This window comes from Rhizobium sp. SL86 (genome assembly GCF_026672545.1).
Lineage (GTDB): Bacteria > Pseudomonadota > Alphaproteobacteria > Rhizobiales > Rhizobiaceae > Neorhizobium.
This window is the reverse complement of sequence record NZ_JAPPRJ010000001.1, coordinates 1,234,287-1,288,746: the sequence shown is the minus strand read 5'-3', so window position 1 is coordinate 1,288,746 and position 54,460 is coordinate 1,234,287. Positions and strand designations below refer to the sequence as shown.

At 61.8% G+C, this 54,460-nt stretch carries 62 protein-coding genes and 1 tRNA gene (2 of these 63 only partly in view); 36 read left to right on the top strand and 27 right to left on the bottom strand.

Going from position 1 to position 54,460, the window contains the following annotated elements; translation table 11 throughout:
* Positions 1-54 carry the end of a deoxyribose-phosphate aldolase gene (gene deoC / locus OU993_RS06535; RefSeq protein WP_268155528.1) on the top strand. 717 nt of this gene lie to the left of the window's left edge, so the window shows 54 of its 771 coding nt (coding positions 718-771); the start codon falls outside the window, past its left edge; the stop codon is at positions 52-54.
* A gap of 6 nt (positions 55-60) precedes the next feature.
* The gene (gene deoA, locus OU993_RS06530) at positions 61-1,371 is read left to right on the top strand and encodes a thymidine phosphorylase (protein WP_268155525.1); all 1,311 of its coding nucleotides are present in this window, start codon (positions 61-63) and stop codon (positions 1,369-1,371) included.
* Positions 1,372-1,375: 4 nt separating this feature from the next.
* Here the strand turns inward: deoA and OU993_RS06525 are convergent, their stop codons facing one another.
* From OU993_RS06525 to OU993_RS06495, 7 genes are all read right to left on the bottom strand, one after another.
* Positions 1,376-1,915: a TIGR02281 family clan AA aspartic protease gene (locus OU993_RS06525; RefSeq protein ID WP_268155523.1), complete on the bottom strand. Its 540-nt coding sequence runs from the start codon at positions 1,913-1,915 to the stop codon at positions 1,376-1,378.
* A 104-nt stretch (positions 1,916-2,019) separates the two neighbouring features.
* The gene (gene upp, locus OU993_RS06520) at positions 2,020-2,649 is read right to left on the bottom strand and encodes a uracil phosphoribosyltransferase (protein WP_268155521.1); all 630 of its coding nucleotides are present in this window, start codon (positions 2,647-2,649) and stop codon (positions 2,020-2,022) included.
* A 75-nt stretch (positions 2,650-2,724) separates the two neighbouring features.
* On the bottom strand, positions 2,725-3,732 hold the full coding sequence (locus OU993_RS06515; protein WP_268155519.1) for an adenosine deaminase: 1,008 nt from the start codon (positions 3,730-3,732) through the stop codon (positions 2,725-2,727).
* A complete protein-coding gene (locus tag OU993_RS06510) occupies positions 3,729-4,949 on the bottom strand; it encodes a phosphopentomutase (protein ID WP_268155517.1) in 1,221 nt (406 codons plus the stop codon). Before OU993_RS06510 ends, OU993_RS06515 begins: the two co-directional genes overlap by 4 nt.
* Positions 4,950-5,048: 99 nt before the next feature.
* The gene (locus OU993_RS06505) at positions 5,049-5,663 is read right to left on the bottom strand and encodes a TadE/TadG family type IV pilus assembly protein (RefSeq protein ID WP_268155515.1); all 615 of its coding nucleotides are present in this window, start codon (positions 5,661-5,663) and stop codon (positions 5,049-5,051) included.
* Positions 5,660-6,292 (bottom strand): TadE/TadG family type IV pilus assembly protein, encoded by a 633-nt coding sequence (locus OU993_RS06500; protein WP_268155513.1) that lies wholly within the window; start codon positions 6,290-6,292, stop codon positions 5,660-5,662. The genes OU993_RS06505 and OU993_RS06500 overlap by 4 nt, the downstream gene beginning before the upstream one ends.
* 96 nt (positions 6,293-6,388) lie before the next feature.
* Positions 6,389-6,754: a pilus assembly protein N-terminal domain-containing protein gene (locus OU993_RS06495; RefSeq protein ID WP_268157542.1), complete on the bottom strand. Its 366-nt coding sequence runs from the start codon at positions 6,752-6,754 to the stop codon at positions 6,389-6,391.
* A gap of 438 nt (positions 6,755-7,192) precedes the next feature.
* On the opposite strand from OU993_RS06495, the gene OU993_RS06490 reads away from it, so the two are divergent.
* The 9 genes from OU993_RS06490 to OU993_RS06450 all read left to right on the top strand — a co-directional run bounded on the left by OU993_RS06490 (position 7,193) and on the right by OU993_RS06450 (position 16,030).
* Entirely contained in the window at positions 7,193-7,372 is a 180-nt protein-coding gene (locus OU993_RS06490) for a Flp family type IVb pilin (protein WP_268155511.1), read from the top strand.
* 110 nt (positions 7,373-7,482) lie between these two features.
* The gene (locus tag OU993_RS06485; RefSeq protein ID WP_268155509.1) at positions 7,483-7,992 is read left to right on the top strand and encodes an A24 family peptidase; all 510 of its coding nucleotides are present in this window, start codon (positions 7,483-7,485) and stop codon (positions 7,990-7,992) included.
* 104 nt (positions 7,993-8,096) lie between these two features.
* On the top strand, positions 8,097-8,918 hold the full coding sequence (cpaB, locus tag OU993_RS06480; RefSeq protein ID WP_268155507.1) for a Flp pilus assembly protein CpaB: 822 nt from the start codon (positions 8,097-8,099) through the stop codon (positions 8,916-8,918).
* An 18-nt stretch (positions 8,919-8,936) separates the two neighbouring features.
* A complete protein-coding gene (locus OU993_RS06475) occupies positions 8,937-10,511 on the top strand; it encodes a type II and III secretion system protein family protein (protein WP_268155505.1) in 1,575 nt (524 codons plus the stop codon).
* A gap of 13 nt (positions 10,512-10,524) precedes the next feature.
* Positions 10,525-11,175 carry a CpaD family pilus assembly protein gene (locus OU993_RS06470; RefSeq protein ID WP_268157540.1) on the top strand — a complete coding sequence of 217 codons (651 nt, stop codon included), beginning with the start codon at positions 10,525-10,527 and terminating at the stop codon, positions 11,173-11,175.
* A gap of 23 nt (positions 11,176-11,198) precedes the next feature.
* Complete coding sequence (locus OU993_RS06465) at positions 11,199-12,488, top strand: CtpF protein (protein ID WP_268155502.1); 1,290 nt, start codon at positions 11,199-11,201, stop codon at positions 12,486-12,488.
* A gap of 30 nt (positions 12,489-12,518) precedes the next feature.
* Complete coding sequence (locus tag OU993_RS06460) at positions 12,519-14,015, top strand: CpaF family protein (RefSeq protein WP_268155500.1); 1,497 nt, start codon at positions 12,519-12,521, stop codon at positions 14,013-14,015.
* A 22-nt stretch (positions 14,016-14,037) separates the two neighbouring features.
* The gene (locus OU993_RS06455; RefSeq protein WP_268155497.1) at positions 14,038-15,042 is read left to right on the top strand and encodes a type II secretion system F family protein; all 1,005 of its coding nucleotides are present in this window, start codon (positions 14,038-14,040) and stop codon (positions 15,040-15,042) included.
* Between the two features lie 10 nt (positions 15,043-15,052).
* A complete protein-coding gene (locus tag OU993_RS06450) occupies positions 15,053-16,030 on the top strand; it encodes a type II secretion system F family protein (protein ID WP_268155495.1) in 978 nt (325 codons plus the stop codon).
* Positions 16,031-16,112: 82 nt separating this feature from the next.
* Here the strand turns inward: OU993_RS06450 and OU993_RS06445 are convergent, their stop codons facing one another.
* Positions 16,113-16,955: a tetratricopeptide repeat protein gene (locus OU993_RS06445; protein WP_268155493.1), complete on the bottom strand. Its 843-nt coding sequence runs from the start codon at positions 16,953-16,955 to the stop codon at positions 16,113-16,115.
* A gap of 146 nt (positions 16,956-17,101) precedes the next feature.
* On the opposite strand from OU993_RS06445, the gene OU993_RS06440 reads away from it, so the two are divergent.
* The 4 genes from OU993_RS06440 (at position 17,102) to OU993_RS06425 (ending at position 20,215) form a co-directional block, all read left to right on the top strand.
* On the top strand, positions 17,102-18,490 hold the full coding sequence (locus tag OU993_RS06440; protein ID WP_268155491.1) for a leucyl aminopeptidase family protein: 1,389 nt from the start codon (positions 17,102-17,104) through the stop codon (positions 18,488-18,490).
* Positions 18,491-18,550: 60 nt separating this feature from the next.
* Positions 18,551-18,901, top strand: coding sequence for a MarR family transcriptional regulator (locus tag OU993_RS06435; protein ID WP_268155488.1), 351 nt, complete (start codon positions 18,551-18,553; stop codon positions 18,899-18,901).
* Between the two features lie 23 nt (positions 18,902-18,924).
* Complete coding sequence (locus tag OU993_RS06430; protein WP_268155487.1) at positions 18,925-19,776, top strand: C40 family peptidase; 852 nt, start codon at positions 18,925-18,927, stop codon at positions 19,774-19,776.
* Between the two features lie 88 nt (positions 19,777-19,864).
* Positions 19,865-20,215, top strand: coding sequence for a hypothetical protein (locus OU993_RS06425; RefSeq protein ID WP_268155485.1), 351 nt, complete (start codon positions 19,865-19,867; stop codon positions 20,213-20,215).
* 82 nt (positions 20,216-20,297) lie between these two features.
* Here the strand turns inward: OU993_RS06425 and OU993_RS06420 are convergent.
* Together OU993_RS06420 and OU993_RS06415 are read right to left on the bottom strand one after the other, a co-directional pair.
* Positions 20,298-20,382: transfer RNA gene (locus OU993_RS06420), tRNA-Leu, on the bottom strand.
* A 134-nt stretch (positions 20,383-20,516) separates the two neighbouring features.
* Positions 20,517-20,816, bottom strand: a complete 300-nt coding sequence (locus OU993_RS06415; RefSeq protein WP_268155483.1) for a SelT/SelW/SelH family protein — start codon at positions 20,814-20,816, stop codon at positions 20,517-20,519.
* Between the two features lie 440 nt (positions 20,817-21,256).
* Here OU993_RS06415 and OU993_RS06410 point away from each other — a divergent pair, with 440 nt between their 5' ends.
* From OU993_RS06410 to OU993_RS06390, 5 genes are all read left to right on the top strand, one after another.
* Entirely contained in the window at positions 21,257-22,198 is a 942-nt protein-coding gene (locus OU993_RS06410) for a sugar ABC transporter substrate-binding protein (RefSeq protein WP_268155481.1), read from the top strand.
* Between the two features lie 144 nt (positions 22,199-22,342).
* The gene (locus OU993_RS06405; RefSeq protein WP_268155479.1) at positions 22,343-23,491 is read left to right on the top strand and encodes an ABC transporter permease; all 1,149 of its coding nucleotides are present in this window, start codon (positions 22,343-22,345) and stop codon (positions 23,489-23,491) included.
* 1 nt (position 23,492) lies between these two features.
* Positions 23,493-24,275 (top strand): ATP-binding cassette domain-containing protein, encoded by a 783-nt coding sequence (locus tag OU993_RS06400; RefSeq protein ID WP_268155478.1) that lies wholly within the window; start codon positions 23,493-23,495, stop codon positions 24,273-24,275.
* Between the two features lie 156 nt (positions 24,276-24,431).
* The gene (locus OU993_RS06395; protein ID WP_268155476.1) at positions 24,432-24,620 is read left to right on the top strand and encodes a YegP family protein; all 189 of its coding nucleotides are present in this window, start codon (positions 24,432-24,434) and stop codon (positions 24,618-24,620) included.
* A 113-nt stretch (positions 24,621-24,733) separates the two neighbouring features.
* Complete coding sequence (locus OU993_RS06390; protein ID WP_268155475.1) at positions 24,734-25,483, top strand: PRC-barrel domain-containing protein; 750 nt, start codon at positions 24,734-24,736, stop codon at positions 25,481-25,483.
* Positions 25,484-25,544: 61 nt separating this feature from the next.
* On the opposite strand, the gene OU993_RS06385 is transcribed toward OU993_RS06390, so the two are convergent.
* The 3 genes from OU993_RS06385 to lepA form a co-directional block, all read right to left on the bottom strand.
* Positions 25,545-25,844: a CcdB family protein gene (locus OU993_RS06385; protein ID WP_268155473.1), complete on the bottom strand. Its 300-nt coding sequence runs from the start codon at positions 25,842-25,844 to the stop codon at positions 25,545-25,547.
* Positions 25,844-26,074 carry a type II toxin-antitoxin system CcdA family antitoxin gene (locus OU993_RS06380; protein ID WP_268155471.1) on the bottom strand — a complete coding sequence of 77 codons (231 nt, stop codon included), beginning with the start codon at positions 26,072-26,074 and terminating at the stop codon, positions 25,844-25,846. The genes OU993_RS06385 and OU993_RS06380 overlap by 1 nt, the downstream gene beginning before the upstream one ends.
* Before the next feature lie 64 nt (positions 26,075-26,138).
* Positions 26,139-27,959 (bottom strand): translation elongation factor 4, encoded by a 1,821-nt coding sequence (gene lepA / locus OU993_RS06375; RefSeq protein ID WP_268155470.1) that lies wholly within the window; start codon positions 27,957-27,959, stop codon positions 26,139-26,141.
* Between the two features lie 247 nt (positions 27,960-28,206).
* On the opposite strand from lepA, the gene OU993_RS06370 reads away from it, so the two are divergent.
* Both OU993_RS06370 and OU993_RS06365 read left to right on the top strand, forming a co-directional pair.
* Positions 28,207-28,578 (top strand): YciI family protein, encoded by a 372-nt coding sequence (locus tag OU993_RS06370; RefSeq protein ID WP_268155468.1) that lies wholly within the window; start codon positions 28,207-28,209, stop codon positions 28,576-28,578.
* 4 nt (positions 28,579-28,582) lie between these two features.
* Positions 28,583-29,821 (top strand): RNA polymerase sigma factor, encoded by a 1,239-nt coding sequence (locus OU993_RS06365; RefSeq protein WP_268157539.1) that lies wholly within the window; start codon positions 28,583-28,585, stop codon positions 29,819-29,821.
* 3 nt (positions 29,822-29,824) lie between these two features.
* On the opposite strand, the gene OU993_RS06360 is transcribed toward OU993_RS06365, so the two are convergent.
* A complete protein-coding gene (locus OU993_RS06360; protein ID WP_268155466.1) occupies positions 29,825-30,697 on the bottom strand; it encodes a carbon-nitrogen hydrolase family protein in 873 nt (290 codons plus the stop codon).
* Positions 30,694-31,284 (bottom strand): GNAT family N-acetyltransferase, encoded by a 591-nt coding sequence (locus OU993_RS06355; RefSeq protein WP_268155464.1) that lies wholly within the window; start codon positions 31,282-31,284, stop codon positions 30,694-30,696. The genes OU993_RS06360 and OU993_RS06355 overlap by 4 nt, the downstream gene beginning before the upstream one ends.
* A gap of 90 nt (positions 31,285-31,374) precedes the next feature.
* Here OU993_RS06355 and OU993_RS06350 point away from each other — a divergent pair, with 90 nt between their 5' ends.
* Positions 31,375-31,776 carry a ketosteroid isomerase-related protein gene (locus OU993_RS06350; protein ID WP_268155462.1) on the top strand — a complete coding sequence of 134 codons (402 nt, stop codon included), beginning with the start codon at positions 31,375-31,377 and terminating at the stop codon, positions 31,774-31,776.
* Here the strand turns inward: OU993_RS06350 and OU993_RS06345 are convergent.
* A complete protein-coding gene (locus tag OU993_RS06345; RefSeq protein WP_268155460.1) occupies positions 31,745-33,055 on the bottom strand; it encodes an MFS transporter in 1,311 nt (436 codons plus the stop codon). The two genes, OU993_RS06350 and OU993_RS06345, sit on opposite strands and share 32 nt — an antisense overlap.
* A 195-nt stretch (positions 33,056-33,250) precedes the next feature.
* On the opposite strand from OU993_RS06345, the gene OU993_RS06340 reads away from it, so the two are divergent.
* Positions 33,251-33,826: a helix-turn-helix domain-containing protein gene (locus OU993_RS06340; RefSeq protein WP_268155459.1), complete on the top strand. Its 576-nt coding sequence runs from the start codon at positions 33,251-33,253 to the stop codon at positions 33,824-33,826.
* Between the two features lie 33 nt (positions 33,827-33,859).
* The gene (locus OU993_RS06335) at positions 33,860-34,378 is read left to right on the top strand and encodes a GNAT family N-acetyltransferase (protein WP_268155457.1); all 519 of its coding nucleotides are present in this window, start codon (positions 33,860-33,862) and stop codon (positions 34,376-34,378) included.
* A gap of 1 nt (position 34,379) precedes the next feature.
* Here the strand turns inward: OU993_RS06335 and OU993_RS06330 are convergent, their stop codons facing one another.
* On the bottom strand, positions 34,380-35,444 hold the full coding sequence (locus OU993_RS06330) for an alpha/beta hydrolase family protein (RefSeq protein ID WP_268155455.1): 1,065 nt from the start codon (positions 35,442-35,444) through the stop codon (positions 34,380-34,382).
* 175 nt (positions 35,445-35,619) lie between these two features.
* On the opposite strand from OU993_RS06330, the gene OU993_RS06325 reads away from it, so the two are divergent.
* A complete protein-coding gene (locus OU993_RS06325; protein WP_268155453.1) occupies positions 35,620-35,802 on the top strand; it encodes a hypothetical protein in 183 nt (60 codons plus the stop codon).
* A 68-nt stretch (positions 35,803-35,870) separates the two neighbouring features.
* Here OU993_RS06325 and OU993_RS06320 read toward each other — a convergent pair whose 3' ends face one another.
* The 3 genes from OU993_RS06320 to OU993_RS06310 form a co-directional block, all read right to left on the bottom strand.
* Entirely contained in the window at positions 35,871-36,062 is a 192-nt protein-coding gene (locus OU993_RS06320; protein ID WP_268155451.1) for a hypothetical protein, read from the bottom strand.
* A gap of 121 nt (positions 36,063-36,183) precedes the next feature.
* The gene (locus OU993_RS06315) at positions 36,184-36,588 is read right to left on the bottom strand and encodes a hypothetical protein (RefSeq protein WP_268155449.1); all 405 of its coding nucleotides are present in this window, start codon (positions 36,586-36,588) and stop codon (positions 36,184-36,186) included.
* A gap of 60 nt (positions 36,589-36,648) precedes the next feature.
* On the bottom strand, positions 36,649-37,755 hold the full coding sequence (locus OU993_RS06310; RefSeq protein WP_268155445.1) for a TRAP transporter substrate-binding protein: 1,107 nt from the start codon (positions 37,753-37,755) through the stop codon (positions 36,649-36,651).
* Between the two features lie 233 nt (positions 37,756-37,988).
* Between OU993_RS06310 and mbfA the strand changes: the two genes are divergently transcribed.
* Positions 37,989-38,972, top strand: a complete 984-nt coding sequence (gene mbfA, locus OU993_RS06305; RefSeq protein WP_268155443.1) for an iron exporter MbfA — start codon at positions 37,989-37,991, stop codon at positions 38,970-38,972.
* 100 nt (positions 38,973-39,072) lie between these two features.
* Here the strand turns inward: mbfA and OU993_RS06300 are convergent, their stop codons facing one another.
* Entirely contained in the window at positions 39,073-39,639 is a 567-nt protein-coding gene (locus tag OU993_RS06300; RefSeq protein WP_268157537.1) for a transglutaminase-like cysteine peptidase, read from the bottom strand.
* Between the two features lie 184 nt (positions 39,640-39,823).
* Entirely contained in the window at positions 39,824-40,618 is a 795-nt protein-coding gene (locus OU993_RS06295; RefSeq protein WP_268155440.1) for an alpha/beta hydrolase, read from the bottom strand.
* A gap of 181 nt (positions 40,619-40,799) precedes the next feature.
* Between OU993_RS06295 and infC the strand changes: the two genes are divergently transcribed.
* From infC to pheT, 7 genes are all read left to right on the top strand, one after another.
* Positions 40,800-41,336, top strand: a complete 537-nt coding sequence (gene infC, locus OU993_RS06290) for a translation initiation factor IF-3 (RefSeq protein ID WP_215568157.1) — start codon at positions 40,800-40,802, stop codon at positions 41,334-41,336.
* 196 nt (positions 41,337-41,532) lie between these two features.
* Positions 41,533-41,736 carry a 50S ribosomal protein L35 gene (gene rpmI, locus OU993_RS06285; protein WP_165216076.1) on the top strand — a complete coding sequence of 68 codons (204 nt, stop codon included), beginning with the start codon at positions 41,533-41,535 and terminating at the stop codon, positions 41,734-41,736.
* A gap of 39 nt (positions 41,737-41,775) precedes the next feature.
* A complete protein-coding gene (rplT, locus tag OU993_RS06280) occupies positions 41,776-42,180 on the top strand; it encodes a 50S ribosomal protein L20 (protein ID WP_268155437.1) in 405 nt (134 codons plus the stop codon).
* Between the two features lie 142 nt (positions 42,181-42,322).
* Entirely contained in the window at positions 42,323-43,408 is a 1,086-nt protein-coding gene (pheS, locus tag OU993_RS06275) for a phenylalanine--tRNA ligase subunit alpha (protein WP_268155436.1), read from the top strand.
* Between the two features lie 37 nt (positions 43,409-43,445).
* Positions 43,446-43,742 carry a BrnT family toxin gene (locus OU993_RS06270; protein WP_268155435.1) on the top strand — a complete coding sequence of 99 codons (297 nt, stop codon included), beginning with the start codon at positions 43,446-43,448 and terminating at the stop codon, positions 43,740-43,742.
* Between the two features lie 10 nt (positions 43,743-43,752).
* Positions 43,753-44,028, top strand: coding sequence for a BrnA antitoxin family protein (locus tag OU993_RS06265; RefSeq protein WP_268155433.1), 276 nt, complete (start codon positions 43,753-43,755; stop codon positions 44,026-44,028).
* A gap of 150 nt (positions 44,029-44,178) precedes the next feature.
* Complete coding sequence (pheT, locus tag OU993_RS06260) at positions 44,179-46,605, top strand: phenylalanine--tRNA ligase subunit beta (RefSeq protein ID WP_268155431.1); 2,427 nt, start codon at positions 44,179-44,181, stop codon at positions 46,603-46,605.
* Positions 46,606-46,679: 74 nt separating this feature from the next.
* Here pheT and OU993_RS06255 read toward each other — a convergent pair whose 3' ends face one another.
* Both OU993_RS06255 and OU993_RS06250 read right to left on the bottom strand, forming a co-directional pair.
* Positions 46,680-48,674 carry a methyl-accepting chemotaxis protein gene (locus OU993_RS06255; RefSeq protein ID WP_268155429.1) on the bottom strand — a complete coding sequence of 665 codons (1,995 nt, stop codon included), beginning with the start codon at positions 48,672-48,674 and terminating at the stop codon, positions 46,680-46,682.
* A gap of 975 nt (positions 48,675-49,649) precedes the next feature.
* Positions 49,650-50,564 carry a DMT family transporter gene (locus tag OU993_RS06250; protein WP_268155427.1) on the bottom strand — a complete coding sequence of 305 codons (915 nt, stop codon included), beginning with the start codon at positions 50,562-50,564 and terminating at the stop codon, positions 49,650-49,652.
* A gap of 149 nt (positions 50,565-50,713) precedes the next feature.
* Between OU993_RS06250 and OU993_RS06245 the strand changes: the two genes are divergently transcribed.
* Complete coding sequence (locus tag OU993_RS06245) at positions 50,714-51,577, top strand: helix-turn-helix domain-containing protein (RefSeq protein WP_442792936.1); 864 nt, start codon at positions 50,714-50,716, stop codon at positions 51,575-51,577.
* A gap of 16 nt (positions 51,578-51,593) precedes the next feature.
* Here OU993_RS06245 and OU993_RS06240 read toward each other — a convergent pair whose 3' ends face one another.
* Entirely contained in the window at positions 51,594-52,589 is a 996-nt protein-coding gene (locus OU993_RS06240) for an aldo/keto reductase (protein ID WP_268155426.1), read from the bottom strand.
* Positions 52,590-52,752: 163 nt separating this feature from the next.
* Here OU993_RS06240 and OU993_RS06235 point away from each other — a divergent pair, with 163 nt between their 5' ends.
* Positions 52,753-53,643: a LysR family transcriptional regulator gene (locus OU993_RS06235; protein WP_268155423.1), complete on the top strand. Its 891-nt coding sequence runs from the start codon at positions 52,753-52,755 to the stop codon at positions 53,641-53,643.
* Between the two features lie 6 nt (positions 53,644-53,649).
* On the opposite strand, the gene OU993_RS06230 is transcribed toward OU993_RS06235, so the two are convergent.
* Both OU993_RS06230 and OU993_RS06225 read right to left on the bottom strand, forming a co-directional pair.
* Positions 53,650-54,099, bottom strand: coding sequence for a GNAT family N-acetyltransferase (locus OU993_RS06230; RefSeq protein ID WP_268155422.1), 450 nt, complete (start codon positions 54,097-54,099; stop codon positions 53,650-53,652).
* Positions 54,096-54,460, bottom strand: the 3' portion of a protein-coding gene (locus OU993_RS06225; protein WP_268155420.1) for an aldo/keto reductase. Its footprint extends 586 nt past the window's final position; 365 of the gene's 951 nt are visible here — the last part of the coding sequence; the start codon falls outside the window, past its right edge; it ends in the stop codon at positions 54,096-54,098. The genes OU993_RS06230 and OU993_RS06225 overlap by 4 nt, the downstream gene beginning before the upstream one ends.

Sequence of the window (54,460 nt, the reverse complement as noted above, 5' to 3'; positions counted from 1 at the left end):
ATTCTGGCGACCATCGCTGGCACGGCTGGTCCACGCGCGTCCACCGGATATTGATCGGTCATGATCCCGCAGGAAATCATTCGCAAGAAACGCGACGGGCAGGAACTGTCCGCCGCCGAGATCCGCGCTTTTATCGAGGCGCTCACGGCTGAACGCATCTCGGAAGGCCAGGTTGCGGCCTTCGCCATGGCCACTTTCTTCCGCGGCATGACGCGCGAGGAAACCATCGCACTGACACTTGCCATGCGCGACAGTGGCGATGTGCTCTCCTGGCAGGAGATCAGGAAGCCGATTGCCGACAAACATTCGACGGGTGGCGTCGGCGACAATGTCTCCCTGATGCTGGCGCCGATCGTGGCGGCCTGCGGGCTTGCCGTGCCGATGATTTCCGGCCGCGGGCTTGGCCATACCGGGGGAACGCTGGACAAACTCGCCTCCATCCCCGGTTACCGCGTCATGCCGGGTGAAGACCTGTTCCGCAAGGCGGTCAAGGAGGCCGGCTGCGCGATCATTGGCCAGACCGGAGACCTCGCGCCGGCCGACAAGCGGCTTTACGCCATCCGCGACGTGACGGCGACGGTCGAATCGATCCCGCTGATCACCGCCTCCATCCTCTCCAAGAAGCTCGCCGCCGGACTTCAGACGCTGGTGCTGGACGTGAAATTCGGCAACGGTGCCTTCATGCAGAGCCAGGAAGAGGCGGAAGCGCTGGCCACGTCCCTGGTCGAGGTGGCCAATGGGGCAGGGGTGAGGACATCCGCGCTTCTGACAGACATGAACGAACCGCTGGCCGATGCGGCCGGCAATGCGCTCGAAGTCATTCATTGCGTTGATTTCCTTGCCGGCAAGAAGGCTGGAACGCGCGTGGAAGAGGTGACGCTTGCCTTTGCCGCAGACATGCTGCTGCAGGCCGGAAGCGTCGAGACGGTTGAGGCGGGGCTGGCGAAGGCGAAAGATGCCCTCTCCTCCGGCCGCGCCATGGAGACCTTCTCCCGTATGGTGCATGTGCTCGGCGGGCCGCAGGATTTCGTCCGCCACCCGCAGGATTACCTGCCGCGCGCTGCCTATGTGACGGCGGTTCCGGCCTCCGCTGACGGCTTTCTGGCTGCCAGTGATACGCGTGGTCTCGGTCTGGCCGTGGTGGAACTCGGTGGCGGGCGCAAACGTGCCTCCGATGAGATCGATCCCCGCGTCGGCCTCGACAAGATCCTGCCACTCGGCACAAAGGTCGAGAAGGGACAGCCGATCGCCTTCGTCCACGCTGCCGATCAGGCGATCGGGGAACAGGTCGCCCGACATGTCGCCTCGCTCTACGAGATTGCTGCGGAAAAGCCAGCCGACAGGCCGGTGGTGCTGAAGAAGATCGGCTGATCACCTACTGCTTCAGCTGCAACTGCCCGTCCTCCACCCCGAAGGAGGCCAGCCGGTTGAGGAAACTCATGCCGATCAGCGTGCCGGAGAGCGAGGTGTCGCGAAAGACGAGTGCGCGAACACCGGATACCCGGATTGCGTCGATTTCCACTCGATCAAGCGTGACCAGGGCGACCTTCGCTCCGCCGTTTGCCGTTGATGACGTGTACTTGAAATCGAGGCTGTTGGCGGAAAAGCCGAGACGCCGGGCGGTCGATTCGTTGATCGCCACCAGACTTGCACCGGTATCCACCATGCCCTCCACGGGTTTGCCGTTCAACTTGAACGTTGCCAGGAAATGACCGCGCCCATCGGAGGGCAGAACAACGGTGCCGGGGGCGGAAGACTGGACCTTGGCAGGCGCCACGGACTGGCTTGCGGTTGCAGGCTTTGATTGTGTGGCTGTCGCCGTTTCTTCCCGGCCAATGTTGGTGAGCCCCATCAGATAGGGGATCTGCGAGGCGACTGCGGCGGCGAAGGCGACAAGCATCAGCATGCGCAGCATGGACAAGGCTCCGGTTTCACCGGAACCGTAGACGGGAAGGCTGAACAAAAAACGCCCGCCACCGTCCGGTGCGGGCGTCTTTTGAACTTGATGTTAACGAAAGCTTACTTGGTCCCGTACATGCGGTCGCCCGCATCGCCGAGCCCCGGAACGATGTAACCCTTTTCGTTCAGGTGGCTGTCGATCGAGGCGGTATAGACCGGCACGTCCGGATGCGCCTCGCGAAAATTCTTGATGCCTTCCGGGGCTGCCAGCAGGCACAGGAAGCGGATATTGGCGGCCCCGCGTTCCTTCAGCTTGTCCACCGCGGCAATCGAGGAATTGCCGGTCGCCAGCATCGGGTCGACGACGATCACCAGACGCTCAGCCAGGTTTTCCGGCGCCTTGAAGTAATATTCCACCGGCTGCAGGGTTTCATGGTCACGGTAGACGCCGACATGCGACACACGAGCGGCCGGCACCAGTTCCAGCATGCCTTCCAGAAGACCGTTTCCGGCGCGCAGAATGGAGGCGAAGACGAGCTTCTTGCCTTCGAGGATCGGCGACTGCATCTCCGTCAGCGGCGTCTCGATCGTTTCCATCGTCAGTTCGAGATCGCGGGTCACCTCGTAGCAGAGCAGGGTGGAGATTTCCCTGAGCAGCCGGCGGAAGCTCGACGTCGAGGTTTCCTTCCGACGCATGATCGTCAGTTTGTGCTGCACCAGCGGATGATCGATGACTGTAACGCCGTCCATGAGAACCTGCCTTTGCTCTTCTTATCTCTTTGCTGTCATCACTCTTTCACGGAAAACCGGCTCTGCCGCAAGCGGTCAGGCCTGGTTTGCCGCATGATCCCCAGCCACATGCGCATCGAAACGCGAAAGAAGCGCCTGCCGCGTCCCCTCATCCATGAAGGCGGCCTCCAGAGCCGTGCGCGTCATGGCGTCGATCTCGGCATCGGAGAACCCCATGATGCCGGAGGCAAGCTCGTATTCGCGTTTCAGCGAGGTCTTGAAAAAGGGCGGATCGTCGGAATTGATGCAGAGGCGGATACCGGCATCCTTCAACTGCCGCAACGGGTGGCTCTCGAAATCGGCAAACACGTTGAGCGCCACGTTGGACCCCGGGCAGACTTCCAGCACGATCCCCTCATCCGCCAGACGCCGCAGGAGGGCGGGATCCTCGATCGAGCGCACGCCGTGGCCGATGCGCGACGGTTTGACGAGGTCGAGCGCATCGCTGACGCTGAAGGCGCCGCAGACCTCGCCGGCATGAATGGTCAGGCCGAGCCCCGCATCGCGGGCAATGTCGAAGGCGCGGGCATAGTCGGCAACGCGCCCCATGCGCTCTTCGCCCGCCATGTTGAAGCCGGTCACCAGCGGATTGTGGCTGCGGGCGGCATAGTCGGCGGCAGCGATCACCCGGTCTGGCCCGAAATGCCGCTCGCCGGTGACGATGATGCGGGCCTCGATGCCGGTCTTTGCCTTGGCAGACAGGATGCCATCGGTGATGCCGGCAAGATAGGCATCCGCCCCCAACCCGATCCGGTCGCCGTGATCGGGAGAGACGATGATCTCGCTATAGATCGTGCCGATCTCGGCCAGCTCCATGAGGTAGCTTTCGGTCAGAAGAGCATAGTCCTCCTCCGAGCGGAAAAGCGACGCCACCTTGTCATAACACTGGATGAACTCGGCAAAGTCGCGCCAGATATAGGTGTCGCCCTGGACGAAACCGGAGACATCGACGCCGTATTTTTCCGCCTGCCGCAGACTGAGGGCCGGCGGTGCTGCGCCTTCGATATGGCAGTGGATTTCCGCCTTCAGAAGATGATGGGTCACAGAAAACTCCGGCCGTATTTGCCTCGGGCGATGCCCAGATGAGCGGCGATGCTTTCGCCGATATCGGCATAACTGTCTCGGATGCCGATGTCGCGTGGGGCAACACCCGGCCCGTAGGCAAGAATCGGCACCCGTTCGCGCGTATGGTCGGTGCCGCGCCAGGTCGGATCACAGCCATGATCGGCGGTCAAAAGCAGAAGGTCGCCGGGTTTCATCTTGCGATGTACCTCGCCGAGCCGCCTGTCGAAGGCTTCGAGTGCCGCGGCATAACCGGGCACATCGCGGCGATGACCGTACAGCATGTCGAAATCGACAAAGTTGGTGAACACGAGATCGCCATCCTGAGCCTCGTCCATCACGGTCAGCGTCGCGTTCATCAGGGCGTCATTGCCATTCGCCTTGATGACACGGGAGACGCCCTGATGGGCAAAGATGTCACCGATCTTGCCGACGGCATGAACCGTGCGTCCGGCCTCCACAAGGCGATCGAGCAGCGTCGGCTCCGGCGGCAGGACGGAAAAGTCGCGCCGGTTGCCGGTACGCTCGAAGGTCTCTGGCGTCTCGCCGACGAAAGGCCGTGCGATCACCCGGCCGATGTTCAGCGGATCCACCAGCGTGCGTACCGTCTGGCAGAGCGCGATCAGCCGCTCCAGCCCGAAATGGATCTCATGCGCTGCGATCTGGAAGACGGAATCGGTCGAGGTATAGCAGATCGGTTTTCCGGTGCGGATATGCTCCTCGCCGAGCATTGCGATGATCTCCGTGCCGGAGGCATGGCAATTGCCGAGAATGCCTGGCAGGTTCGCCTCGCGACAGATGGCCTCCACGAGTTCTTCCGGAAAGGCATCGCCCTCCGTCGAGAAGTAACCCCAGTCGAACATCACGGGCGTTCCGGCGATCTCCCAATGGCCCGACGGCGTATCCTTGCCGCGGGAGACTTCGCTTGCGGCGCCGTGCAGGCCGTAGATGCGCTCTGGAACCCGCATGCCTGCCGGCCAGTCGCCTGAGGCCTGCTGGGCCGCATGGAGAAGCCCCAGCGCCGACATGTTTGGCAGCGTCAGCGGACCGCTCCGCAGGCCGGTCTTGTCGGCTGCGCCGGCCGCGCAGAATTCGGCGATATGACCGAGCGTGTTGGAGCCCAGATCGTCATATTTCGCCGCATCCCGGGCGCCGCCGATGCCGAAGGAATCGAGTACGAAAAGAAAGGCACGTGCCATCAATCACCACGTCTGCAGGGATTTGCCCTGGATGAGGGCAGCCTGATTGTTTCTGCCTTCATACAGGGCAGGCAGCAACGTTGCAAAGGGTGTCACACGCTATGAGCAATCCTTGCAGAGGACGGAATCGCCGACACGCTGGCGATAGAAATAGGTTCTGCCAATCGTGATCGAACGCGTTTCGGACGAGACGACCCCGGGCAGGAACATCAGGAGTTCGTGCGGAACGGAGAGTTCCGAGCGCACCAGGAACGTGTCCGCCGTCTTCATTTCGGTGGGAACACCCGTGACGGTCGTTCCCACGGCATAGGGAGCGGCATTGCTCTGATCCCAGGACCACACCACTTTGGGTGTGCCGGTCGAATCCACCTGAATGCCGGTGAGCTTCAGCGATATGCTGGCGGCGCTGCTGTTATAGGGAACGAAGATTGCCTTCGAGACATCCACCATCGTGGCGAGATAGGTCTTGTTGACCTCCGACTGCTGGGTCACCAGATCGGCCACCGTTCCCGCGGCGCGGGTAACGCGCTTGGACACGCTGAAGCCGATCGTCAGCTCGAAACAGGTGATGTAGAGCGCAATCAGGATGGGCGCGAGGATGGCGAATTCCACGCCACCGATCCCACGGCGGTCGATGAGCAGCCGCCGCAGAGGCAGGAAAATGCCACGTCTAAGCTTCGACCGGCAGCAGAATGGCTGTCTTGTGTCCCTCATGGGTAATCCTCGTTCTGGAAGGCCGAGGTCGCCACGATGAGGAAATAGTTCGGCACAGAACCATCGGTTGGCCGAATATTGGTAATATAGGGCCGCACGAGGTCGGTGATGATCTGCCAGCGATAATAGGCGCGCACCATATTGATCGACTTCGCTCCGCCGGGCGAATAACCGAAGGATGTGGTGTCGATATCGGCGTAGGTGTCCGAGGATTTTCGCGGGATCGTCGTCGGAATGTTTGCGAAGGTCGAGAAGGTGCGGACGTCGAGGTAAAGCTTGTCCGGCGTTGCGATCTCCTCCGCCGAGCACTGGATCAGGATCGCGATCTCATCGCAGAAGAGCTTGCGGAATTCCGTCTGCGTCTTGTCGGTCGAGCGACCGAGACCTGTTGTGATCTGGCCGGTTCTCAGCTGACGCGACAGAGTCTCGACCGCATTCGAAACCAGTTGTTCCGCCGTGAAGGCGACGAAGGTTTCGATGATCGCAAAGACGATCATGAAGTAGGGGATGGCGAGAATTGCGAATTCGATCGCAGCTGCGCCGTCACGGGATGGCCAGATTCGCCTCCACGCTGCCTTCGGCACTGTGGATGTGTTCGGCGTCAAATCTTGGTCAACACTCTCGCACATGCGGCTTACGGGTCTCCTTCGAGGCCCCGACGCTAGGCTGATTGTATTGATTTTCCGTTTCTTCCACCGTTAGAGTTTGCGCCAATGCGGCACAGATCAGTTGCCGGACGAACTGGATTTGGTGTCGGCGTGCTGCTCGCAATTGGGTGTGCAGGAAAGCACGGTGCGTTCTGTTTGGCGGAAAACGCGAACCGTATTCCCCTCGTCGATCGAAACGAGAATCCGCTCGTCGGCGATCGCATTGCCTTCTGAATCAAGGAGAACCAGGTTGGTCGTGCCGAAGCTGCGACCGGTGAGGACGATGGTCGTCGGATCGGCAACCGTGGCGTCGGCGACTTCCGCATTGCCGACGATGACCTTGCTGACGGGACGGTCCAGTTTCAGCACGCGGGCCTGATTCATGAAGACGCGTAACAGGCCGTCGCCCGAATCCATGGCGCCAGCCGTACCGGACAACAGCATCGTCGCGACCGCAGCGACACGCACAAGCATTACCGGGGCCATCGTCGATCCGCCTTCCCGCAATAGGTGTTTCATATGAAAGCATGGCGCGGATTGGTGAATGAACCGTTAACGTCCTAAAATCATTCGATTTTTCATTTTGATACAGGGTTTATGGCGCCGGTTCGTGTAACAATGATCCAATTCGTCCCGACGCGGCTGCGTCAAATGCCGAGCGATCAAGGCAAATTCAGCTTTGCTTGGATACGGCGGGACACATCTCAAATTTGAGCAATCGTTTTGAAATTACGTTTACCCTGCCATTCGTTGCTGGCCCGCAAGACTTTATTAACTGATCTTTTTAAGCAGATGGAAATCGAGCCCCCGTAATTTGGCCTCACCGAACAGCGGACAACAGTTGTCGGCAGTGCTGAAGTTAACCCGGATTAGGAGAGTAGCATGTCCAAGATTTTCGCACGTTTTCTGAAAGATGAATCGGGTGCAACGGCTATCGAGTACGGCCTGATCGCCGCCCTGATCTCGGTTGCCCTGATCGCCGGCGCCACGACGCTCGGCAACAGCCTGAACACCCAGTTCAACAACATCTCGACGTATCTTGACGTAGGCGCCAAGAGCTAAGTCGGAAAAGATTGAGGTCGAAAGCCGCCATCTGGCGGCTTTCCCAACCGCGGCAACATGATTTTGGTCCCAGAGATCAGGCATGGCCAGTTAAATCACGGGGCAAAACTATGGCATCATTTCTTGCCGTCATTCTCCCCGCAGCGCTCGCTATCGCCGCCGCAACGGACCTTCTGACCATGAAGATCCCGAACTGGGTTTCCATTATCCTGGTTCTTGCCTTTTATCCGGTGGCTTTGATCGCTGGGTTTGATCCCACCCAACTGGGAATTGCCACGCTCGCCGCTCTCGCCGTATTTGCTGGCTGTTTTGCGCTTTTTGCGATGAATGTCATGGGCGGCGGAGATGCCAAGCTGCTCACGGCCGCGGCGCTTTGGTTCGGCTACAATGCGTCCCTGGTGTCCTTCCTTGTTCTTGTCTCGATCGCCGGCGGCGTCCTGACGCTGCTGATCCTGCTGCTTCGATCGCAGGCGAATTCGATCATGGCGATCGGCCTTCCCTTGCCGCATTCACTTGTAACCGCCAAGAAGATACCCTACGCGATCGCCATCGCTGCCGGAGGGTTGCTCGCGTGGAGCGAGGCGCCTCTCTACACACTTCTGATGCGCAGCGCGGCATAAAGTATCGACAAATTTAACCATACCGTTAAGTGATACATTAACCTTAATTACACCATTGGCGGACCATTGTGCAGGGGATGTTCGGACTCCCTTAAGGAATGGTCATGAAACCCGCTCGCCTCATCATTCTCACCGTCGCAGTCGTTGCGGCCGGCCTTGCCGGTCTGCTCGCCATGCGCCTGTCCGGCGGAAAGACCGTCGTTCAGGAGGCGAAGGAGATCATCCGCAAGGAGCCGACGGTCAACGTTCTGGTGTCTGCGGAAAACCTTCCCGTTGGCAGCCGGTTGAATGACAAGTCGATCCGCTGGATGGCCTGGCCTGAAGGTGGCGTGACGGAAGGGTTCATCACGGAGTCCGCCCGGCCCCAGGCACTGGCCGAACTGACCGGTGCCGTCGTGCGACTGCCGATGTTTGCCGGCGAACCGGTGCGCGCCGAAAAGGTGGCGGATTCCTCGAACCGCATCATGTCCTCGATCCTGCCGTCCGGCAAACGTGCGGTGGCAACCGAGATCTCGGTCGCGACGGGCGCCGGCGGCTTTGTCCTGCCGAACGACCGGGTGGACGTCATCATGGTCCGCAAGAACACCGAAGGCCGTTATCTGACGGAAAACGTCCTGAACAATATCCGCGTCCTCGCGATCGATCAGCACATCGAAGAAAAGCAGGATGGCAGCAAGGCCGTTGTCGGGACCACGGCCACGCTCGAACTCACCCCGGATCAGGCAAAGGTTATCGCCGTCGCGCAGCAGATGGCAGACAGGCTCACCCTTGCACTGCGCTCCGTCGCGGATGTTCAGGAGCCCGATACGACAGCAGCCGATTACCTGCTGGCCGGTGGTGACGGCAAGGCGGAGGTCCAGGTCATCAAGTCGGGTGCGATCGTCACCGGCAGTAGCAGTAGCAACAGTACACCGGTCCAACGGTAAGTCGAAGAGGGCGCAAACGTGACGCACTTGTACAAGAGATCTCGCTCTGTCGCTGCAGCAAGCCTCTGCTTTTCCATGGCATTTAACGGCATAACGCCGGATTTCGTCGCCGGCCAGCTGAAGCTGCCGCAGGCGCAGGCCGCCGAACAGAGCATCATCCGCATTGCCGAATCCAGTCGCGGCAGCCGCAAGCGCCTGAAGCTTGGGTTGAACAAGGCACTGGTCGTTGATCTTCCGGCCGATGCCCACGACATTCTCGTTGCCGATCCATCGGTGGCCGATGCCATCACCCGCACATCCCGGCGCATCTATCTGTTCGGCAAGGCCGTCGGACAGACGAATATTTTCATCTTCGGACCCGGTGGCGAAGAAATCGTCAGCCTCGATCTGGAGGTCGAACGCGATATCAGCGGCCTCGAACAGAACCTGCGGCGATTCCTGCCGGAATCGGCCATCAAGGTCGAGATCGTCTCCGACAACATCGTGCTGACGGGCACGGTCCGCACCCCGCAGGATGCCGCGCAGGCGGAAAAGCTTGCCAAGGCCTTCCTGAAGGGCGGTGAAGCGACGACCCGCAACACGACGGCGACCAGCAACAGCAGCGGTGACGGAGCGGTCGCGATCTATGCGGAAGACCGTCAGGAATCGCAGATCGTCAACCTTCTGACCATCGAAGGCGAAGATCAGGTGACGCTCAAGGTGACCGTGGCGGAAGTCAGTCGCCAGGTCCTCAAGCAGCTCGGCTTCAACGGCACCATTTCCACCATCGGATCGGCGGCCAGCGGTGGGATCTCCTTCGCCAATCCGACGAACCTCGGCAACGCCGTCTCCGTCGGCGGTCTTGGACAGGCCACGGGCGCCATCGGCGATGTCAATCTCGCCACCTATGTCAACGCCATGGAACAGGCCGGCGTGATGCGCACGCTCGCCGAGCCGAGCCTCACCGCCATTTCAGGTGAAGAAGCGAAATTCTATGTCGGCGGCGAATACCGTATCGCCGGCCAGCAGGAAGTGTCCAACGACAGCGAAACGAACCAGACCACCGTTTCACGCACCATCGAGACCGTCGATTATGGGGTCGAGCTGAACTTCCGGCCGGTCGTTCTTTCCGCTGGCCGCATCAGCCTCAAGATCGAGACGAACGTGTCCGAACCGACCTACGAAGGGTCCGCCGTCACCGGCAACGGCTCGTCGGCCTCCATTCCCGGTTCGACCTATCTGTCGATCCGCAAGCGCGAAGCCTCGACCAGCGTCGAGCTTCCCTCCGGCGGCTCGATCGTGATCGCCGGTCTGGTCCAGGACAATGTCCGCCAGGCGATGTCCGGACTGCCGGGCATCTCGAAGGTTCCGGTCTTCGGCACGCTTTTCCGCAGCAAGGATTTCATCCGCAACGAGACTGAACTCGTCATCATTGCAACGCCCTATCTGGTGCGCCCGGTGGCCCGCAACGAGCTTGCCCGCCCGGACGACAACTTCAATCCGGAAAATGACGGCGCGATGTATTTCCTCAACCGCGTCAACAAGATCTACGGACGCAAGGAGCAGGTCGATGCCGGCCGTTACCATGGTGCCGTCGGTTTCATCTACAAGTGAGAGGCACGTGAAGATGCACAAGACACCGTTTGCCGCTGCCATCCTGCTTTTGTCTGCCGCCATGGTTTCCGGTTGCGCCAATCGCGACGTGACGGGCTCGATCCCGATGGATTATCGTGAGCGCCACCCCATCGTCCTGACGGATGCCGAGACAGCGCTCGATCTGCCTGTCGGCGTCAACGACACCCGGCTGACGACCGGCATGAAGGACACGATCAAGGGTTTCGCGCAACGCTTCACGGCCTCGCCGTCGTCCTATGTCCAGGTGCAGGTGCCGCAGGGAAGCCTGAACGCACCGGCGGCGGCCCGCCTGTCTCATGAGGTGCGCAGCGCGCTGGTTGCCTCCGGCATTCGCGCCCAGAACATTGTCATGACCGCCTACGCCGCGGGCTCGAACGGGGATGCGGCACCCATCCGCCTGTCCTTCATCGCGACCAAGGCCGTGACATCCTCCTGCGGCGAATGGCCGGAGGATCTTTCGGACAACACCATGAACAACCGCAACTGGTACAATTTCGGCTGTGCCTCGCAAAACAATCTGGCGGCCCAGATCGCCAATCCGACGGACCTTCTCGGACCGCGCGGCATGACACCCATCGACGCGGCCCGCCGCTCGACGGTCATCGAAAACTACCGCAGCGGCAGTGACACGACGTCCGAATAACGCCTGTTGGACCGGGGAAGAGAATGAGCGCGATCGATTACGACATCCGCACCTCCGCGAAGGAGGACGAGGCCACAACGGATCCTCTGCGTCCGAGCGAGATGGAAAAGACGCGTCCCTTGCCGCGCATTTCCGTCCATGCCTTCTGCGAGAGCGAAGGCATGCATCGCGTGATCGAGCGCCTGGGTCTCGATCGCCGCATGTCCAAGGTCAATCTGCGCGTGACGAGCGGCGGCGTGTCGGCCGCGGCCAACATGTTTGCCTCGGCACCGACGCCGAACCTGATCGTGCTGGAAATGGACAGCGCGCCTGCGGGTCTCCTGCAGGAGCTTGCGCCTTTGGCGGAAGTCTGTGATCCGTCGACGCGCGTCATCATCATCGGACGCCACAACGACATCACGCTCTACCGCGAACTGATCCGCAACGGCATTTCCGAATATCTCGTGGCGCCGGTCAAGATGCCGGACCTTTTGGCCGCCATCGCCAATATTTTCGTCGATCCGGAAGCCGAGCCGCTCGGGCGCTCGATCGCCTTCATCGGTGCGAAGGGTGGCGTCGGTTCGTCCACCATTGCGCACAACTGCGCGTTCGGCATTTCCTCTCTGTTCTCGACGGAAACAATCCTCGCGGATCTGGATCTGCCCTATGGCACGGCCAACATCGATTTCGATCAGGATCCGGCCCAGGGAGTAGCCGAGGCGGTCTTTGCGCCGGAGCGTCTCGATGAAGTCTTCCTCGATCGTCTGCTGACCAAATGCTCCGAACACCTGTCGCTTCTGGCGGCGCCCTCGCTTCTCGACCGTGCCTATGACTTCGACCGGAACTCCTTCCTGCCGGTGATCGAGGTTCTGCAGCGCAGTGCGCCGGTGGCCGTGCTGGATGTTCCGCATGCCTGGTGCGACTGGACCCGTGCCGTCTTGGCAGAAGCGGATGAGATCGTCATCACGGCGACCCCGGATCTCGCCAACCTGCGCAACACCAAGAACATGATCGATGCCCTGAAGAAGCTGCGGCCGAACGATCGCAGCCCGCATCTGATCCTCAATCAGGTGGGTTTGCCGAAGCGTCCGGAAATCGCGCCGTCCGATTTCATCGAGCCTCTGGAGATCGAGCCGATCGCCATCATCCCCTTTGATGCGCCGCTCTTCGGCAATGCCGCCAATAGCGGCCGGATGATCTCGGAAATGGATGCCAAGTCGCCGACGGCGGAAACCTTTTCGCAGATCGCCCATATCGTCACGGGTCGGTCGACGGGGAAGAAGAATAAGAGGGGCGGTCTCGGCAAGGTGTTGAGCCTGCTCGGACGCAAGTAAGTATCAAGAGTGTGAGAACTGGATCGAAGCATGTTCGGTAAACGCGGAAGTGATGGTTTCGGCAAGGCGGGCGGCGTCGTTTCGCCCAAGCCGCCCATGGCTGCGCCGGACGCAAGCACGGCGAGGGGACCGGAAGTCTTGCAGGAGGCCTCCGGCACGATGACGGCGGATGTCCGTCAGCCGGTCCAGCCGCCACCGCTGGCACCGCAGCAGGTGACGGCCGCAAGACGGCGCACGACCCGGGATGAGGGGTATTACGACACCAAGTCGCAGGTCTTCTCGGCACTGATCGATACGATCGATCTGTCGCAGTTGTCGAAGCTCGATGGCGAAAGCGCGCGCGAGGAAATCCGCGACATCGTCAACGACATCATCACGATCAAGAATTTTGCGATGTCGATCGCCGAGCAGGAGGAACTGCTCGAGGACATCTGCAACGACGTTCTGGGTTACGGTCCGCTGGAACCGCTCCTGGCGCGCGACGACATCGCCGACATCATGGTCAATGGTGCCGGCCAGACCTTCATCGAAGTGAGCGGCAAGACGATCGAATCGGAGATCCGTTTCCGCGACAACCAGCAGCTTCTTTCCATCTGCCAGCGCATCGTCAGCCAGGTCGGCCGTCGCGTCGATGAATCGAGCCCGATCTGCGACGCGCGTCTGCCGGATGGTTCGCGTGTCAACGTCATCGCTCCGCCGCTCTCGCTCGATGGACCGGCTCTGACGATCCGTAAATTCAAGAAGGACAAGCTGACCCTCGACCAGCTGGTGAAGTTCGGATCGATCACGCAGGCCGGCGCCACGCTTTTGCAGATCATCGGCCGCGTGCGATGCAACGTCATCATTTCCGGCGGTACGGGTTCGGGTAAAACGACCCTTCTGAACTGCCTCACCCGTTATATCGATGGCCACGAACGCGTCATCACCTGCGAGGATACCGCCGAACTGCAGCTGCAGCAGCCGCATGTGGTGCGTCTGGAAACGCGCCCGCCGAATATCGAAGGCGAAGGCGAGATCACCATGCGCGACCTGGTGAAGAACTGCCTTCGTATGCGCCCTGAACGCATCATCGTCGGCGAAGTGCGCGGACCGGAGGTCTTCGACCTTCTGCAGGCTATGAACACCGGCCACGACGGTTCCATGGGAACGATCCACGCCAACTCGCCGCGCGAGTGCCTGAGCCGTATGGAATCGATGATCGCCATGGGCGGTTTCAGCCTGCCGGCAAAGACGGTGCGCGAAATCATCTCGGGTTCGGTCGATGTCATCATCCAGGCTGCCCGTCTGCGCGACGGTTCGCGCCGCATCACCCATGTGACCGAGGTGATCGGCATGGAAGGCGACGTGATCGTGACCCAGGATCTGATGCGCTACGACATCGACGGCGAGGATGCCAGCGGCCGCCTGATCGGCCGGCATGTCTCGACCGGCATCGTCAAGCCGCATTTCTGGGATCGCGCCCGTTACTACAACGAAGAGAAGCGTCTGGCCGCTGCCTTCGACCAGATGGAAGCCGCCTCAAACTGAGGCCAATGAGGGAACCGCGGAGATGGACATCACGGTCGTGGCACTTGCAGCCCTTGTCGCCGTCGCCGCGGCAGCCTTTGCCTACGGCCTGATGTTCTCGCGTATCGAGGTGGAAAAGAAGACCGCCTCCCGCATGAGCCGCGTCGGAGCGGCAGAGACCGACCGGGTCCAGGTCAAGGCGGCGCGCGATCGCGTGCAGGAACTCTCCAAGCGCCGCAAGTCCGTTCAGGATTCGTTGAAGGATCTGGAAAAAAAGCAGCAGGAAAAGAACAAGAAGTTCGGCGACAGGAGCCTCAAGGCGAGGCTTGCCCGTTCCGGCCTGCAGCTCACTCCCGGCCGTTTCTACATGTTCAGTGTCCTGTTCGGATGCGTGACCTTCCTGGTTTGCCTGATTGCCGGCCTGCCGCTGGTCGCCATTCTCGGGATTTCCTTCGTCGCCGCCATTGGCGTGCCGCGCTGGGTCCTCGGTTTCATCATCTCACGCAGACAGAACAAGTTCCTCGAGGAACTGCCGAATGCGCTGGATGTGATGGTGCGCTCCATCCGCTCGGGCCTGCCCCTCAACGATGCCATGCGCCTGATCGCCAGCGATGGGCAGGAGCCGGTGAAAAGTGAATTCCGCAGGGTTGTCGAAGCGCAGCAGGTGGGGCTTTCGATCCCGGAAGGCTGTGCGCGCATGATGCTGACCATGCCGCTGCCGGAGGTGAACTTCTTTGCGATCGTCATTGCGATCCAGAGCCAGGCCGGCGGTAACCTGTCGGAAGCGCTGAGCAACCTGTCCAAGGTGCTGCGCGAACGCCGCAAGATGAAGGCCAAGGTCCAGGCCCTGTCGATGGAAGCCAAGGCGTCTGCCGTCATCATCGGCGCGCTGCCCTTCATCGTCGCCACGCTCGTTTATCTCACCTCGCCGCAATACATCATGGTCTTGTTCAGCGATCCGCGCGGACATCTGATCCTGCTGTTTTCCGGCATCTGGATGTCGATCGGCATCTTCGTCATGCGCAACATGATCAATTTCGACATTTGAGGCGAAACCGATGACTGATCTTGCCGCACGCCTCACCGATCCGGCCACGCTTCTTGCCATTCTGGTGGCGCTTGCCGTTTTCGCCACCTTCTACACCCTCGTCATGCCCATGCTGGAAGGGCGCGACCTGAACAAGCGCATGCGGGCCGTCTCGACCGAACGGGAGCAGATGCGCAGCCGCGAACGCGCCCGCATGAACAGCGAGATGAGCCGTGGTACGCTGCGAACGCAGAACAACCAGCCGGTCCGCCAGATCGTCGAGAAGTTCAACCTGCGGGAGGCCCTTGTCGATGAAAACACCGTCAACCGGCTGAAGGCTGCGGGCCTGCGCACTCAGAACGCGCTCAACATTTTCCTGTTCTGCCGTTTCGTGCTGCCTTTCGTTTTCCTGACCGTCGTCGGTATCTGGATCTTCGGCCTCGGCAACATGTCCGAACGGCCCTTCGCAATCCGGCTTCTGGTCACTATCGTTTCGGCCTATGTCGGATTTTATCTCCCCAACATCATTGTCAGCAATCGCATCGGCAAGCGCCAGGCCTCGATCAAGCGCGCCTGGCCGGATGCGCTCGACCTGATGCTGATCTGCGTCGAATCCGGTATATCGCTGGAGGCGGCCATGCGGCGCGTGGCGGAGGAAATGTCGCAGCAATCGCCGGAACTGGCCGAGGAAATGGTGCTGACCACGGCGGAACTCTCCTTCCTGCCGGACAGGCGTGTAGCCCTGGAAAACCTCGCGATCCGCACCCAGCTCGATATCGTCAAGGCGGTCACGACGGCCCTTATTCAGGCTGAGCGGTACGGCACACCCGTTGCCCAGGCGCTACGCGTGCTGGCCCAGGAGGGCCGTGATGAGCGCATGAACGACGCCGAGAAGAAGGCAGCCGCCCTGCCGCCGAAGCTGACGGTGCCGATGATCCTGTTCTTCCTGCCGGTGCTGGTTGCCGTCATCCTTGGTCCGGCCGGGATCCAGGTGGCCGATCGCTTCTGATCACCCCGCAGGTATCCATGCTGAAACGCGAAAAGCCGGCGCTGTGGCCGGCTTCGTCGTCTTGAGAATTGTCTCCGACGTATCAGTTCGTCGCCTGGGGTTTCTTGCCGTCCTTGTCCGCAAGCTTTGCCCAGGCATTCTGCTGGGACAACATCGAACGCAGATAGGTGACATTGGCTTCCGCCTGGGTTTCCGTCAGCTCCCGCCGGGCGATGGTTTCGGCTTCGGCAAACCGGCCCTGCAGGCCAACGACGAGGGCGAGGTTCTGGCGCACCCGGCTGTCGGCTGCCGGCAGGTCGGCTGCGTTGCGCAGGTATTTCTCGGCCGTCTTCAGGTCCCCCGAAAGCACATAGGACATGCCGAGATTGGACATGACGCTGGGCTCATTCGGCTGCACGTCGAGTGCCTGGCGATATTTGTTGCGGGCTTCGTCCGAGCGGCCGAGCTGATCGAGAACCGCACCTTCCGCCGAATAGAGGCGCCAGTCGGGCCGGTCGGGCGTCTGGGCACGGTTGATCGTGTTGAGCGCCTGCTCCAGCTGTCCTGCCGCGGCCTGGGCCTTGCCATAGGCGGCCAGCACGTCGCGGTCGCTCGGATGAGCAATCGCAACCTGCTGCATCACGGCAAGCGCCTGGGCATTCTTGCCGTTCATCCGCAGAATGCTGGCATAGCTGAGGCCGGTGTTGCGGTCCTTCGGGTTCTGGTCGTAGGCGGCCCCCACCGTTCGTTCGGCTGCCGCCAGTTCCGGCGCCGTCATGCTTTCGACCGGCTTCGACAGGTTGACCGAGGGGATCGAGCTCGTCGTCAGCTTGTCGGCATTGCGCTGTGTCGTGTTGCAGGATGAGAGCGTCAAGGCAAGAAGCGCCGAGCAGGCGACCGTTTGCCAAAGCCGGCGTTGTGCAGAAGGAAACTTGGGTCTGGTCATCGTGGCGTCTCGCGGTATCCTTCGCCGCCTGCTTCGTGCGCTCTTTCGACGCGAAGAAAGGTGGCACTCTCCTGCCTCAAGCAATAATCTGTTAACCCTAACAGTTCGTTAAGTCTTAACCCGAAAGCATTCCCGGAAAGCATCCCATGGCGCCCTTCCAGTTCATCGACCGACCGTCTCCCTTCCGCGCAGCCTCGGAGGCGTTCCGTACCGTTTACGCGGTGACCCCGACCGATCTTGAAGAGGGCAGGCCGTCTGCCGATGCCGTGGCCTGGGCCAAATCTGCGGGGTTCAAGGCGGATGCGGGCAGCCTTCTGCTGCTGCCGGGCGCGGATGGTCAGGTGGCGGGTGCACTGTTTGGCCTCGGCAGCGACCCGACCGATCAGCCCTTCATCACCGGCAAGCTGCCGCGCGCCCTGCCGGCCGGCGTCTGGCGGATCGAGGCAACCGCGCTCTCTGACCGGCAGATGGCTCTTGGCTTTGCTTTCGGCACCTACAGTTTCGACAGCTACAAAACGGCAAAGGCGCCGGATATCTTCCTGGCGCTGCCCGACGGTATCGATGCTGCGGCTCTGGAGCGGACCTGGGCCGCGGTCTTCCTGGCGCGGGACCTCGTCAATACGCCGACCAATGACATGGGACCGGAACGCTTGGAACAGGTCTTCCACGCGCTGGCCGCCCATTATGGTGCAACGTCCTCCAGCATCGTCGGCGAAGACCTGCTGGCGCAGAATTTTCCGCTGATCCACACCGTTGGCCGCGCAAGTGCCGAGGCCCCACGCCTGCTCGATATGCGGTTCGGCCGCAAGGGCGCCCGCAAGGTCACGCTCGTCGGCAAGGGCGTCTGCTTCGATACCGGCGGCCTCGACATCAAGCCGGCGGCCTCCATGCTCTTGATGAAGAAGGACATGGGCGGTGCCGCCAATGTCCTGGCGCTCGCCCTGATGATCATGGATGCCGGGCTCGACATCGATCTGCGCGTGCTCGTACCGGCCGTGGAAAACTCGATTTCCGCCAATGCCTTCCGCCCCGGCGATATCTACCGCAGCCGCAAGGGCATCAGTGTGCAGATCGACAACACCGATGCCGAAGGCCGGTTGATTCTGGCCGATGCGCTCGCCTATGCCGGTGAAGAGGAGCCGGACCTGATGATCGACATGGCAACGCTGACGGGTGCCGCCCGTGTGGCGCTCGGCCCGGATCTGCCGCCCTTCTTCACCGATGACGAGGCGCTGGCGAGCGCGCTGATGGCCGCCAGTGTTGCGGAAGACGACGCCCTGTGGCGCATGCCGCTGTTCAAGGGGTATGAAAAGGATATTCGCGCGCGGGCGGCCGACATCACCAACGCACCGTCCGGTGGCATGGCAGGCTCCATTACGGCGGCCCTCTTCCTCAAGCGTTTTGCCGGCGGTGCCAAGAGCTGGGCGCATTTCGACATTTTTGCCTGGTCGCCAAATGAAAAGCCGCAGACGCCGATCGGTGGCGAGGCGCAGGCGATCCGCGCTCTGTTTTCCGTCATCGCGACGGGCGGCTGATCCCTTGCGAAGGGTGCGGGATCGACGGAGAATGACAAACGGCAGTGGTCTGGAGTGTTTATGCCTGCTGATTTGACCGCCACCGAGGCACTTGGCCTCTGGCATCGTGTTGTGCTCGAGCAGGTGCGCCGCGACGGGCACGACCTGAGCCTTCGGCAGTTGTCGATCCTGCTGCAGATCTATCTGGTGCCGCCGCCGCATACGGTCCGTGGCCTCGCCGCGACCCTCGGCGTCACCAAACCGGTCATCACCCGGGCGCTCGATACCATGGGCGCCCTGCACCTTGTCGACCGTGAACGCGATGACAAGGACCGCCGCAATGTCATCATCAAACGCACGCTTGCCGGCGCGCTCTATCTTGAGAAACTCGGCGACCTGATCCGGGCGGAAGCACGCCATACCGCACCCTGACAAAAGCCCCTGAAGGAACATTGATGTCCGCCTCCCTTGACCGCCGCCTGAATGCCTACCGCCCGGATCTTGCCGACCAGCGCCTGCAAGGCCAGGTCACGGCGGATCGTTTCACGTTGGGGGAACCGGCGCGGGTGGCTGTGCCCGTGGCGGATCTGCGGCCGAAACCGGATCCGGTAAGCGGCATCGATACGCAACTTCTTTTGGGCGAATCCGTCCGCGTCTTTGATCGGCAGGACGGCTGGGCCTGGGTGCAGGCGGATCTCGACGGTTATGTCGGTTATCTGCCGGAGACCGATCTCGAACAGCCGGCCGCAGCAAGCCACTGGGTCACGGTTCCACGCACCTTCGTCTATCCGGAAGCGGAACTGCGCAAGGTGCCGCTCCATGCGCTGTCCATGGGCAGCCGCATCCGCATCACCGGTGAGGCGGAAACGCGGGGCACGCGTTATCTGCTGCTGGAAGGCGGCGGCGCAGTGATTGCCCGCCATTGCCTGCCGCTCGGAACGGCCCCCGCAGAGGATTATGTCACAATCGCCGGCCTTTATCTGGAAACGCCCTATCTCTGGGGTGGCCGCACCGGTTTTGGCATCGATTGCTCCGGCCTCGTGCAACTGGCCGCCCTGATGGCGGGGCACAGCGTGCCGCGCGATTCCGACATGCAGGCGAATTTTGGCCAGCCGGTCGAACGACAGGACCTCAAGCGGGGAGACCTCGCCTTCTGGAAGGGCCATGCGGCCATCCTGGAAGACAAGGACACGATCCTGCACGCCAATGGTCATACGATGAGCGTCGCCCGCGAACCGCTCGACGCCGCCATTCAGCGCATCGGCTGGCTCTACGGCCAGCCGACCGGTTATCGCCGTTTCCTCTGATTGTCTCATCACGCAGATGTTTGGGCGTCTGGTGGCGAAGGGCGGGCCGAACGCCTACATTGACAGGATGAAGAACAGGACGTCCCGCATGACCACCCGGTTGAGAGGCCTCGCCTCCGCACTGCTGATCCTCGCCGCCGCAGGGCCTGCCGTTGCGGCCGAACAGTCACCGCAGCTCAATTGGAAAAACCCGGCGCCGGTCTACAAGGACCTGCCAGGCGTCGTGCCGCATGACAGCATCGTCCGCTCTGACGAGAACGATCCGGGCGACTGCACGGTCGCGATTGAAAACCGCCGCTGGCACCGCGGCGAGCCTTTCCCGGATTTCCCGGTGCGCGTCTATCGCTGCGAAAAGAACGGCGTTGTCTATTCCGGGACCGAAATGCCGAACCGCCCCTGGGTTCCGGGCCTGAACCCGTACGACCTGCCGAAGCAGTAAACCGGGCGGGCAGAACCCGATTGGACGGCCGGAGACAAGACAACAAAAAAGCCCGCCGAAGCGAGCTTTTTTGTTTGGAATTTGGTGCCCAGAAGAGGACTCGAACCTCCACGCCTCGCGGCACAGGTACCTGAAACCTGCGCGTCTACCAATTCCGCCATCTGGGCGACGAGGAGCCATGTACTGGTCCCGGCTGCGGCTGTCAACGACCTTTTTGAACTTTCTGTGTCAGCCCCGCATTTTGTGTGGAAAGCAGCCGAAATGCAGGGGTCACGGTCCACAGCCGCACACCGCTCCTTCGCTATCCCTCTTGTTTTTGTTTGGAAGTTCGGTCCAGGTGGCCGAGGTCGCGCTCGGGGTCGATGCAGTCACGCACCCGCTGCTTCAGATCCTTCGGCCCCGGAAAACCGCCGTCGCGGACCCGTTCCCAGATCAGCTCCTCATTGACGCGGATCTCGAAAATCCCCCCGGTTCCGGGGATCAGCGCCACTTCGCCCAGGCTGTCGCCAAAGGTCTGCAGCAGTTCCTGCAGCATCCAGGCGGAGCGCAGCAGCCAGTTGCACTGGGTGCAGTAGGTGATCGTGATTCTCGGCTTCGTCATCGTCGCATGCCCTTTCGTGCCTCGCATTTTTAGTCTTGTAGCGGATGGCCGCCCGGCATTTCAAATCCCTCCGCGTAAGGCCTGTCCATCGCGCGCGCTCACGGAAATTTTTTGAGCGGCAACTCCGTATGCGCCCGGTCGCAAGCTTTGTGTCTCGTTCGCGCGAAGCCCATGAAATGATTTGCATTCGTTGTGTTTGCGACGCACCGCAGCCGCTTCGGAAGTGTCTCGGAGGCCGGTTTTGCGCCGTTCCAGCACATTTTGTGCATCGCATGCAGAGAATAAATCTGTTGACTAAAGATAGAAATGGAACAAAAATTCCGAATGTAGAGAGAAGGGTCCGCTTGCTGGGAGAGAGACAAGCGGCACCCGCCCGACCTGCCGCCGGCGGAGGGCGCTTTGCAAAGACGGGGTGAGGAGACCCCTTGAGGAGGAAAACGATGAAGAAATTGCTTTTGGCCTTTGGCCTGGTTGCTGCCGCATTGGGTGGTCCGGCCTCGATTGCGCATGCCGACAACGAACGTTTTGTGTTCGTCTCGCACGCGCCCGATTCCGATTCCTGGTGGAATACGATCAAGAACGCGCTGAACGTCGCCAGCAAGCAGATGGGCGTGACCACCGAATATCGCAATCCGCCGAGCGGTGATCTTGCCGACATGGCGCGCATCATCGAACAGGCATCCGCGTCCAGCCCGAACGGCATCATCACCACGATCGCCGATGTCGACGTGCTGAGCGGCCCGATCAAGGATGCGGTCGCCAAGGGAATTCCGGTGATCACCGTCAATTCCGGCACGATCAAGCAGTCGAAGGACCTGGGCGCCCTGCTGCATATCGGCCAGCCGGAATATGATGCGGGCAAGGGCGCCGGTGAAAAGGCAAAGGCTGCCGGCGTCACCAAGTTCGTCTGCGTCAACCACTACATCACCAACCCCGCCTCGGTGGAGCGTTGCCAGGGTTTTGCCGATGCGCTCGGCGTCAAGCTCGGCAACCAGATGATCGATTCCGGCATGGACCCGTCGGAAGTGAAGAACAAGGTGCTCGCCTACCTGCGCAGCAACCCGGATACCAACGGCGTGATCACGCTTGGCCCCAATTCGGCGGAACCGACGATCGCCGCGCTGAAGGAAAACGGCACGGCCGGCAAGATGTTCTTCGCCACCTTCGATCTGTCGGGTGACATCTCCAAGGCGATCAAGGACGGCATCATCACCTTCGCCATCGACCAGCAGCCTTACCTGCAGGGTTACCTGCCGGTCGTGCTTCTGACGAACTATGCCCGTTACGGCGTCATTCCGCCGAACTCGATCAATTCGGGACCCGGCTACATCACCAAGGACAACATCGCCCAGGTGGAAAAACTCGCCGGCGAATATCGCTGATCACCAACGCTCGACCGGCGGCAGATCCGCCGCCGGTCGATGCCGCACCGGTTCGCGGTGCCTTCACACCATTCGCATGCGTGCTCGCCCGCCCCCTAAGGCCGGGGCTGGAGCCGTGCATTCAATAGTCCAGGGAGACAGACCATGGGTGACGCAAGCCCGACGCCTCAGCCCGCTCAAGCAGGCCAGGCGGTTGCGCGTGATGAGCGCGTCAAGGACATCTCGCGCCTGCGCAAGATGATGATCCGGCCGGAACTCGGCGCGATCACCGGCACGATCCTCGTCTTCGTCTACTTTTTCCTCGTCGCCAGCGATACCGGCATGTTCGGCCCCGAGGGCATCATGAACTGGTCGACCGTCTCGGCCCAGTTCATGATTCTCGCCGTCGGCGCCTGCCTTCTGATGATCGCCGGCGAATTCGACCTGTCGATCGGTTCGATGATCGGCTTTTCCGGCATCATCATTGCACTGCTCAGCGTGTCCATGGGGTGGCCGGTCTGGGCAGCCATCATCGCAGCCTTCGTGCTGTCGCTCATGATCGGTGCTGCCAACGGTTACCTGGTCATCAAGACCGGCCTGCCATCCTTCATCGTCACGCTGGCCTCGCTTTATATCCTGCGCGGCCTCACCATCTTCATCTCGATCACCACCACCCGCAAGACGATCATCGGCGGCGTGAAGGAGGCGGCGGCCGGCGACTGGCTGGCGCCGGTCTTTGGCGGCAAGATCCTGACCGGCCTGTTTTCCTGGCTGGCGGATGTCGGGGTGATCGCCAAGTTCACAGCCGGAACGCGCGCCGGCCAGCCGGTCATCGACGGCGTGCCGATGCTGATGGTCTGGGCGATCGGCCTGGTGATCTTCGGCCACATCCTGCTCACCCGCACGCAGTTCGGTAACTGGATCTTTGCCGCCGGCGGCGATGCGCAGGCCGCGCGGTATGTCGGCGTGCCGGTGGCCCGGGTGAAAATCCTGATGTTCGTCTTCACGGCCTTTACCGCCACCGTCTTTGCCACCTGCCAGGTCATGGAGTTCGGCTCGGCTGCCGCAGACCGTGGACTGTTGAAGGAGTTCGAGGCGATCATTTCCGTTGTCATCGGCGGGGCGCTTCTCACCGGCGGTTATGGCTCGGTTATCGGCGCAGCGCTCGGCGCACTGATCTTCGGGGTCGTGCAGCAGGGGCTGTTCTTCGCCGGCGTCGAAAGTTCGCTCTTCCGCGTCTTCCTCGGCGTCATCCTGCTGCTCGCCGTCGTTCTCAACACCTATATCCGCCGGCTGATCACGGGAGAGCGCTGAGATGTCCGAGACCCCTCTGATCGAACTGCGCGGCATCGAACGGCACTTCGGCTCCGTCATCGCACTGGCCGGTGTCACCGTCTCCATCATGCCGGGCGAATGCCACTGCCTGCTGGGTGATAACGGCGCCGGCAAATCCACCTTCATCAAGACCATGTCGGGCGTCTACAAACCGACCAGGGGCGAGATCTTTGTCGAAGGCAAGCCGGTGCTGTTCGAAAGCCCGCGCGAGGCCATGGCCTATGGCATCGCCACCGTTTACCAGGATCTGGCGATGATCCCGCTGATGTCGGTCACCCGCAATTTCTGGATGGGCCGCGAACCGAAGAAGCGGTTCGGCCCCTTCAGCTTCTTCGACTTCGAAAAAGCAGACCGCGTGGCGATGGAGGCGATGCGCAGCATGGGCATCCAGCTGCGCGAACCGTCGCAGGCGGTCGGCACGCTGTCGGGCGGCGAGCGCCAGACGGTCGCGATCAGCCGCGCCGTGCATTTCGGCGCCAAGGTGCTGATCCTCGACGAACCGACCTCCGCGCTTGGTGTGCGCCAGACCTCGCAGGTGCTGGCGACCATCGACCGCGTGCGCAAATCCGGCGTCGGCGTCGTCTTCATCACCCACAATGTCCGCCATGCCATGGCGGTCGGTGATCGTTTTACTGTGCTGAACCGTGGCAAGACGCTCGGAACCGCAAAACGCGGCGAAATCTCGACGGAAGAACTGCAGGATCTGATGGCCGGTGGCGCGGATCTCGCGGAACTCGAAGGCTCGCTCGGCGGAACGGTCTAGCCGGCAAACAGTCTCCTCCTGAGCCGGCTGGATGCTACCCATGCATCCGGCCGGTCCTTTTTGGAGAGTTCTTTTCCGCGACCGGTTCTATTTTACCGCTTGCCTCGCCAAAATGGGCTAATTAAGCTCGTGGTGAAGCATAGCAAGGGGGAAAGCATGTACAAGTTCGAAGTCTACAAGGATAAGGCCGGCGAATTCCGGTTCCGGTTCAAGGCCTCCAATGGCGAACAGATGTTCGGCTCGGAAGGTTACAAGGCCAAGGCGTCGGCGCTGAAGGCCATCGAGTCGATCAAGAAGAACGCCCCGGACGCGACCGTCGACGACCAGACGACGGCATCCGCCTGACCGACAACCGAAGCGATCGTTCCGGTGACGGCGACGCACCGGGACCGATTTTTCGGAACAATCTGCCTGTGGCGGGGTTCAGTCCTCAGTTCCAATGAACCTGGAGGACTACCATGACAAAGAAACTCATCGCCGCTCTCGCCTTTTCCACCGTACTGCCGTTCGCCGCACTGGCGCAGACGAGCACGACCACACCTGCAGCACCCGGCACGGCGCCGGCCGCGCAGGATGGCACGATGACCAACCAGAACAATGCCCGCGGCGGCATGGCCGACAGCCCGCGCATGACGCAGGCCGGCGGCCCGTTTGTCGAGGTTCCGAACCAGGGCGCCTGGCGCGTGAGCGACCTGGAAGGCAAGACAGTCTACGGTTCCGAAGGTGAAAACATCGGCGAAATCAATGATGTCCTCGTCAGCCAGGATGGCAGCGTCAATGCCGTGATCATCGGCGTCGGCGGTTTCCTCGGCATCGGCGAAAAGGATGTCGCGGTTCAGATGAGTGCCCTGCAGCTCGGCCCGGGCATGACGCAGGATGAAGCGAATGCCGCAGCAGCCAATTCCCCGGCGGTTTCCGGCGAGACGACGGCGTCCACCACCGGTGGCGCGAACACGTCGAACCCGGTGCCGGGCGCCAACACCACCGCTGGCGGTGCCGGCATGGGGGCAAACAGCGCCAATACCGCGGCAAACCCGAACGCCGCTCAGCCGGGCGCAGCCGGCCAGAACATGGCCGCCAACACTGCGGCGGGCCAGAACAACGCCCAGATCGGTGAGGATGGCCTGCCGGAGCGCATCGTGCTCAACGTGAGCCGCGAACAGCTGGAACAGGCCCCGGCCTTTGAAGGCATGACGCCGGCCCGCTAAGCGGACCAGCCGAATTGAACAAACAACAGGCCCTGCGGTTTCGCCGCGGGGCCTTTTGCCGTCAAAAACCCTGGAAGAGAAAATCAGTTGCCGCGGTGATGTCGTCGGCCCGTGGCGAAAGATCTGCGACGAGGGGGCCAATCTCGCTGGTGCTGATCGCACCCAGCCGTTGCGTTGCCATCACATAACGCTGGCCGTTGATGTCGAATCGGGGATTCATCCGTCCAATGGACCAGGACATCGCCTCAATTTTGTAGAGCGGTACCACGACTCGTGTCTTCAAAGCGTTCAGAATGTCGGTCTGCAGATCGAGCAACAGGATATCCTGCTCCTGAGATCGGTAGACCGAAAATCGCGCCATCAGAACATCCGATATTTGGCGAGCGGCAGACCGTGCTTTTCGATGTAAGCATTCTCCGCGGCGATCGCCTCGGCATTCTCGATCCGCCACAGCCGTTCCTTTTCGGCGCGGATGGCGCGCTGCAGACCGTCCTCGGCCGCGCGGGAAATATCGAGCTTCAGGTCGCGCGCTTCCGCCAACAGGCGGCTGTCGATCGCGACGTCACCTTTTTTGCGCGCCGATTGCACCATTGGAAAACATCCCGTCCAGGTTCAGGACAGGGAGTATGTCGCAGAAATGCGGCGCTGAAAAGCCTCACTCGTCGTTCATCTTCAGCGCTGCAATGAAGGCTTCCTGCGGGATTTCCACCTTGCCGAACTGGCGCATGCGCTTCTTGCCTTCCTTCTGCTTTTCCAGAAGCTTGCGCTTGCGGGTGGCGTCGCCGCCGTAGCACTTGGCGGTCACGTCCTTGCGCAGCGCGCGCACCGTTTCACGCGCGATCACCTTGCCGCCGATCGCGGCCTGGATCGGGATCTGGAACATGTGCGGCGGAATGAGTTCCTTCAGCTTCTCGCACATGCCGCGCCCGCGCCGGTCGGCTGCCGAGCGGTGCACCAGCATGGAGAGCGCATCCACCGGATCACCGTTGACGAGGATCGACATCTTCACGAGGTCGCCCTCGCGGTAATCCATGATGTTGTAATCGAAGGAGGCATAACCCTTCGAGATCGATTTCAGGCGGTCGTAGAAATCGAACACCACTTCGTTGAGCGGCAGTTCATAGGTCAGCATCGCGCGGGTGCCGACATAGGTCAGTTCCGTCTGGATGCCGCGTCGGTCCTGGCAGAGCTTCAGAATGCCGCCGAGATATTCGTCCGGCGTCAGGATGGTTGCCTTGATCCACGGTTCGCGGATTTCTTCGATCTTCACCACGTCCGGCATGTCGGCCGGGTTGTGCAGTTCCTTCTCCGTGCCGTCGGTCAGTGTCATCTGGTAGACGACGGAGGGCGCGGTCGCGACGAGGTCGAGGTTGAACTCGCGCTCCAGGCGCTCCTGGATGATTTCGAGATGCAATAGGCCGAGGAAACCGCAGCGGAAACCGAAACCGAGCGCGGCCGAGCTTTCCATTTCGAACGAGAAGGAGGCGTCGTTGAGCCGCAGTTTGCCCATGGCGGCGCGCAGGTCTTCGAAGTCTGCGGCATCGACCGGGAAAAGGCCGCAGAACACCACCGGCTGCGCCGGCTTGAAGCCCGGCAGGGCCTTTTCCGTCGGGCGTTTGTCATCGGTGATCGTATCGCCGACGCGGGTATCGGCCACTTCCTTGATCGAGGCGGTGATGAAACCGATCTCGCCGGGGCCGAGGCTGTCGACATTGACCATCTTCGGGGTCAAGACGCCGACGCGTTCCACGCCGTATTTCGCGCCAGTGCCCATCATGCGGATCTGCTGGCCCTTCACCAGCACGCCGTCGATGATGCGCACCAGAACCATGACGCCGAGATAGGTATCGTACCAGCTGTCGACCAGCAGCGCCTTTAGGGGCGCCTTTTCGCCACCTTCGCTCTTCGGCGGCGGCAGCTTGTGGACGATCGCTTCGAGAACATCGGGAATGCCAAGCCCGGTCTTCGCCGAAATCAGCACGGCGTCGGAGGCATCGATGCCGATGACTTCCTCGATCTGTTCCTTGATGCGCTCCGGTTCGGCCGCCGGAAGATCGATCTTGTTCAGAACCGTGACCAGCTCGTGGTTGTTGTCGATCGCCTGGTAGACATTGGCAAGCGTCTGGGCTTCGACGCCCTGGGAGGCATCGACGACCAGCAGCGAACCTTCGCAGGCCGACAGCGAGCGGGAGACTTCGTAGGCGAAGTCGACGTGGCCGGGCGTGTCGATCAGGTTCAGCACATAGGTTTCGCCATTGTTCGCCTTGTAGTGCAGGCGAACCGTCTGGGCCTTGATGGTGATACCGCGCTCGCGCTCGATATCCATCGAGTCCAGCACCTGCTCGCTCATCTCGCGCTCGGCCAATCCGCCGGTCGTTTGAATCAGGCGGTCTGCCAGGGTCGATTTGCCATGGTCGATATGCGCGACGATGGAAAAATTGCGGATATGGTCGAGGGGCGTGCGATCGGTGCTCATGGTGCGCGCATATAGCAGCGAGCCTCGGTATCGCAAAGCGGAAAGATGCGGTTTTTCAGGCGATCGCGGCGGATTTGGCGTGGGTGGAACAGCGCGTGCGGAGATTGCCAGGCGCCATTGCGTCGCCGATAGTACGCCGGGCCAAAAAAATCTTGCGACCGATGTCGAATCCGCGATCGGAGCCGCGTCTCTTCATCGACGGCATCGACGGACGATGCCGCAGGGGCCCGCAGGAGGGGCAAAATCGATGCAATACATGCTGCTGATTTACGAGAATGAGGAAATCTTCGGCGGTCCGGACAAGACGGGCCCGATCATGGCCGATCTCGGGCCGCGCCATTTCGCCTTCAGCCATGAACTCGGCGAGAAAATGCGCGCGGGCGCCGGGCTGAAGGGCACGGAGGCTGCGACCACCGTGCGCACCACGGGTGGCAAGCAGACCATCCATGACGGTCCCTTTGCCGAGACGCGCGAACAGCTGGGCGGCTTCTATCTCGTGGAAGCCGAGGACCTTGATGCGGCGATCGCGATCGCCAGAAAGGTGCCGCTCGGCAAGGATGGCGCAATCGAGGTCCGCCCCCTGTTGCCGATGCCACCGGGCCTGGCGGCGAAGCGTTGAGGTGATGCGGGCAGGGGTTCTCGACGAGACCTTCCGGGCGGCGGGCGGGCGCATTCGTGCGGCGCTGGCCGCCCGTTACCGCGATCTTGATCTTGCGGAAGAGGCCTTTGCCGACAGCTGCCTCAAGGCGGTGAAGGCCTGGGGTGACGAGGGACAGGACCTGCCGCGCGATCCCGCCGCCTGGCTCTACCGTGTCGCCGAACGCGCGGCGCTCGATCGTCTGAGGCGCCGGCGCATCCGCGCGGACAACCGGCCGAACGAACCGGAACCGGCGCCGACCGCCGAGGATCGGCTGGCGAGCGATGATGCGATCATTCCCGATGAACGGCTGAAGCTCATCTTCGTCTGCTGCCATCCGGCCGTCGGGCCCGACAGCCGGGCGGCGCTGACCCTCAAGCTCGTCTGCGGCCTGACGACGGAGGAGATCGCTCGCGCCTTCCTGGTGTCGGAAACGACGCTTGCCCAGCGGCTGGTGCGCGCCAAACGCAAGATCGCCGAAGCCGGTATCAGCTTCGAAGTGCCGGGGCCGGAACACTGGGCGGAGCGGCTCGCCGCAGTCCTGTCCACTCTCGAGGTCGCTTATGCCAAGGCGCATGAGGATGCCGCCGGCTCCAGCCGCCACGCAGGCTTTGCCCGTGAAATGCTCGAGGTGACGGCACTCCTCTGCGAGATGCTGCCGCGCGAGGCCGAGGTCCTGGCGCTGGCCGCCACCATTCGTTTTGCCGAAGCGCGCCGTCCGGCCAGAATGGATGCTGAGGGCGTCATGGTGCCGCTTGCCGAGCAGGATCCGGCGCTCTGGTCGAAGCCGCTGATCGAAGAGGCACGCCGCTATTGCGCACGTGCGCTCGGACTGTCGGGGCCTGGATCGCGCATCCTGCAGATGATGATCCACGCGCTGTGGTGCGGCCGCAAGACGCTGGCCGACCCGCCCCCCTGGAAGGCCGTGCTGGCGGCTTATGACATTCTGGTCGAGCTGCGCGATGATCCGATCGTGCGGATCAATCGTGCCGTCGCCCTTGCCGAGGTGAAGGGAGTGAACGATGCTCTCGCAGAACTCGACGCGCTGGATGGAACCACGCTTGCAGAATTCCTGCCCTTTCACGCCGCCCGTGCCGATCTTCTGGCGCGCCTGGGGCGGGATCGCGAGGCGAACACCGCCTATGATCGCGCGTTGGCGCTGTCTCCGGGGGAGGCGGAGCGCCTGTTTCTGCTGCAGAAACAGCGCCTGCTCCTGGGCGGGTGAGGATCATGCCCCGAACTGTTCCGGCCAGTCCCGCCGTGTCGCCACCTGTCCCTCGGTCCGAAGCCGTGCGACGTCGGCAAGGTCGATGCGGGTGATCAGCCAATGGCTCTCCTCGACCATGTCGTGATCGCTTTCGGCCACAATGCCGGAGGGCGGCATGCCGTAGTCGGAAGGCACGTAAAGGGCGGCGCGCCCGCGGTTTTCATCGAGCGCCGGAGACCAGGGTGCGGTGCCGGCGGTCGGGGCTGACAACACGGCATACTGGTTTTCGAGTGCCCGTGCCTGCGCGCCGATCCGCACGCGGTAGCTGCCGGCCAGCGTGTCGGTGCAGGAGGGCGCCAGAACCAGCTCCACGCCAAGCTCCGCCAGCCTGCGCCCGAGCATCGGGAATTCGTTGTCGTAGCAGATCAGGATGCCGAGCCGTCCGAGCGGCGTGTCGAAGGCCTTCAGCCCGTCCAGACCGGCGGCGATCTGCCACTGCTCCCGCTCGAAGCGCGTCATGATCTGTTTGTCCTGATGGCCGATCAGTCCGTCCGGACCGAAAAGCGGCGCGCGGTTGCGGAATTCACCGTCCGGGTCCTTCACCGGCATCGATCCCGGCTGCAGGATGACTTTATGGCGCCGCGCAAGCCGTTCGCACAGATCCATCCAACGTGGCACCAGCGGCTGGATGCCGGCAATCGAGCCGTGCAGGTCGGAGCGTGTCGTGGCATCGAGCTGCCCGGTCAGCACCAGACCCGCATATTCCGGCAGAAGCAGAAGGTCCGCGCCTTGGCCGACAGCCTCTTCCACCAGTGCCGTCAAATGCGCCGTGTAGGCCTCGAAACTCTCGATCAGCTCGATCTTATATTGGCAGGCGGCAAGCGTGATGGTCATGGCAGCGTCTTCAACCAGAAGGACAAAGGTTTCGGGCTCTCATCCGCCTCATCCAGGTCGCGCCAGGAGAAATGCGTGCGAAGCTCCGGATGATGCAGGTAACCGCGCTTCGCCCAGAAGGTGTTGAGCGGCCTGTAATCGGCGGGCCGCCGCGGATGATCGTCCGGACGTTCCACGGCGCAGAAGGTGCAGGTGGAAAGGCCGAGACGCCGTGCCTGGGCTTCCCGCTGATCAAAGAAGGCGACACCGATGCCCCGGCCTCGATAGGCTGGCAGAAGCACGCTTTCGCCAAAATAGAAGATGTCCGCCGGATTTCGGCCCGCCGCCAGGAAGGGCGCCTTCACCTCGTCCGTTTCGGTGGCCATCGGCGTGCCCGTAGCGGCACCGATGATCGTTTCGCCATCGGCGGCCAGAACGAAAACGGATCCTTCGGAGCGGGCATAGGTGGACAGGTAATGTCGCTCATAGGCGGCATCACCATCATAGAGATAGGGGAACTCACGGAAGACGGTGATCCTCAGCCGCGCCAGGTCGTCAACAAAGGCTGTCGCGTCGCGGCCGGAATAGGATGTGATGGTGATCGCCATAGAGTATGTTCAGTCCGTTTTGACCGGTTTATACCCTCCACCGTCCCGCCGTCCAAGTCTCCGATCCGTTGTTACCAAGAGGAATGCCGAATGACTGCCAGCGATACCATCCGCGCCTATTATGATGCCTTCAACGCCCAGGACATGCAGGCCTTTCTGGCGCTTTTGGCCGAGGATGTCGTGCACGACATCAATCAGGGCGAACGGCAGGTGGGCAAGCCGGCCTTTGCGACCTTCATGGAGCACATGAACCGTTGCTACAAGGAAACGTTGACCGACATCGTGATCATGGCGAACGAGGACGGCACGCGCGCTGCAGCCGAATTCATCGTCAACGGCACCTATCTCGCGACGGACGAGGGATTGCCCGAGGCGAAGGGCCAGACCTACCGGCTGCCGGCCGGCGCCTTCTTCGAACTGAAGGGCGGCAAGGTTTGCCGTGTCACCAACTACTACAGTCTCAACGACTGGATTGCCCAGGTTCAGGGGTAACGGCTGCGTCATCGCGCTGACTGTCGGCCTCGGCAGACAGGGCAACCGGATCGGTCAGCAGGGCAGCGTTCGGAAGCTGGGCGCTGCGCAGCTCGAATGTCTCGCGCGCGTCCTCCGGCACCGGGTCCCGTTCGTTGAGCCGCCACAGCGTGAAGACAAGATAGGCCGCCGCCACCAGAAGGGCCGCGCCGATGAAGGTCTTATCGCCGAAGACCGGCATTAGCGCGGTCACAGCCAGCGGCACGACGGTTGCCGCCGCCGACCATGCCACCAGCAGCGTGCTGGAGAGCGGCACGTAGTCGCCCGGATCGGCGCGGTCGTTCGAATGGGCGTTGGCGATCGAATAGATCGTCTCGATCGCGCCGCCGAAGACCAGGAAGATCAGCATGAACAGCAGCATCTGGGCGAAGGAGGCAAACAGCGCCGCCGTGCCGGCGCTGAGAATGATGGCGCAGGTGATCAACAGCACACGCCGCCGGTCCATGCGGTCGGAAAGGATGCCGAGCGGATACTGGACGAAGAGAAGCCCGGTCTGCATCACGAACATCAGGAGGCCCACTTCACTCTGGCTGACCCCGTTGGTCGTCGCATAGATCGGCACGAAACCCTGCACCACCATGGAAAGCCCGCCGGAGGCCAGAACGCCGATCAGGCCGACCGGCGAGATCCGCCAGGCCATGCCGATGTCCACATTCACCCGTGCCGGTGCCGGCGGGTTCGGCAGGCGCGTCAGGCCGATCGGCAGGATGGCAAGCGCGGTAAAGAAGATCGTCAGAAGCGGCGTCAGGTTGCCGGAGGTTGGGATCTGTCCGAACAGCCAGGCGCCGCAGCCAAGCCCCAGCACATAGGCCATATAAAAGAAGGACATGGCCCGTCCGCGCCAGGTGTTGGACGCGGCATGGTTGAGCCAGCTCTGGGCGATGATGAAATTGCAGTTGGCGGCTGCCCCATAGAGACCGCGGGCGAGAATCCACAGCGTGACCGACAGGTTCGAGGCAATCAGCGCGGCGGCAATGATGACGATCGCCATGGAGCAGGCAAAGAGCCGCGCATGGCCGACACGCTGGATCAGCGGTCCGGTGACCACGCAGCCCACCAGTCCGCCAAAGGCAACGGCGGTGACTGCCGCCCCCGGCGCCCAGGCCGCATCGGGCGACAGCGACAGCATATAGGGGCTATAGGCAAACATCAGGCCGCTACCGACTGCCGCGGTCGTCATCGATGCCACGATGCTGGCAATCGACAGCGGGGATGCTCCCCGTTCAGGCTGGCCGTGCATGACGCCTCCGCAAACACACAAACAGCGACGAGACCAGCGCCGGCCATCCGGGCAAGAGTCGTGGAGTTCGATCAATGATACCGCATTGCCATGCCGCGTGGCTGTCGTAAAGACGCCGCGCCCTGATCGGCTGGCGGCAAAATTTCCATCATGTGGTCCCTTGACTCCACTATAGTGGAATTGCATGATCGGACCATGGAACAGACAGATCAACAGTTCGAAGGGGCGCTGGGAGACCGGCTGAAGGCGCTGAGGGCGCGCCAAGCCTTCACGCTCGACCAGCTGGCGACCGCCTCCGGCGTCAGCCGTGCAATGATCTCGCGCATCGAACGGGGCGAGGCGAGCCCGACGGCGGCCCTGCTGGCCCGGTTGTGCGAAGCGCTTGGCCTGTCGCTGTCGGAGTTTTTTGCACCCGACAATCCGAGCCGCGCACCGCTGGTGCGGCGCAAGGATCAGCGCCTGTGGCGCGATCCCCTTACCGGTTATCTGCGCCGCTCGATCTCCCCGCCCGGTATGCCCTCGCGGGTCGATATCGTCGAAGTGGATTTTCCGCCGGGGGCGCGCGTGAGCTTTCCGCCGCGCGAGGAAAGCCGCTCCATGACCCAGCAGATCTGGGTATTCGAGGGCGTGCTGGAGATGATCCTTCCCAAGGAAACCCACCGATTGGAAACCGGCGACTGCCTTTTCATGGATATTGGCGACGCCTTCCAGTTTCATAACCCGACCGACAAACCCGTGCGTTACGCCGTCATTCTCGACCGCGGACGCTGACCACTCCCAGGAACCGAAGAAAGTCGTCTGCCGATGTCCGTGATCCGTATCGTCTCCGCCGAAGATGCCGCGCCCTTGCTGTCCGATCTCAGCGAAGTGCTCTCCGATTGCATCAATGGCGGCGCCTCCCTGGGCTTTATGCTGCCCTTCGAGCCGAAGGATGCGCTGGGTTACTGGCAGGATGTCGTGGCAAGTGTCGCAGCCGGCCACACCATCCTGGCGGTCGCCGAACACGAAGGGCGCGTCGTTGGCACAGTGCAGGTGGGGCTGGCACAAAAGCCAAATCAGCCGCACCGGGGCGACCTGATGAAACTCCTCGTTCACCGCTCGGCACGCGGACTGGGCCTGTCGCGCAGACTGATGGCGGCGGTGGAGGAGGAGGCAGCCCGCCGCGGGCGAACCCTGCTGGTGCTGGACACCGCAACCGGCAGCGAAGCGGAGGCGATCTACCCCCGCTTCGGTTGGGAAAAGGCCGGCGTCATTCCCGATTATGCGCTCTGGCCGCAGGGCGGGTTCTGCGACACCACGCTGTTCTACAAACGGATCGGCTGATCTATTTCAGCGTCTTTTCGAACACCTCGACAATGAGCTTTTCCGCGTCCTTATGCACCTCCGCGCGGTCGCGCAGGCCCTTGCCGTCGCAGATCGGATCGACATCGCCCGTCTCCGACAGGAAGTCCTGCGCGCCCGGTTTGCAGACCGGCAGGAAGCTGAAATGGTTTGAGCCGGGGATCTGGTGATATTGCGCGCCGGGGATTTCGCCGGACAGCTTGTAGGAATAGACGGCGACGGGCACGCCGCCCGGGCTGCCGAGATTGATGATGGTTGTCTTCGCCTTGATGGCCTTCAGGCTGTCCGCCCTAAAGGCGGTGGCGAGACCGGGATCGACGATCACGGCGGAGGTGATGCGTGGGTCGAGATTGGACTGCTCGAAATGCGCCTTGTCGAATTCCCGCAGGTTCACGACGGGCGAGGCGACCCGCTTGCCGTCGACGAAACCGAAGCCGCCGGCAAACCACTGGCAATCCATCATCATCGTGTAGCGGTCGCAATAATCGGCATAGGCATTGAGATCGGCACGCGCACCGATCAGTTCCAGCGCGGTGCTGCCGCCAAGCGAAAAGCCGATGACGCCGATCTTTGCGGCATCGACCGACCCTTTCCAACGGGCGTCGCCGGTCATCCAGGTGATGATGTTCGACAGATCCTGCGTCCGTTCCCAGATGCGCGGCGTGGCAATCGGTGTGGAATCGCCGCTGGTCGTGCCGGGATGATCGGGGCCGGCGACGATGAACCCCTGTTCCGCGAGACGTGCGGCGATCCAGGCCATGCCCTGGGCGCGCGAACCGGAGCCGTGCGAGAGCAGGATCAGGGGATAGCGGCCCGGATTGATCGCGGCATCCGGCTTGGCCGGCGCGCCGGTGAAGATGCGGTTGTCGCCGATCAGGACCTCCGGCGCCTTGGCATCCGAGGGATACCAGACATCGACCGACAGCGGTTTGTCACGCTGCGGCGAGGGGACGTGGATCGTGGTCGCGCCGACGGATGTTTCGGCAGAGGCCGTCCAGGGCAGGAAGGCGGTGGTCAGGAGGGCGGTGAGAAGAACTAGCCTTTTCATGGGGAAACCTCGTTGGTGAAGAGACGAGGTCAGACTGGTGTTTTGTGCGGAAGGCCTCGACCTGAAACATGTTTTAGGTCGTCCCGTATCGTGATCCGGGCCGGCGGGATCTGCGGAACCTTCTGGCGCCCCGGCGGTTGGTCAAGGTCAACCCCCGCCAACACGGAGGCAAATCATGAGCAAGACGAATGTCAAGGAACAGCAGGACCGCGCCAAGGCGCAGGTGAAGAACACCAGCGCCGGCGGCCATCTCGGCGGCACCTATTACGGCCAGGAACCGGATGGCAAGACGATGAACGGCAATGACCGGGTCGGTGCCAAGGCGCGGCCGAACACCGGCGGCGATTCACGGCTTTGAGTGTGCGGAGGGCTGCGAAAGCAGCCCTCACGTCAAGGAGACGCACGCAGTCTTCTAGAACCCGGGTCTTAGCGAATGGGCGCGTTGCGTGACAACAGAGCCCTGTGGGACATCAGCTTCACGACCACGATCGACAGCTTTTCAGGATCGGTCAGACCCATGCGATAGAGGCGCAGAACGAGCCGCGCGGTCTGTTCCGGTTCCACGGGCGTGCTGCTGTGGCGGCAGGCGAAAAGCACGGAGCGAATAACCAGTTCCATCGTGTCCAGGTCTCTGGGCACGAGGATATGGGGATAAAATCCGCTTTCCACGGTGGGGCTAAGCCTGCTCCTGGTCATTGTTCCAGCATACGCGAGCAAGCCCAGGGTGCAACCGAAAATGCTAATGCAATGTCACGTTTTTATCGCCCAACAGTTGTCTGACGATGGCGGCCATATCGTCCGCATCCCGTGACAGCACGAAACCGCCCGTCAGATGTGCCGTCAGCGACATCGGGCTTGCAAACAGTGCCGGGATGTTTTGCGCCTGGAGAATGTCGATCACCGACAGCAGGATGTCCGCCTCATAACGTACATCGATGATGGCGCCATCCAGATCCTCATCGAGCGGCGTCACGGCAAGATCGGTCGCGGCAACCGGGCCGAGGAGATCGATAGAGGCCTGCGACCAGAACATCCGTGTCCGTTCCTTCAGGAAAGGAGCAGGGCCGATCACCACGAACTTCAGTCGTCTTGTTGTCCCGTTCATCGCATTGCGGCTGGTGAGGGGCGGCCGGACCTCCCGCACGAAACTGCGGGAGATCCGAAAAAAAACAGGCCGGCAATCCGCGCGGCCTGTCGTCGGAGATCAGAGCGTGCCGTTGCGCTGCTGGATCATCATGAAGGTGTCGAAGCTGTAGTCTGCGATCTGCAGCCACAGGTAACCGTCCTTCTTGAAGGCCTGCTGGCTGTCGTAGATTTTCTTGAAGGCGGCGTTCTTGGCCGAAATCTCGGCATAGGTTTCCTGCGCGGCCTTGTAGCAGACGTCCAGGATGTCCTGGCTGAACGGACGCAGGATCGCGCCTTCCGCCACCAGTTCGCGCAGTGCCTTGGCGTTCAGCGCATCGTACTTTTCCAGCATCAGCGCGTTCACGCGGGCGCAGGCATCCGTCAGCACACGCTGGTAGGATTTCGGCAGGGCGTTGAACTTCTCCAGGTTGAAGAAGGCATGCACGGTCGGGCCGCCTTCCCACCAGGCCGGGTAGTAGTAGTACTTCGCGACCTTGTAGAAGCCGAGCTTGTGATCGTCATAAGGACCGACGAATTCGGTGGCGTCGATCGTGCCCTTTTCGAGCGCGGCATAGACATCGCCGCCGGCGATCTGCTGCGGCGTCACGCCAACCTTGGCCATCACCTGGCCGGCAAGGCCGGCGATGCGCATCTTCAGGCCCTTGAGATCGTCAACCGTCTTGATTTCCTTGCGGAACCAGCCGCCCATCTGCGCACCGGTATTGCCGGCCGGAAGCGCATAGAGATTGTAGCCGGCGAGGAATTCGTTGATCAACTCGTTGCCGCCGCCGACGGAGAACCAGGAATTGGCCAGTCGCGCATTCAGCCCGAAGGGGATCGCGGTGCCGAGCGCAAAGGCCGGGTCCTTGCCGACGTAATAATAGGCGCAGGTATGCGCCATCTCGACCGTGCCGGCAGCCACCGCATCGGCGGCCTGCAGCGGCGGCACGATTTCACCGGCCGCATAGGTCTGGATCTGGAACTTGCCGCCGGTCGCTTCCGAGACGCTCTTGGCGATTTCGGTGGCGCTGTTGAACAGCACGTCCAGGCTCTTCGGGAAGGAGGAGGTGAGGCGCCAGGTGATTTCCGGGTTTTCCTGGGCGATTGCCGGTGCGGCCAGAGCGGTGGCTGCAGCCGCGCCAACGCCGGCAGCGCCGGCCTGGCGGAAGAATGATCTGCGGTTCATGTTACGCGATACCTTTGAATTGACGGCCATGGAAGAACGGAGTGTGAGCAAAAGCTCACGCTTGCCGGTGCTAAACCACTTTGTTGCCTGCCCTGCAAGGCGAAATGGCAGAAAATTGCGTGCCTCACTCGCATTTTGATCGGTTCCTTGCGTCCGCGCCGCGCCTCTTTGCGCCCTCTTGAAATCCGCGTGCCGTGGCTTAGAATTAGAATAATTCTAAAAAGGACCGTCCTATGTTGGATCTGTTTCGCGGCAACGGCCGCCGCCCCTTCGAAAGTCTGAGTGAAGCGGAAATCCTCGCACTCGCCATTTCCTCGGAAGAGGAGGATGCCCGCATCTACCAATCCTATGCTGCCTCGCTCGCCGACCGGGCGCCCGACAGCGCCAAGGTCTTCCGCGACATGGCAGAGGTGGAACAGGCGCATCGCAACATGCTGATCTCGCAGTTCCGGTTGCGTTTCGGCGAGGAGATCCCGCTGATCCGGCGTGAACATGTGCGTGGTTTTTATCAGCGCCGGCCCGACTGGTTGATGACCAACCTGTCGCTGGAGACAATCCGCGCCCAGGCCGAACTGATGGAAGCCCAGGCCTTCCGTTTTTATACGGAAGCAGCCAAGCGCGTCACCGATGCCGCGACACGGCAATTGCTGGGCGATCTGGCACTTGCCGAACAGGGACATGGTGAAATCGCGCACCGCTTGGGTGAAAAACATGCGCCGGACGAGGTGCGGGAGGAGGAGAACCAGACCGAGCGGCGTCAGTTCATCCTGACCTATGTCCAGCCGGGCCTTGCCGGCCTGATGGACGGATCGGTCTCGACGCTCGCGCCGATTTTCGCCGCCGCCTTCGCCACGCAGGATACCTGGCAGACGTTTCTGATCGGCCTGTCGGCCTCCGTCGGTGCCGGCATTTCGATGGGCTTTACGGAAGCCGCGCATGATGACGGCAAGCTGTCCGGTCGCGGTTCGCCGCTGAAGCGTGGCCTTGCCTCGGGCATCATGACGGCCGTCGGTGGTCTCGGGCACGCGCTGCCTTATCTCATCCCGCATTTCTGGACGGCCACCATCGTTGCGGCCATCGTCGTCTTCATTGAATTGTGGGCCATCGCCTTCATCCAGAACAAGTACATGGAAACGCCCTTCCTGCGGGCGGTCTTCCAGGTCGTTTTCGGCGGATCGCTGGTTCTCGCGGCGGGCATTTTGATCGGCAACGGGTGAGGAGGCCCACGCCGCAGCATCCATGAACGACAAAGGCCGGCTCGTGCCGGCCTTCTGATTTGCTGATTGCAGGCGTCGACCCCGTCGAGTCGGCGGTCGCTCAGCGCAGAGCGCCGACCACGATCTCGCGACCATCCTCGATCGTCACCCAGCGCCCCGTATTGAAAGAGGCCTGGCGCTTGAGGAAGGTGTAGGACGTATCGGTCCAGAGCTTCACGTCGTCGGTCAGGTTGTCGAGAATGTAATCGCCATCCGAGGTGCGAACCGTCAGCACGGCATGGCCCTCGCCATCCGGCTTGCGCACGACGGTGATCAAGAGGTCTGCGAGCGAAAATCCCTTTTCGGCAAGTTCCCTGCGCTTTTCCAGCACATAATCCTCGCAGTCGCCGGCGGTGATCGGGTAGGCCCAGACCTCTTCGCGGCCATAAACCTCGAAATCCGTCTTGGCTTCGATGCGGTGGTTGACCGAGGTGTTGATGTCGCGAATGGCGGACCAACCGAATTCCGTCACTTTCGGCGCCGGTGCGGAGGCGAAGCGCTGGTTGCACTCGTCCGGATTCGCCTGACAGAATTCGTAATGGCCGATCGGCTGCGAGGTGATCTGACCGGTGGTCATATGAGCCAACGAGCGCGGCGCCGGAATGGCAGCGGTCGCCGGAGCAAGCATAACAACAACAGCCACGGCAAAGCGCCGCGCCTTGAGGGCATTCATCATGGACCCGTCCCTTCAAATCCTAACGAAACGTTAAGATCCAGACGGGCCGGGTGTCAATTATGAACGAAGTCTTAACAGCCTCTCTCGCATTTTATGGTTAAGACTGCTGCATTTTAGCAGCAGCTTATTCTCGAGCTCAGGCCATCGCCCGGATCGCCGCCTGCAGGCGTTCGATATCCTGGGGGCGTGAGAGGCGGTGATCGCCGTCACGGATGAGCGTCAGCACCACGTCATCGGCCGGCAGGAACTCGATGAGCGTCATAGCGTGCCGGTAGGGCACGTCCTCGTCGCGCATGCCCTGCAGGATGTGCACCGGGCACTTCGTCTCGATCATCCCGGTCATCACGCGGTTCCGCCGCCCGTCGTCCAGCAGCGCTTGCGTGAAGATGTTGGGCTCCGGGCTGTAGTCGGACTTTTCCTCGAAATAACCGCGCTCGGAGAGCTGCCTGCGTTCGTCGTCCGTAAGAGCGGGTTCGATGAGTTCGCTGGTGAAATCCGGGGCAGGCGCGATCAGCACCATACCCGCCACCTTTGGTCCGGTGCCGCGTTTGTGGATCTCCTGCAGCACACGAAGCGCAATCCAGCCGCCCATCGACGAGCCGATCAGGATCAGCCGCTCGGCCGGATGGGCGTCGATCACGGCGAGCGATTCCTCCACCCAGCGCGAGATGGTGCCATCGCGGAAGGCGCCGCCGGACTGGCCGTGGCCTGAATAATCGAAGCGCAGGCAGGCAAGGCCGAGCTCCGCCGCCAGCCTGTCCGTCTCGACTGCCTTCGTTCCCGTCATGTCGGAGCGGTAACCGCCGAGCCAGACGAGTTGGGTCGGGCCGCCGTCGGCTGCCGGACGGTGCAGCACAGCGATCGCCCGTTCGTCGCCCGCAGGGCCGACGGAAAGGGTGCGAAGCTCCGGCGTTGTTTGCGTTGCGGTCATGTCTGCCTCCATCTCTGTTGAGGCACTCTATAAAACAGATTCGCAAAATGCCGGCAGCAGGTGATTTCCCGGACAAAATATGCTATTGACTTCGCCGCAGCGTTGACGACATTGCCCGCTATTGCGCCGGGCGCAGATGATCGCCGTTGCGATCCAGGGACAATTCTAGGAGAATACGACCATTCGCAGACCTTTTAAAGCCGACGCTCCAGTCAAGGACGGGCCGCGCTCAAACCGGGAAATCCGCATCCCCCGCGTTCAGCTGATCAACGCAGAGGGTGAAAACCTCGGCATCGTGCCGACAGATCAGGCGCTCAAGATGGCGGAAGAGGCGGGTCTCGATCTGGTCGAGATTTCTCCCAACAACGACCCGCCGGTCTGCAAGATCCTCGATCTCGGCAAGCTGAAATACGCCAACCAGAAGAAGGCGGCTGAAGCGCGCAAGAAGCAGAAGATCGTCGAAATCAAAGAAATCAAGATGCGTCCGAATATCGACACCCATGACTATGAGGTGAAGATGAAGGCGATCAACCGTTTCTTTGAAGATGGTGACAAGGTTCGCGTGACGCTGCGTTTCCGTGGTCGTGAAATGGCCCACCAGGAACTCGGCATGAAGCTTCTGCTTCAGGTGAAGGAAGATACCGCGGCAATAGCCAAGGTGGAAGCCGAGCCGAAGCTTGAAGGTCGTCAGATGATGATGGTGCTGGCCCCCCGGTGAGGCCAGCCTCCGGTTGCCGGCCATCGCCGTCACCGGTCATGTCATCGCAATCCGACTCAACCCCATTGCGCTTTGCGGTATGTGCCGCTATAAGCGCCCGTCCGAACGGTCCGGCAGGGCATGCCGTGGCCGTTTTTGAATAGCTTGGAGCTGGCCTCGTCAGCCGGTTCCGATACAAGAACTATGGAGTAGCAAAATGCCCAAGATGAAGACGAAGTCGTCCGCCAAAAAGCGGTTCAAGGTGACGGCAACCGGCAAGGTTGTCGCAGCTGCCGCCGGCAAGCGCCACGGCATGATCAAGCGTTCCAACAAGTTCATCCGCGATGCTCGCGGCACGATGATCCTTGCCGAACCCGATGGCAAGAAGGTTATCAAGAACTACCTGCCGAACGGTCTCTGAGACCCCATTCGCTTATTGGATCACTAAGGAGATCATGACATGGCACGCGTAAAACGTGGCGTAACCTCCCGCGCCAAGCACACCAAGACCCTCAAGGCAGCCAAGGGTTTCTACGGCCGCCGCAAGAACACCATCCGCGCCGCAAAGGCTGCCGTCGATCGTTCGCGCCAGATGGCGACGCGCGACCGTCGCGCCAAGAAGCGGAACTTCCGCGCTCTGTGGATTCAGCGTATCAACGCTGCCGTCCGTGAATTCGGCCTGACCTACGGCCGCTTCATCGACGGCCTGAACAAGGCTGGCATCGAAGTGGACCGCAAGGTTCTCTCCGACATGGCCATCCATGAGCCGGCTGCGTTCAACGCGCTGGTCGATGCCTCCAAGAAGGCACTCGAGTACCTCAAGGAAGCCGGCACGACCAACGAGTTTGAAAGCGCGGTTCGTTAACCAGCGCTTCCCAGGCTTGTAAGCTTCGTAGATTTGGGAAACCCGCGCTGGTTTGGGCTGGCGCGGGTTTTTCATTGGATTGTTACGATCGCACGTCAGGGTCACTGACCCGAACTTTGCCGAGCATCACACGGAAGACACCATGTCCGATCTGGAAAACCTGAAAACCTCGCTTCTGACGGAAATTGCGGCCGCTGGCGAAGAGACGGCGCTGGAAGCCGTGCGTGTTGCAGCCCTCGGCAAGAAAGGCTCCGTTTCCGAACTCCTGAAGACGCTGGGCGCCATGAGCCCGGAGGAGCGCCAGTCCCGTGGCGCCGCCATCAATACGCTGAAGACCGAGGTGACCGAGGCGCTCAACGCCCGCAAGACGGTGCTGCGCGATGCCGCGATCAATGCCCGTCTGGCGGCCGAAACGCTCGATGTGACGCTGCCCGTGCGTTCCTCGCCGGCCGAGCGTGGTCGTATCCATCCAATCAGCCAGATCGTCGACGAGATCACCGCGATCTTTGCCGACATGGGTTTCTCCATCGCCGAAGGTCCGGATATCGAGACGGACTACTACAACTTCACGGCCCTCAACTTCCCGGAAGGCCATCCCGCCCGCGAAATGCACGACACCTTCTTCTTCCAGCCGGATGAAAAGGGTGAGCGCAAGGTTTTGCGCACGCATACCTCGCCGGTGCAGGTGCGCACCATGGAAGCGCAAAAGCCGCCGATCCGCATCATCATTCCCGGCAAGACCTATCGCCAGGATTCCGACGCCACCCATTCGCCGATGTTCCATCAGGTGGAAGGTCTGGTCGTCGACAAAAAGAGCCATGTCGGCAACATGCGCTGGATTCTGGAAGAGTTCTGCAAGGCCTTCTTCGAGGTGGACAGCGTCACCATGCGCTTCCGCCCCTCCTTCTTCCCCTTCACCGAGCCGAGCTTCGAGGTGGACATCCAGTGTGACCGCTCGTCCGGCCCGATCGTCAAGTTCGGCGAAGGCACGGACTGGATGGAAATCCTCGGCTGCGGCATGGTTCACCCCAACGTGCTGCGCGCCGGCGGCCTGGACCCGGATGAATACCAGGGTTTTGCCTGGGGCATGGGCCTCGACCGCATTGCCATGCTGAAATACGGCATGCCGGACCTGCGCGACTTCTTCAATGCCGACGTGCGCTGGATGAGCCATTACGGTTTCCGCCCACTCGACATGCCGACTTTGTTCGGCGGATTGAGCAGCTGATTTATTTGTGGCCACAAACAAATGTGCGTGGTAGGCTATGGAACTGGAGTGGGATGAGGAGAAACGACAGGCGACGCTTCGAGAGCGTGGGTTGGATTTCGCCGATGTCATCTATTTCGATCCGGCGAGCGTCGTGATCGATGTCGACACCCGGCAGGATTATGGCGAAACCCGCTACAACTTGACCGGTTCCCTGGACGGTGTCCTGTGTCGGGTCTGCTGGACTCCGAGACATGGCAAGATGCGCATCATTTCGATGAGGAAGATCAATGACCGCGAACGCAAAGTCTACGAAAGAGCAAGGACACGCTCTCCCAAGTCTGGCGGATGTTGACGCGGGACGAGTGACGCTCGACGAGTATGAAATCGCTCATGGCGAAGACAGCGCAGAAGTGACGGACGACACCATGGCGCGAGCGCGACCGGTATCGGAGTTTCCGGAACTCGCCGGTTTTTTCAGGCAGCGCGGCGAACGTGGCCCGCAGAAGTCTCCGGTCAAGGAACGTATCGGGCTTCGTCTCAGCAAGGATGTGGTCGAGCATTTTCGAAACACGGGTCCGGGCTGGCAAAGCCGCATCAACGATGTCCTCGAAAACTATGTGAAGGCTGAGCATAAATGAGTGCGTCTGTTTTGTGATGATAGACGAAGTCCGGCGCAGCTAATCGCAAACGCCTGCATGTCCATGAGAGCGGATTGCTTAGAAAAGACCGATCTCTCTATCGATGAAATCCGGGCCCTTGTGCCCATCGCTTAAGATGAGACTAAAGCAATGAAATTCACGCTCTCCTGGCTGAAGGAACATCTGGAAACCGACGCCACGCTCGAACAAGTCTGCGAGCGGCTGATGGCGATCGGCCTCGAGGTCGAGGATGTCGATGACCGGGCGGCCTACAAGCCCTTCGTCATCGCCAAGGTCGTTTCCGCGGAAAAACATCCGTCTGCCGACCGGTTGAAGGTGCTGATGGTCGATACGGGTGACGGAAAACCCGTCCAGGTCGTCTGCGGCGCGCCGAATGCACGGGCGGGCCTCATCGGCGCGCTCGCCCGTCCCGGCACCTACGTGCCTGGCATCGACGTGACGCTCGCCGTCGGCAATATCCGCGGTGTCGAAAGCCACGGCATGATGTGCTCGGAGAAGGAACTCAACATCTCCGACAATCATGACGGCATCATTGACCTGCCGGAAGATGCGCCGGTCGGCACGGCTTTTGCGACCTATGCAGGTCTCGACGATCCGATGATCGAGATCAACCTCACGCCAAACCGTCCGGATTGCACCAGCGTTTACGGGATTGCGCGGGATCTCGCCGCCTCCGGTCTCGGCACGTTGAAGGCACCGAAAGTGCCCGCCTTGCCGATCGAGGGGGAGACGCCGGTCGATGTCATCATCGATCTCGACGACGAGCGGCTGTGCCCCGGTTTTGCGCTGCGCCTCGTGCGCGGGGTCAAGAACGGCCCGAGCCCGGTCTGGATGCAACAGCGACTGAAGGCGATCGGCCTTCGTCCGATCAACGCGCTGGTCGACATCACCAACTACATGACCTTCGACCAGGGCCGTCCGATGCACGTCTTCGACGCGGCCAAGGTCAAGGGCAATCTGGTCGTTCGTCGGGCAAAGGAGGGCGAGGAGGTACTCGCTCTCGACACCCGCACATACAGGCTTTCGCCGAACACCGTGGTGATTTCCGATGACAATGGCGTCGAATCGATCGGCGGCATCATGGGTGGCGAACATTCCGGATGCGACGAGAATACCACCGATGTGCTGATCGAATCGGCGCTGTGGGACCCGATCAACATCGCCAAATCCGGCCGCAGCCTCGGCATCATCACCGATGCGCGCTACCGGTTCGAGCGTGGCGTTGACCCGGAATACATGATGCCGGGCCTCGAGCGGACCACGGAACTCGTCGTCGAACTCTGCGGCGGTACCCCTGCCAAGGCCAAGATCGCCGGTTACAAGGGGCATGACCGCAAGATCGTCGACTTCCCCTTCTCCGAAGTGAAGCGCCTGACGGGCCTCACGGTCTCGGTCGAAGAAAGCCGGCAGATCCTGAGCGGTCTCGGTTTCGAGATCCTGTCGGGCGACGAGACCCAGGTGCAGGTTGCAGTCCCCTCCTGGCGGCCGGATGTGGATGGCAAGGCCGATCTGGTCGAAGAGGTCATGCGCATTCATGGCGTCGACAACATCAAGCCGGAGCCGCTTCCCGCCAAGGAAACGGTGAATGCCCGCATCCTGACGACGCTGCAGATCCGCACGCGCACCGCCAAGCGGGCGCTGGCAAGCCGCGGCATGCTGGAAGCCGTCACCTGGTCCTTCATTCCCGAGGATCAGGCAAAACTGTTCGGTGGCGGGCAGCCATCGCTGAAACTGGCAAACCCGATTGCGGCCGACATGTCCGACATGCGTCCTTCGCTGCTGCCGGGCCTTCTGACCGCCGCCCAGCGCAATGCCGACAAGGGTTATGGCGATGTGGCAATCTTCGAAGTGTCCGGCACCTATGAGGGTGACACGCCGGACGCCCAGCGGCGTGTGGCGGGAGGCATCCGCCGTGGCACGGCCTCGCTTGCCGGTGCCGGCCGCTCCTGGTCGAACACGGCCAAGGGCGGCGGCAAGCCGGTCGATGTCTATGATGCGAAAGCCGATGCGCTGGCGGTGATCGAGGCCTGTGGCCTGCCGATGGGCAATGTCCAGGTGGAGCAGGGCGGTCCGTCCTGGTATCACCCCGGGCGTTGCGGCACGATCAAGATGGGCCCGAAGGTGGTGCTTGGCCATTTCGGCGAGTTCCATCCGAACACGCTTGCGGCACTGGATGTCTCCGGCGCGCTGTGCGGTTTCGAGGTCTATCTCGACGTGATGCCGGAGCCGAAGAAGAAGGCGACCCGCACCAAGCCGGCGCTGGAACTGTCGCCTTTCCAGATGGTGAAGCGCGATTTCGCCTTTGTTGTTGAAAAGGCCGTCGACGCAGGCTCCATCATCAAGGCGGCGACGAGCGCCGACCGCAAGCTGATCACCGGCGTCAATGTTTTTGACGTTTTCGAAGGCGTCTCGCTCGGCGAAGGCAAGAAGTCGATCGCGATCGAGGTGCTGATCCAGCCGACCGACAAGACGCTGACCGACGAGGATTTCGACGCCCTGACGAAGAAGATCGTCGGCAATGTCGAAAAGACGACCGGCGGAACCTTGCGCGCCTGAAGCCGATCCGTTCGAGCCAAACAAAAAACCGCCGGTGCAATCGCGCCGGCGGTTTTTCGTAAACGGTGTCGAGATCAGGAGGCCAGCGCGTAACCTGCGCTACCGCCACGGCGGGCTGTGGCTTTGGTCTTGAAGTGCTGGACCATGGTGGCGAGATTGTCCGTCTCATGCGACAGGTTCTGGGCCGCCGCGGTGGTCTCTTCCACCATGGCCGCATTCTGCTGGGTGACCTTGTCCATGTTGTCGCCGGCTTCCGTCACCTCGCGCAGGCTTGCGGCCTGTTCGCGCGCGGCATGGGCGATCTGATCCATCGTGTCGCTCATGGAGACGACCTGCCCGACGATGTCCGACAGAGAACTGCCCGACGCCTTGACCAGATCGACACCCGACTGCACCTGGGCGCTGGAGGTGGAGATCAGCTCCTTGATTTCCCGCGCGGCGGTGGCCGAACGTTGTGCCAGCTCCCGCACTTCCTGAGCCACGACGGCAAAACCCTTGCCGGCTTCCCCGGCGCGTGCGGCCTCGACGCCTGCGTTCAGCGCCAGAAGGTTGGTCTGGAAGGCGATTTCGTCGATCACGCCGATGATGTTGCCGATCTTTTCGGACGATCCCTGGATGGCGCTCATGGCGTCGATGGCCCGGGCAACGATATTGCCACCCTTTTCGGCATTCGACCGGGCGGTGCCGACGATGGCCTGCGCCTTTGATGCTCCCTCCGCGGTGCTGTTGACGCCGCGAGAGACCTCCGCCAGGGCGGCGATCGTCTCTTCCAGCGAAGCCGCCTGCTGTTCGGTGCGGCGGGCAAGGTCGTTGGAGGCAACCGAAATCTCGCCGAGGCCGGAACGGATGGTGGCAACCGTGGTGATGACGCCGCCGACGGCATCCTCGAGCGCTGCAACCGAGATGTTGAAGTTCTCACGGATGCTTTCAAACTCTGGCGCCACCGCCTCATGCATCCGCACCGTCAGATCTCCTCGTGCCAAGGCCATGAAACCGGTCTGGACCTGGTGCACGAAATGGCGAAGATCCTCTGCCTTGGCGTTGTCGATCGCCATCTGTTGTTCGCGCTCGTTTTCCATGGCGCGCTGCAGCTTTTCCTGCTCCTGGCGCGCCGTCACGCCATTCTTCAGGTCGTGGCGGAACTGCTCCAGGGCGCGCGCCAGCATGCCCATTTCGTCGCCGCGATTGATGTGCTCCACATCGGTCTGGTAGTCACCCCGCGTCAGGCGGCCAACCACCGACAGAACGCCGTTCAGCGGTCGCCTGACAAGGGCGATCGACGCGGCATAGATGATGCCGAGCGCCACGACGAGGATGATGAAACCGCTGGTGACGGCATTGATGACCGCGGCAAAGACAGGCGCTGAAAAGACGGTGGATGGAACGTCAAGAACGGCGGCCCAGGTGGTGTTCATGCCGGGCGTTGTCAAAGGATAGACCAGCCGCACCCGGCCATCCTCAAAACCCCGGAGGATCCGCATCTTGCCGTCCGCCAGCGCAGCCTTGACTTCGGCCGCGCCCGGATCGGCATAAACCTTCATCAGCTGGTCCTTCTCCGGATGCGCGAGCCATTTGCCGTTGTTGGCGAGAAGCATCGTGTGACCGCCCTCGAACGGCTTCAAAGCCGCAAGCGAAGTGACCAGATCGTCCAGCTTGATATCGACACCCGCCAGGCCGACGAGTTTTCCATCCACCTTGACCGGAACCGAAACCGAGGTGATCAGCGCGCCGATGGAGGCGATATAGGGTTCCGTTACAAGGCTTGCGCCGGTTTTCAGCGGACCGGCGAAATATTCGTCCTCCGGATTGATGTCCCAGGTGGAGAATTCCATGGTGCCGTTATCGGCTTTGGTCCAGTAGGCGGTAAACACACCGGCTGCATTCAACCCCTGCGTTCCCGTCAACGGCTTGCTCGACTCGACGCCCGGGACTTCGCACATCCAGGCCCCGAACAGGTTCTTGTATTGCGGGCCAATGGTTTGTGTGAGGGCAATGATGTCGCTGCGGTTGCGGCTGCCGGTTTCGATGTAGCCGGAAATGCCCGCAGCCAGCGTGGTGCCGGCGGACACCGCCTCCGTGATCTGCGCTGCGATACCATCGCCGCCTTTTCCGTCGCCAGCGTCATGACCTGCGCTTCGGTCCTGCTTTTCGCCTCCCAGCCGGTGAAGGCGGTATAGGCCGTGACGACAATGGCAATGGCCGTGCCGGTCACAAGCAGAAGCTTGCCAGAAATTGTTCCGAGTACGCGGCTCATCCAATTTTTCCCCATGGAAATATGCAAGCATTAAAAGCGTCGAAAATGAATAGATTCTTAAATGACTATGAAGCTTCGGTAACGGTGAACCAGGGGAGACACGCCCCTCCCTTCACGCGACCTGTCGGCCCGTGGTTTGATCCTTGTTCGTTTCTTCATCTCCCTTGGGAGATGGCATTCGGCCGGGGCGCTGAAAGCTGCCTCGTAAGTAGATAATAATGTGGCACCTCTCAGCGCCCCGTTCGGCATTGTTATCCGTCGGTCGATCCCTCTGACTGGATGGATGGGCGGGAGACGTTGCCATCACCGTTCCCGGCGTCATTCCTGATCGGACGACGCGGGCGGACAACGGGCGATGCGACCCCCGACCTCCATCCCCTTGTGTGCCACATGAGGCACGTCCGGCGCGCAACGCTGGGAACTCTGGAGACAGTGCGCTGACGTCCGACGCGCATTGCCTCCACCCGGTCGCCGGAGGGGGATCCTGTTGACGGACCCGGAGCAGGCGGTTTTGCGTCTCACCCGCCTGACCCGAACCGGCCCCGCATCGCCGGCACGCCTGCCGGTGTATCCGCTGCGGGACGAAAGGATTGTAGGCACAGGTGTTGGGGGCGGGGATGACGGGGATGAAGATTTTTTTGGGAGGCTTCGACAGAGAGGCTCTTTGGTTACCTCTGGGCAAAAAAGTCCCCCTCTGGCTGCCGCGTTCGTTCCTGCGTCTGGCTTGATGTGAAGCCAAACGACGATGCGGATCGCGCTACAGGTTTCGTCGAGGCCGCCTTCCTGCCGTTTATGCCGATCGGCTTGCGGTTTCGAAGGGGGGAGTAGCCTGCCGGCGCGGCAGGCGGGCGAACATGACCGCGTTGCCGGCCAAAGTCAGTGCGAGACCGAATAGGGCAAGCGGCGTAAACTGGTAATCCTCATAGAGACTGGAAAGGGTCAGCGCGACAACGGGAAAGAGCACCGTGGCGTAGGCCGCCTTTTGCGAGCCGATGCGGGACACCAGCATCAGATAGGTGGTGAAGCCGATGACCGAGCCGAAGACCGACAGGTAGACGAGGGCGGCGAGATAGGTCGTGTCCGGCGGCAGCACGATGGGCGTGCCGGTGATGCCGATCAGGGTGAGCAGGGCGATCGATCCGTAGCTCATACCCCACGCATTGGCGGTCAAAGGTGAAATGCCTGAGGCGCTGTTGCGGCGCGAAGCCATGTTGCCGAAGGAGAAGAACAGCGTGCCGAGCGCCGAAAGCCCGATGCCCTTCCAGCTGTCCGGATTGACCGCCGTGAAGATGTCCGGTCCGAACAGCAGTGCAAGACCGGTGGCGCCGAGAGCTGCGGCGACAAGCGTGCGCGGTTTGATCGGTTCTGCGAAAAAGATCCGAGCATTGACCGCGTTATAGACGGTGGCCAGCGAAAAAACGACGGAAATCAGGCCTGACGGGACGTAACTGGCTGCATGATAAAAGCACAGAAAGTTGCAGCAGAAGAGAGACAGCGCCTGCACAAGAATGAAAGGTTGCTGCCGGAGCGTCGGCACTTTCAATCGACCGGACAGCAAAAGCGCAGCAACGAGCACCAGCGCTGCAAGCGCAAAGCGGAAAAAGACCGAAACCAGCACCGGAACAGGCCCGATCTGCAATGCGATGGCGATCCAGGTCGTGCCCCAGATCAATACGGTCGAGGAGAAGAGAAGAAGATTGGTCATGGCGAATTGTCTCACGTTCGAGACAAGAAAATGCGATATCCGGCGGATATTCTTGCACGATCTTGTGGTGATCTTTATCTGCCGACCGGGTGGTGATGGTGCTGGGCGCCAGATGCGCTAGAGTGCGCATCATTATCCAGGGGCATTTCATGCTGCGTAGCGCCACCGTTTTTGACGCACTGTCTACATCCTCCCGCGCTGAGCGGGTGGAGACGCTCGATCTTGGCGAGGGTAAGGCAAGTGCCATCTGGCGCAACAGCCATGACCATGTGCGGTATGAGCGGGCGGACGGACACACCCTAAGTTGTTATCTGCGCGGCGGCGATGGTACACGCCGGATCGATGCCGGCTGTATCGCCGGTTGGCCGGGTGCGCTCAGCATCATGCCGCAAGGGGCCTCATCCGAATGGGATATTACCGACCGATTTGAATTCGTCCATCTCTACGTGGCGGACGCGGAGTTGCGGCGCTTGTTTTCCGAGATCTTTGATCGCGATGCCCGGTTGATGCTGCTGCCGGAGGCGACCTTCGACGAAGCGCCGCACCTGTCGCACGCCTTGGCGCGTTTAGCAAATGCAACGCACAGCAATGACCGCCTGCTGGCCGAGGAGGCAATCATTGCATCGGTCGAGCAGTTGTTTGTCGATCCACGTTACGGGGGCGAGCGACGGATTATATTGCGCGGCGGCTTGGCGCCGATTCTGCGTCACCGGCTGATCGACTATATCGAGACGAATCTTGAACGGACGATCACGCTGAGACAGCTGGCGACGCTTGTCGGTCTGAGTGAGTTTCACCTGCAGCGAATGTTCAGCTTGAGCTGCGGGGTGTCGCCGTATGCTTTCATTCTCAACCGCCGCGTCGAGCGGGCGCGGCGATTGCTGGCTGGCGCAGAGCCGATTGCCCAGATTGCGGCTGATTGCGGGTTCAGCAACCAGAGCCATCTGAGCCGAAGCTTCAAGACCGTCACTGGGACGACACCATTGGCCTATCGCCGCGCTGTCCGGGGTTGAGGCCGGATCGTGCGCCTCATTTGTTTGCCATCTTCGCCATGGCTTCCGGATAACGTTCGCCCTTCACCTTGGCGGGCGAGAGAAGGTCGCCCAGCTCCTTCACCTCGTCCGGCGTCAGCGTGATCGCGGCGGCGGCGACGTTTTTTTCCAGGTTGGCGATCTTGGTGGTGCCGGGGATCGGCACGATGAAATCGCCCTGCGCCAGCACCCAGGCCAGCGCCAGCTGGCCGGCGGTCACGCCTTTTCTCTCGGCCATCTGTTCGAGCAACTGAACCAGAGCCAGGTTGGCGTCGAAATTTTCGCCCTGGAAGCGCGGCAGGCCGCGGCGGAAATCATTGTCGGCAAGACCCTCAAGATTTTTCAACGCCCCGGTCAGCGCGCCGCGTCCAAGCGGTGAGAACGGCACGAAACCGATGCCGAGTTCCCGGCAGGTTTCGAGAACGCCGTTTTCTTCCGGATCGCGGGTCCAGAGCGAATATTCGCTTTGGATGGCGGCGATCGGATGCACGGCATGTGCCCGGCGCAGTGTCGCGGCGCTGGCTTCGGACAGACCGAGCGCCCTTACCTTGCCTTCCTTGACGAGATCGGCCATTGCACCGACGGTTTCCTCGATCGGCACGTCCGGATCGACGCGGTGCTGGTAGAAGAGATCGATCACCTCCACGCCGAGCCGCTTCAGCGAGGCTTCCGCCACGGCGCGCAGATGTTCCGGCCGGCTGTCGACGCCGGAGGGGCGGGCGGCCTTGGCCGCGTCGCCGATGGTGAAGCCGAACTTCGTCGCGATCAGAACCTGGTCGCGATAGGGTTTCAGGCCCTTGCCCACCAGTTCCTCATTGGTGAAGGGACCATAGACCTCGGCCGTATCGAAGAGTGTCACGCCAAGCTCCACGGCGCGGGCCAGCGTGGCAAGCGCTGACGCTTCATCCGTCGAGGGGCTGTAGGCATGGGTCATGCCCATGCAGCCAAGGCCAAGCGCCGAGGTGGTGAGCGAACCGAGATGGCGGCTTTGCATAAAAGGATCTCCTGTTTGCGGATGTGATGCGGCCGATAGCGGAAACCTGTCGCGGAGGAGGCAGGCGGCAAGACCCGTCGCCGGTATGAATGCAACTGTAGAAGGGATCGAAGTTCTCGAAAATAGCTGTAAATCACCGCAGGCTGTTCTATCATTTCGAACAATGAACCGAACACAGCTCTCCCAACTCGCCGTCCTTGCCGCCGTCGCCGAACACAAGAGCTTCCGCAAGGCGGCCACTGAACTCTCCATTGCGCCCTCTGCCGTCAGCCATGCGGTGTCGGCGCTGGAGGAAAGCCTGGGCATTCGCCTGCTGCAGCGGACGACGCGCAGCGTCGCACCCACGGAAGAAGGGCGCCAGCTGATCGCGACGCTTGGCCCGGCACTGGCCGAAATCGCAACGGCCATCGAAACCCTGTCCGACAAACGGGAGCGGCCGGCCGGACCGCTGCGGCTGACCATGCCGCAACTGGCGGCCGACGAGCTGATCCTGCCGCGGCTGGCCGAGTTCGTGGCGCTGTATCCGGACATCGAACTGGATCTGCGCACGGAGGACCGGTTCGAGGACATCGTGGAGCGGGGGCGCGATGCGGGCTTAAGGCTCGGTGAGCATCTGGAGGCCGACATGATCGCGGTGAGGGCGAGCGGCCCCTGGCGCGGCGCCATCGTCGGTTCGCCCGGTTATCTGGCGCGCCTGCCGGCACCGCAGCACCCGCGCGATCTCATGCAGCACCGCTGTATCCGCCGGCGTTTTTCCAGCGGCAGCATCTACCGCTGGGAGCTGGAAAAGGACGGCAAGCCGCTGGTGGTGGATGTCTCCGGCCCGCTGATCCTCTCCGACCAGGGCATGATGCGCCGGGCCGCACTCGACGGCATCGGCCTCGCCTTCCTGTTCGACCGGCGCGTCGAAGAGGATATCGCGGCGGGGCGGTTGATCCGGGTCCTGGAGGACTGGTGTCCGCCTTTCGAGGGTTTCTACATCTATTACCCCTCGCGGCGGCAGATGCGGCCGCCGCTCAGAGCCTTTGTCGATTTCTTTCGCTGGCGCGCCTGAGAGAGGTCAGAACTTGATCCGGTAACGCACGTGGCCGTCGGAGGGCACGAAGGAATCATAGAGCTTGCGCGCCGTCGTGTTGCCCTCGTCTGTATGCCAGTAGAGCCGCGACCAGCCGTTCTGTTTTGACAGAGCCACGAGATCCTCCATCAGGGCGCGGCCGATGCCCTTGCCGCGGAAGGTCTCGTCGAGGAAGAGGTCCTCCAGATAACAATCCGGTGTCTTCACCCAGGTGGAATCGTGAAAATGGTGGATGGCAAAACCGGCCAGCCGCCCGTCCACCTCCGCGACGCGCATCGCCACCCGCGAGGCGGGATCGAGGATGCGGGCCCAGGTGTGGTCGGTGACATCATCGGCCAGCGTGACGTTGTAAAAGGCGAGGTAACTGGCCCAGAGTGTTCGCCAGCCGGCTTCGTCCTCTGCCCGGGCGTCGCGGATGATCAGGTCGCCACTCATGCGCCGGCCTCGTTCAGCTGCTGCATCTGCGCGTCGGTGAGCGTCAGCGAACCGGCGGCAATCATCGAATCGAGCTGCGAAAGCGAGGTGGCAGAGGCGATCGGCGCGGTGATGCCGGGACGGGCGGCAACCCAGGCGATTGCGATCGCGGCGAGGCTCTGGCCGGTCTCTTCGGCCACCGCATCGAGCGCGGCGAGAACGCGGCGGCCCTTCTCGTCGAGATAGGAGCCGACCCGGTAGGAGCGGGCGACACCCTGCGTATCCTCCGGCTTGCGATATTTGCCGGTGAGGAAACCGGCGGCCAGCGCGTAATAACTGATCACGCCGATCTCTTCGGCCATGCAGAGATCCGCGAGCGGCC

Bases quoted from the DNA above. Each gene is read 5' to 3' on its own strand.
- OU993_RS06365 (WP_268157539.1), top strand. From the start codon at position 28,583: ATGCGGGCAGGGGTTCTCGACGAGACCTTCCGGGCGGCGGGCGGGCGC.
- OU993_RS06395 (WP_268155476.1), top strand. From the start codon at position 24,432: ATGTACAAGTTCGAAGTCTACAAGGATAAGGCCGGCGAATTCCGGTTC.
- OU993_RS06360 (WP_268155466.1), bottom strand. From the start codon at position 30,697: ATGACCATCACGCTTGCCGCCTGCCAATATAAGATCGAGCTGATCGAG.
- OU993_RS06325 (WP_268155453.1), top strand. From the start codon at position 35,620: ATGAGCAAGACGAATGTCAAGGAACAGCAGGACCGCGCCAAGGCGCAG.
- OU993_RS06485 (WP_268155509.1), top strand. From the start codon at position 7,483: ATGGCATCATTTCTTGCCGTCATTCTCCCCGCAGCGCTCGCTATCGCC.
- OU993_RS06465 (WP_268155502.1), top strand. From the start codon at position 11,199: ATGAGCGCGATCGATTACGACATCCGCACCTCCGCGAAGGAGGACGAG.
- OU993_RS06440 (WP_268155491.1), top strand. From the start codon at position 17,102: ATGGCGCCCTTCCAGTTCATCGACCGACCGTCTCCCTTCCGCGCAGCC.
- OU993_RS06510 (WP_268155517.1), bottom strand. From the start codon at position 4,949: ATGGCACGTGCCTTTCTTTTCGTACTCGATTCCTTCGGCATCGGCGGC.
- OU993_RS06505 (WP_268155515.1), bottom strand. From the start codon at position 5,663: ATGAGGGACACAAGACAGCCATTCTGCTGCCGGTCGAAGCTTAGACGT.
- OU993_RS06250 (WP_268155427.1), bottom strand. From the start codon at position 50,564: ATGACCAATCTTCTTCTCTTCTCCTCGACCGTATTGATCTGGGGCACG.
- deoA (WP_268155525.1), top strand. From the start codon at position 61: ATGATCCCGCAGGAAATCATTCGCAAGAAACGCGACGGGCAGGAACTG.
- upp (WP_268155521.1), bottom strand. From the start codon at position 2,649: ATGGACGGCGTTACAGTCATCGATCATCCGCTGGTGCAGCACAAACTG.
- OU993_RS06415 (WP_268155483.1), bottom strand. From the start codon at position 20,816: ATGACGAAGCCGAGAATCACGATCACCTACTGCACCCAGTGCAACTGG.
- OU993_RS06320 (WP_268155451.1), bottom strand. From the start codon at position 36,062: ATGGAACTGGTTATTCGCTCCGTGCTTTTCGCCTGCCGCCACAGCAGC.
- OU993_RS06385 (WP_268155473.1), bottom strand. From the start codon at position 25,844: ATGGCGCGATTTTCGGTCTACCGATCTCAGGAGCAGGATATCCTGTTG.
- OU993_RS06330 (WP_268155455.1), bottom strand. From the start codon at position 35,444: ATGAAAAGGCTAGTTCTTCTCACCGCCCTCCTGACCACCGCCTTCCTG.
- OU993_RS06495 (WP_268157542.1), bottom strand. From the start codon at position 6,754: ATGCTGTTGTCCGGTACGGCTGGCGCCATGGATTCGGGCGACGGCCTG.
- OU993_RS06370 (WP_268155468.1), top strand. From the start codon at position 28,207: ATGCAATACATGCTGCTGATTTACGAGAATGAGGAAATCTTCGGCGGT.
- OU993_RS06295 (WP_268155440.1), bottom strand. From the start codon at position 40,618: ATGACCGCAACGCAAACAACGCCGGAGCTTCGCACCCTTTCCGTCGGC.
- OU993_RS06355 (WP_268155464.1), bottom strand. From the start codon at position 31,284: ATGGCGATCACCATCACATCCTATTCCGGCCGCGACGCGACAGCCTTT.
- pheT (WP_268155431.1), top strand. From the start codon at position 44,179: ATGAAATTCACGCTCTCCTGGCTGAAGGAACATCTGGAAACCGACGCC.
- OU993_RS06390 (WP_268155475.1), top strand. From the start codon at position 24,734: ATGACAAAGAAACTCATCGCCGCTCTCGCCTTTTCCACCGTACTGCCG.
- OU993_RS06490 (WP_268155511.1), top strand. From the start codon at position 7,193: ATGTCCAAGATTTTCGCACGTTTTCTGAAAGATGAATCGGGTGCAACG.
- OU993_RS06335 (WP_268155457.1), top strand. From the start codon at position 33,860: ATGTCCGTGATCCGTATCGTCTCCGCCGAAGATGCCGCGCCCTTGCTG.
- cpaB (WP_268155507.1), top strand. From the start codon at position 8,097: ATGAAACCCGCTCGCCTCATCATTCTCACCGTCGCAGTCGTTGCGGCC.
- OU993_RS06300 (WP_268157537.1), bottom strand. From the start codon at position 39,639: ATGCTTGCTCCGGCGACCGCTGCCATTCCGGCGCCGCGCTCGTTGGCT.
- OU993_RS06230 (WP_268155422.1), bottom strand. From the start codon at position 54,099: ATGAGTGGCGACCTGATCATCCGCGACGCCCGGGCAGAGGACGAAGCC.
- OU993_RS06235 (WP_268155423.1), top strand. From the start codon at position 52,753: ATGAACCGAACACAGCTCTCCCAACTCGCCGTCCTTGCCGCCGTCGCC.
- OU993_RS06455 (WP_268155497.1), top strand. From the start codon at position 14,038: ATGGACATCACGGTCGTGGCACTTGCAGCCCTTGTCGCCGTCGCCGCG.
- OU993_RS06310 (WP_268155445.1), bottom strand. From the start codon at position 37,755: ATGAACCGCAGATCATTCTTCCGCCAGGCCGGCGCTGCCGGCGTTGGC.
- pheS (WP_268155436.1), top strand. From the start codon at position 42,323: ATGTCCGATCTGGAAAACCTGAAAACCTCGCTTCTGACGGAAATTGCG.
- OU993_RS06380 (WP_268155471.1), bottom strand. From the start codon at position 26,074: ATGGTGCAATCGGCGCGCAAAAAAGGTGACGTCGCGATCGACAGCCGC.
- OU993_RS06460 (WP_268155500.1), top strand. From the start codon at position 12,519: ATGTTCGGTAAACGCGGAAGTGATGGTTTCGGCAAGGCGGGCGGCGTC.
- rpmI (WP_165216076.1), top strand. From the start codon at position 41,533: ATGCCCAAGATGAAGACGAAGTCGTCCGCCAAAAAGCGGTTCAAGGTG.
- OU993_RS06450 (WP_268155495.1), top strand. From the start codon at position 15,053: ATGACTGATCTTGCCGCACGCCTCACCGATCCGGCCACGCTTCTTGCC.
- OU993_RS06445 (WP_268155493.1), bottom strand. From the start codon at position 16,955: ATGACCAGACCCAAGTTTCCTTCTGCACAACGCCGGCTTTGGCAAACG.
- OU993_RS06435 (WP_268155488.1), top strand. From the start codon at position 18,551: ATGCCTGCTGATTTGACCGCCACCGAGGCACTTGGCCTCTGGCATCGT.
- OU993_RS06405 (WP_268155479.1), top strand. From the start codon at position 22,343: ATGGGTGACGCAAGCCCGACGCCTCAGCCCGCTCAAGCAGGCCAGGCG.
- mbfA (WP_268155443.1), top strand. From the start codon at position 37,989: ATGTTGGATCTGTTTCGCGGCAACGGCCGCCGCCCCTTCGAAAGTCTG.
- OU993_RS06410 (WP_268155481.1), top strand. From the start codon at position 21,257: ATGAAGAAATTGCTTTTGGCCTTTGGCCTGGTTGCTGCCGCATTGGGT.
- OU993_RS06425 (WP_268155485.1), top strand. From the start codon at position 19,865: ATGACCACCCGGTTGAGAGGCCTCGCCTCCGCACTGCTGATCCTCGCC.
- OU993_RS06350 (WP_268155462.1), top strand. From the start codon at position 31,375: ATGACTGCCAGCGATACCATCCGCGCCTATTATGATGCCTTCAACGCC.
- OU993_RS06345 (WP_268155460.1), bottom strand. From the start codon at position 33,055: ATGCACGGCCAGCCTGAACGGGGAGCATCCCCGCTGTCGATTGCCAGC.
- OU993_RS06400 (WP_268155478.1), top strand. From the start codon at position 23,493: ATGTCCGAGACCCCTCTGATCGAACTGCGCGGCATCGAACGGCACTTC.
- OU993_RS06340 (WP_268155459.1), top strand. From the start codon at position 33,251: ATGGAACAGACAGATCAACAGTTCGAAGGGGCGCTGGGAGACCGGCTG.
- OU993_RS06245 (WP_442792936.1), top strand. From the start codon at position 50,714: ATGCTGCGTAGCGCCACCGTTTTTGACGCACTGTCTACATCCTCCCGC.
- OU993_RS06240 (WP_268155426.1), bottom strand. From the start codon at position 52,589: ATGCAAAGCCGCCATCTCGGTTCGCTCACCACCTCGGCGCTTGGCCTT.
- rplT (WP_268155437.1), top strand. From the start codon at position 41,776: ATGGCACGCGTAAAACGTGGCGTAACCTCCCGCGCCAAGCACACCAAG.
- OU993_RS06270 (WP_268155435.1), top strand. From the start codon at position 43,446: ATGGAACTGGAGTGGGATGAGGAGAAACGACAGGCGACGCTTCGAGAG.
- OU993_RS06430 (WP_268155487.1), top strand. From the start codon at position 18,925: ATGTCCGCCTCCCTTGACCGCCGCCTGAATGCCTACCGCCCGGATCTT.
- OU993_RS06470 (WP_268157540.1), top strand. From the start codon at position 10,525: ATGCACAAGACACCGTTTGCCGCTGCCATCCTGCTTTTGTCTGCCGCC.
- OU993_RS06525 (WP_268155523.1), bottom strand. From the start codon at position 1,915: ATGCTGCGCATGCTGATGCTTGTCGCCTTCGCCGCCGCAGTCGCCTCG.
- OU993_RS06500 (WP_268155513.1), bottom strand. From the start codon at position 6,292: ATGTGCGAGAGTGTTGACCAAGATTTGACGCCGAACACATCCACAGTG.
- lepA (WP_268155470.1), bottom strand. From the start codon at position 27,959: ATGAGCACCGATCGCACGCCCCTCGACCATATCCGCAATTTTTCCATC.